This is a genomic window from Methylomonas sp. HW2-6, from assembly GCF_052474525.1.
Genome location: NZ_CP184124.1, coordinates 287,842 through 345,512 on the forward strand (window position 1 = coordinate 287,842; position 57,671 = coordinate 345,512).

Here is a 57,671-nt window from a genome sequence, read left to right on the forward strand (position 1 = left end):
CGATGGCACCCAGAGTTTCCGGCTCGTCGCATTCGCCGTCGCCGAGGAAGGCCCAAACTTTGCGGCCCTCGGTATTGGCCATGCCGCGGTCCTGCATATAGCGCATGAAACGGGCTTGGTAAATCGCCATGATCGGCCCCAAGCCCATCGATACGGTCGGGAATTGCCAGAAATCCGGCATCAACCACGGATGCGGGTAAGACGACAAACCGTTACCACCGACTTCCTGACGGAAATTATCCATTTGTTCTTCGCTCAAACGACCGAGTAAGAAGGCCTGAGCATAGGTTCCGGGAGCCGAGTGGCCTTGCGAGAAAATCAAATCGCCGCCGTGTTTGTCGGATGCGGCATTCCAGAAATGGTTTTGACCTACATCGTACAAAGTGATTGCCGACGCGAAACTGGCGATATGACCACCGACATTGGTATGCTTGTTTGCCCGCAACACCATCATCATCGCATTCCAACGAACGTATGACCGGATGGTCCGTTCGATATCGGTATTACCCGGGAATTTGGGCTGCTTATCGACCGGAATCGAATTGATGTAGGGCGTGTTGGCGGAGAAAGGGATGTCCAGACCGGCTTGTCTGGCGGTGCTGAGCAGGGTTTCGATCAGGTAACTGGCGCGTTCGCTGCCTTCCTTTTCGATCACCGCTTGCAGGGCTTCCATCCATTCTTGAGTCTCTGCGGGATCAATATCGTATTTGGCGGCAATGTCGGTATTGTTGGTCATTACGGAACCTAGGAAACATGGAAATAGCCGGAAAAGGATACCCGAAAAGGCCGGTGTCAGCATGTTTTTTTGGCAGCTTATCCGCCGACGCGGCCTTATATTCGGTGACTTGCGCCGGTTTCGGCTTTGTTGGCAACGAGGCCGAAACGGAGTCGGTAGCATCTTGAGCGCCGCCGTACTGTTCACCAGCCCAAAAGTACAAGTGGCTTTGCAGTACGACATCGCTTAGAATTTGCGTTAGTTCTAAATTTTACAAGGAGAATCCGATGCGTAGCCGAGTTTTACTCACTTTAGCCGCACTGTTTCTGACCGCGACCAGCGCGCAAGCAAATACGGTTACATTTACTTCGCAAACGTTTCAGCAAACCGCCGACGGACAAAGCTTCGAATTTATAATCGATAACGCCCCACTCGCAGCGTTGACCGAGGGCTCGCTTTGGATTCACGCCCGCGGCGACTACAGCGAGAACTCCGATCTGGAAAACATCGCGTTCAGCATTGACGGCGTCGCGTTTCCGGATAATGCGTCCCCTTATTTCGGCGGCATCGTCTCCAATTCGCACCACCAAGACGTCGTCGAATGGAGCCAAGAATTTGTACTGGATGGCGCCGATCTGGTGAACTGGACCAGCGACAACAAAATTGTCATTTGGTTGAATTTATCGAGCGACGTTGAATTTAACTTGCATGCTGGCGGCTTCACTGCCCAGTTTCCGCCGTTCGTCGAAGCAAGGCTGACCTATAACACGCCAGCCGTACCTCTGCCGGCCGCCGCTTGGCTGTTTGCCGGCGGCTTGTTGGGCGTATTCGGTACCGGCAAATATCGTAAATCCAGCTGACTTAGCTAACCACCCCACATAAAAAAACCGGCTTAAGCCGGTTTTTTTATGTGGGGTGGTTAGCCAGATTAATGAACGTGGCTATCGGCGTGTTGTAGCTCGGGCAACGTCGTCGTAATACCCGTCGCGAGTAGTGTACCGGCATTTACGCTGAAGCTGCCGCTAACACTATCCCCATCACCATCTGTGGCAGTGAAACCGAAATTCAATTGCAGCGTTTGCGAACTTGCCGCCTGATATTTCAACCCACCCAGTTCAAACTTGCCCGCAGTGATATCGATCTTCAGGGTATCGAAACCACCATTGACGTTAATGGCTGGGGTAAAGCCGCCGGAAGGCATTGTCACATTATTCCGGCTGCCAACGACGGCTCCGTCTTTGTAAGCAGTCCAACTAAACCGATCCGGACCGGCGAGATCGGCATTGATGTCATTCATTTGCACTGCATTGACCACCCCACCGAACTTAAAGGTCAAGGTTTCACCACGATCCAAAGCGTTGTCGTTGACGCCGATATGATTGGCAGGACTCAACACCAGGTTGCTCCCCTGCACTACTAGCGAGCTTCCGAAGGCGATCTGCGACGCGGAAACGCTCGTGGCGTTCTCAAAAGTCAGTGTTGTCGGCGTTGGAGCCGGTATATCCAATACATCGTACAGAACCAACTTGTAAGCCCCGTCAACTGACCCGGGCTCCGTAGGCTCAAGAGAAAACACAGCACGATCGATTGACTTTTGATCAAGATAATTGGCCTCGGTGGTAAGACCACCTTTATCAACAAAAGCGTAAATCTCCTGCAAATTATCGCCGTTGCTATCGAAAACCAAATAAGAAATACTGTCTCCGCGCGAGGTTAATGCACCGTTGTTATTCACTAAAGTTACGCCGCCGGAAGCTCCGAAACCGTCGAATCCCAAATCATAATCAATCAAGCCGGACAAGACTTGGTCGGGCTGAGCAACATTCTGTACCTGGCCATTGCTGTTGGCTACCCTTGGCCCGTCGTCGTAAACATCAACCCGGAAAACGGCATTCGCGACTTCCCCGTTCGTTCCGGTCAATACCGCGGAAATATCGTATTGGATTGGCGCCGAAGCGGCGTCTGCCGCCCCGGGATGGGACAATGCGCCCTTCAACGCAAACTCGTAGCTACCGTCGGCATTCACCGTGATCCGATAAGTACTGGCATCCAACGTTTTGCTGGCAGCGTCCCAGGTTGCTCCCGTCGCCGCCAAAGTTACCGAAACAGGGGGCTGACCGTCGATCAACAAAGATCCGGAGCCGGTCGGCTCGACTAATACAGCGCCACCTGTTTGATCCAAATTGCCGTTAGTCTCGTCGACTACCGCGTTAGTCGCCACCACGGTTGGAATATAGTCGACGGTGACGGTGGCCGGGTTCGAGACCAGGCCCAGGTTGTCGGCCACGGTGTAGCTGATCGGGGTCGGGTCGCCGGTGAAGCCGGCGGCCGGGGTAAAGGTGATGGCGCCGGTCGCCGGGTTAACCGTCCAGGTGCCTTGGCCCGCTACGACCAGCGGTTGGCCGGGGCCGCCGCTGCCGACGATCGTCACGCTGGCGGGGTTCAGGCTGCCGTCCGGGTCGTTGTCGTTGCCCAGCACGTCGAGCGTGACCGGGGTGCCGGCGGCGATGCCGCTGGCGCTGTCATTCGCGGCCACCGGCGGCCGGTTGTAGTCGACCGTCACCGTGGCCGGGTTCGAGACCAGGCCCAGGTTGTCGGCCACGGTGTAGCTGATCGGGGTCGGGTCGCCGGTGAAGCCGACGTCCGGGGTAAAGGTGATGGCGCCGGTCGCCGGGTTAACCGTCCAGGTGCCTTGGCCCGCTACGACCAGCGGTTGGCCGGGGCCGCCGCTGCCGACGATCGTCACGCTGGCGGGGTTCAGGCTGCCGTCCGGGTCGTTGTCGTTGCCCAGCACGTCGAGCGTGACCGGGGTGCCGGCGGCGATGCCGCTGGCGCTGTCATTCGCGGCCACCGGCGGCCGGTTGTAGTCGACCGTCACCGTGGCCGGGTTCGAGACCAGGCCCAGGTTGTCGGCCACGGTGTAGCTGATCGGGGTCGGGTCGCCGGTGAAGCCGACGTCCGGGGTAAAGGTGATGGCGCCGGTCGCCGGGTTAACCGTCCAGGTGCCTTGGCCCGCTACGACCAGCGGTTGGCCGGGGCCGCCGCTGCCGACGATCGTCACGCTGGCGGGGTTCAGGCTGCCGTCCGGGTCGTTGTCGTTGCCCAGCACGTCGAGCGTGACCGGGGTGCCGGCGGCGATGCCGCTGGCGCTGTCATTCGCGGCCACCGGCGGCCGGTTGTAGTCGACCGTCACCGTGGCCGGGTTCGAGACCAGGCCCAGGTTGTCGGCCACGGTGTAGCTGATCGGGGTCGGGTCGCCGGTGAAGCCGACGTCCGGGGTAAAGGTGATGGCGCCGGTCGCCGGATTGACGCTCCAGGTGCCTTGGCCCGCTACGACCAGCGGTTGGCCGGGGCCGCCGCTGCCGACGATCGTTACACTGGCCGGGTTTAACGTGCCGTCCGGGTCGTTGTCGTTGCCCAGCACGTCGAGCGTGACCGGGGTGCCGGCGGCGATGCCGCTGGCGCTGTCATTCGCGGCCACCGGCGGCCGGTTGTAGTCGACCGTCACCGTGGCCGGGTTCGAGACCAGGCCCAGGTTGTCGGCTACGGTGTAGCTGATCGGGGTCGGGTCGCCGGTGAAGCCGGCGTCCGGGGTAAAGGTGATGGCACCGGTCGCCGGGTTGACCGTCCAGGTGCCTTGGCCCGCTACGACCAGCGGTTGGCCGGGGCCGCCGCTGCCGACGATCGTCACGCTGGCGGGGTTCAGGCTGCCGTCCGGGTCGTTGTCGTTGCCCAGCACGTCGAGCGTGACCGGGGTGCCGGCGGCGATGCCGCTGGCGCTGTCATTCGCGGCCACCGGCGGCCGGTTGTAGTCGACCGTCACCGTGGCCGGGTTCGAGACCAGGCCCAGGTTGTCGGCCACGGTGTAGCTGATCGGGGTCGGGTCGCCGGTGAAGCCGACGTCCGGGGTAAAGGTGATGGCGCCGGTCGCCGGGTTAACCGTCCAGGTGCCTTGGCCCGCTACGACCAGCGGTTGGCCGGGGCCGCCGCTGCCGACGATCGTCACGCTGGCGGGGTTCAGGCTGCCGTCCGGGTCGTTGTCGTTGCCCAGCACGTCGAGCGTGACCGGGGTGCCGGCGGCGATGCCGCTGGCGCTGTCATTCGCGGCCACCGGCGGCCGGTTGTAGTCGACCGTCACCGTGGCCGGGTTCGAGACCAGGCCCAGGTTGTCGGCCACGGTGTAGCTGATCGGGGTCGGGTCGCCGGTGAAGCCGACGTCCGGGGTAAAGGTGATGGCGCCGGTCGCCGGGTTAACCGTCCAGGTGCCTTGGCCCGCTACGACCAGCGGTTGGCCGGGGCCGCCGCTGCCGACGATCGTCACGCTGGCGGGGTTCAGGCTGCCGTCCGGGTCGTTGTCGTTGCCCAGCACGTCGAGCGTGACCGGGGTGCCGGCGGCGATGCCGCTGGCGCTGTCATTCGCGGCCACCGGCGGCCGGTTGTAGTCGACCGTCACCGTGGCCGGGTTCGAGACCAGGCCCAGGTTGTCGGCCACGGTGTAGCTGATCGGGGTCGGGTCGCCGGTGAAGCCGACGTCCGGGGTAAAGGTGATGGCGCCGGTCGCCGGATTGACGCTCCAGGTGCCTTGGCCCGCTACGACCAGCGGTTGGCCGGGGCCGCCGCTGCCGACGATCGTTACACTGGCCGGGTTTAACGTGCCGTCCGGGTCGTTGTCGTTGCCCAGCACGTCGAGCGTGACCGGGGTGCCGGCGGCGATGCCGCTGGCGCTGTCATTCGCGGCCACCGGCGGCCGGTTGTAGTCGACCGTCACCGTGGCCGGGTTCGAGACCAGGCCCAGGTTGTCGGCTACGGTGTAGCTGATCGGGGTCGGGTCGCCGGTGAAGCCGGCGTCCGGGGTAAAGGTGATGGCACCGGTCGCCGGGTTGACCGTCCAGGTGCCTTGGCCCGCTACGACCAGCGGTTGGCCGGGGCCGCCGCTGCCGACGATCGTCACGCTGGCGGGGTTCAGGCTGCCGTCCGGGTCGTTGTCGTTGCCCAGCACGTCGAGCGTGACCGGGGTGCCGGCGGCGATGCCGCTGGCGCTGTCATTCGCGGCCACCGGCGGCCGGTTGTAGTCGACCGTCACCGTGGCCGGGTTCGAGACCAGGCCCAGGTTGTCGGCCACGGTGTAGCTGATCGGGGTCGGGTCGCCGGTGAAGCCGACGTCCGGGGTAAAGGTGATGGCGCCGGTCGCCGGGTTAACCGTCCAGGTGCCTTGGCCCGCTACGACCAGCGGTTGGCCGGGGCCGCCGCTGCCGACGATCGTCACGCTGGCGGGGTTCAGGCTGCCGTCCGGGTCGTTGTCGTTGCCCAGCACGTCGAGCGTGACCGGGGTGCCGGCAGGAATGCCGCTGACGCTGTCGTTAGCCGCGACCGGCGGCAGATTTCCGCCGGTAATCTGCTCCCCCGGCAATGTGCCAGGGTTTAGTAACAGCACTTCCGGGACGATATTGTTGAATGCCACACTTGGGCCGGTGGTATCGAAACCGTTGGTCACCGGCGCCACCGGATTCAGATAGTCGACGCTGACCGGCACATGGCCTTCGTTACCGGCAACGCCGCCTGCGGCGCCGGCAGCCGGGGCTCCTGCCGCAGTCGGATCGGCTATTTGGGTCGGATCGGCGCCCGCTAGCAAGGCTGCTTGAATATCTTCAACCGAGGGACCGGCCGGCGGCGGATTCTGCGCAACCACCGCCTCCTCCCGCTCTTGCTCCTGCAACACCGCGCCGAGTTGCATCCGGTCATTACCCCCCATATCCACGGTGGAGCCATCGGCCAGCTGAATCACGATGGCACTGCCGGCAGCGGTGGCAAGTATGTCGGTATCGAACACCTTGTCGCCGGCTTGCAATACACGGGTAGTGCCGTCGGCCGCCGTGGCGCTGACCGATCCGCTCACTAGTTTTACAATGCCGAGTTCTTGAGCCATGCTCTGCTCCGAGTTAGTTCAGCCAAAAAGTGTAATAGTAGGCCAGCCGGGCAACTCAGTACAGTAGCAGGGCGAAAAAATCGCCCATTCCACTGTCAAGAGCTGCAAGACAGCATTGAACAGCCCGCCCGTTGCTTCGCCCAATCCGGCCGTTTTTCGGCGAATCGCTCGCGGCCCGGCTGTTCGGCATAGGGGTTTCGCAAAACCTCTAACAATTCACCGACCAAATCGAAATCTCCCTGCTCCGCCTGGTCTATCGCCAGCTGTGCCAGATAATTCCTCAACACGTATTTCGGATTTACCGCATTCATCCGCGCCCGCCGGACATCGCGATCGCTACCATCCTGCCGGCTACGTTCGCAGTATCGCTGGAACCACGCCACCGCCCGATTGCGCTGCTCTTCTGCGATGGCAGCATAGCTGTTGTTTTCCAACATCGTTAGAAAACCGGCAACCGCCACGGCCGGGTCGCACGGATCGAGCTCTGCCAATTGCCGATAAAACAGGGTCATATCAACTTCGGCGGCTTGTAGCAGTTGTAACAAATCGCTAACCAGTTCCTGGTCATTGTCCGTATCGAAACGGCTCAAGCCCAATTTGGCGGCCATCGTGGCGCGCCATTCCGCTTCGAAGGTTTCGCTAAACGTCAACAACGCCTGCTCCAGCGCTTCCGCACGCATCACTAACGGATAAATCGCGTTTGCCAGTTGCACCAGATTCCAGTAGGCAATCTTCGGCTGATTGCCGAAACGGTAGCGCCTCCCTTGGGCGTCGGTGGTATTCGGGGTCCAATCCGGATCATAGTTTTCCAACCAGCCGTAAGGACCGTAGTCGATGGTCAAACCCAGAATGGACATGTTGTCGGTGTTCATCACGCCGTGCACGAAACCGACCCGCTGCCAATGCACCACCATTTCGGCGGTGAGCCGGCAGACTTCCTCGAACCAACGCAGATACACCTTAGGACTCGGCTCACCCAATTCCGGAAAGTCGCTGCGGATCGTGTAGTCGGCCAATTTCTTCAACGACTCCAAATCGTCGCGGGCGGTAAAAATCTGGAAATTGCCGAAGCGGGTAAAAGACGGCGCCACCCGACACACCACGGCACCCGGCTCCAATTGCGGATTGCCGTCATAGAACATGTCGCGCACCACGTTCTCGCCGGTCAGAACCACACTCAACGCACGAGTGGTCGGCACGCCCAAATGGTGCATTGCCTCGCTGCACAGAAACTCGCGAACAGAGGAACGCAACACGGCCAAACCGTCGGCGCTGCGCGAATACGGCGTCCGGCCGGCCCCTTTCAATTGCAGGGTTCGGCGGCGTCCGTCGGGACAGACGGCTTCGCCGAGATTGATCGCCCGGCCGTCGCCGAGCTGGCCGGCCCAATGGCCGAATTGGTGGCCGCCGTAACACATCGCGAAAGGCTGCATTCCGGCCGCCAGGCGGTTGCCGGCAAACACTTGACAGAAGTCTTCGGACAGGCAATCCTGGTCCGAAAGACCCAATTCGGCCGCCACTTCAGCCGAATAAGCCACCAGGCGCGGGCTTTTCACCGGCGTCGGCTGCACCAATGAATAGCAGGCGCCGTAAACCTGGCGGCGAAAATTATCGGTTTCGGTGTCGCCCGGCAGTTCGCGGACGAAACGGTTATCGAATCTGAGGCAATCGAGAGAGTAACTATCGGCGTGGGTGAGCATCTGGGCATCCGGGTTTTGGCTAAAAAGTTTACGGGTGGTAACCGGAAACAGCTAAGATAAACCGTTAAACGCTAGTTTAAGACCATCAATTTTCCTGAAGGCAATGCTTATGAAAAACCATTTCATCAAACTCAATCCGCGCACTTTAACGTTAACGTCGCTATTGCTGGTTAGCGCCTTATCGACAACGCAATTGACCGGTTGTTTCACGGTCGGCCAGGAGTTTGCAGCAAATCACGTGCCGGAAATCAAAATCGGCCAAACCCGCAAGCAGGACATTACCGAAATGTTCGGTACGCCATGGCGCACCGGCATGGAAGACGGTAAACCGACCTGGACCTACGGCATTTACAAGTACGCTTTGTTCGGCGGCACCGACTCACAAGACTTGCTGATCCGTTTCGACCCGCAAGGCATAGTCCGTTCCTACACCTTCAGCACCACCCGCAAATAGACGCCACCTGCATAGGTCTCATCGTGCCTTGCTTCGCCGGTCTTGACGGCCGGCGAGCTCGAACTGCCGCAGCCGGTTAACAGCCCTAGCGGTCGGCAATCCGCCGCATAAACAACATCGCCAGAGACAACAGGCTAAAGCCAGCCCCCGCATAAAATGTCGTCGCCGCACCCAGCCGATCCCACAATAAACCGGCCAGCACGCTAGCCAGCAACATCGCCACTCCGCTGACCAAATTGAAGAATCCGAACCCGGTCCCGCGCAAATCCTCGGGCGCGGTGTCGGCGACCATTTTCGCCAACAAGCCCTGAGTCATCCCCATGTGCAGCCCCCACAAGCCCACCCCGGCCAAGGTCACCTCCCATCGGGCGCTGAATGCCAAGGTCAAATCGGCGCCGATCAGTACGAGCAAGCCCCAGGCCAATAAGGTTCGGTGCGACATCCGGTCCGACAATCGCCCGAACGGATATGCGGTCGCCGAATAGACCAGGTTCATGGCCACCATGACCAAGGGTACCAGCGCGATCGCCATGCCGCCCTGTTGCGCACGCAAAACCAAAAACGCTTCGCTGAATCTGGCCAGCGTAAACACCGCGCCAATTGCCACGACCCACCAATATTCTGACCCCAAACGCTTTAGGTTGCTGCGATGAATCGGATTGCCGCGCTTGGCGCGCTTCACATTGGCCGGCTCTTTGACGCCGAACGACAGCATAGCTACCGACAGCCCGGCGGGCACTACCGCCACCCAAAACACCGCGCGAAAATCGTCGGCCCATGCCAACATTAAACCGACCGCCAGCAGCGGCCCCAGGAAAGAGCCGACCGTATCCAGCGACTGCCTGAGCCCGAACGCCGCACCGCGAATCTCGATCGGCGTCACGTCGGCCACCAGCGCATCCCGCGGTGCGCCGCGTATCCCCTTACCGACCCGGTCCAACAAACGCGCGCTCAACACCATGTCGGCACTGGCGGCCAGCGCAAACAACGGCTTAGTCAGAGCACCGAGGCCGTAACCCAGCAAAGCCAAGCTCTTGCGCTTGCCCAGGTAGTCGCTGAGCGTGCCGGAAAACACCTTAACGATCAGCGCAGTCGCCTCGGCCGCGCCTTCGATCAAGCCGATACTGAGGCTGCTGGCGTGCAATACCGAAACCATGAACAGCGGCAACAGACTATGGATCATCTCCGACGAGATATCCATCAGCAGGCTGACGCAGCCCAAGGCCCAAACGCTGGCCGGAATTTGCCGCCACACCGGGCGGGAACCGCTTTGTTTCATACGCTCGCCATATAAGGTTTTTACAGGCCGAAGGCAGCAACGCCATTCCCCAGCCGATTGACAATATCCGTTAGCGGTGTAACCGTAAGCCTTTTTACGCTAACAGGAGAGCTACATGATATCCCGCTTATTGTTTTTGACATTATTCTTCAGTTCCGGGTTACAGGCGGCATTGCACGAACAGAGCGTCAGCTATCAGGCCGGCGGCACCACGTTCAAAGCTTATTTGGCGTGGGACGACGCCAAGGGCGAGAAGCAACCTGGGGTAATGGTCGTACACGAGTGGTGGGGCTTGAACGATTACGCCAAGCAGCGGGCGAAAATGTTGGCGGAACTGGGCTATACCGCGCTGGCGGTGGATATGTACGGCGACGGCAAATTCAGCGAACATGCGGCAGAGGCATCGGCATTCATGGCCAGCGTGGTCGAGCGGGCCGGCGTCTCCGAACAACGTTTTGCCGCCGCCGAGGCGTTTCTGAAACAACAGCCTAGCGTCGATCCGGGCAAAATTGCCGCGATAGGTTACTGCTTCGGTGGCGCTACGGTATTGAACATGGCCAGACAGGGCGGCGACTTGGCCGCCGTGGTCAGTTTCCACGGCAATCTGGCGACCAAAACCCCGGCCCAGCCCGGCAAAGTCAAAGCCAAAATCCTGGTGCTGAACGGCGCCGCCGACGAGTTCGTTACTGCAGACAGCATTAGCGCGTTCCAGGCGGAAATGACTGGAGCCGGTGCCGATTACCGCTTCGTCAACTATCCCGGTGTCCGTCACGGTTTCAGCAATCCGGACGCCGACCGGCTGGGCAAGGCCAATAACCTGCCGATCGCTTACGACGCCGATGCCGACCGGCAATCCTGGGCGGCGATGCAGGAACTATTTCGAACGGTTTTCGGGAAATAAGAAACGGCGAACCGCTGGCACGGCCCGTCTCGCCGTCAACGTGCAGTTGGCGGCGCCAGGATACGAAAGCCCGCATCCCATGCGGGGCGCAAACGCCCCGCCCACCCATCGTGTCCTAGCGGGTACCGAACACGACGATGGTTTTACCGTGAGCGGTAATCAAACCTTTGTCCTCCAGCTCCTTCAACACCCGTCCGGCCATTTCCCGCGAGCAACCGACGATGCGGCCGATTTCCTGGCGGGTGATATGCAATTGCATACCGTCGGGATGGGTGATCGCATCCGGCTCCTTGCACAGATCCAACAACGTCCGGGCAATGCGGCCTTCAACGTCCATAAACGCCAAATCGCGGTATTTACGACTGGTGATCAATAAGCGAGTGGAAAGCTGCTCGCCCAATACCGTCAAAATTTCCACGGCATGATCGCGCAAATCGGTGTTGAGCAGAAGTTTGAAGCGCTCGTAACCGATCTCAGCCATCTGGCATTTGGTCCTAGTCTTAACCGACACGCTGCGGGTTTCGGCGTTTTTGAACACGCCGATCTCGCCGACGAAATCGTGCTTATTCAAATAGGCCAGAATCAGTTCGCGGCCTTCTTCATCTTCGACACTTACGCTCACCGAACCGTCGACAACGAACAACAACTTATCGCCGACGTCACCCGGACGAACGATGGTTATTTTGGCCGGATAACTTCTAACGTGACAGAAACGTAGAAAGGCATCCAGGGCGGCTGGAGATATTTTGTTTTGTTTAACAAAGCTCATAAGTTGTAATAATTTTGTGAACTAGTTTGTGTACTCTACCAAGGTGCAGTAGTTTTAGAAAAAAATCAAGACATTTGACAGGTTCGTTGTAAAATCCGCGCCAATTTTCGTTTTTGGTTGGGATTATTTATGCAGGCAACGATTAAATGGGTCGACGGCCGGCTGTTTGTCGGAGAATCCGGCAGCGGTCACACCGTCGTGATGGACGGACCGCCGGACCACGGCGGCCGCAATCTCGGCGTGCGGCCGATGGAAATGTTGTTGCTGGGCGTGGGCGGCTGCTCCTCGTTCGATGTGATCGATATTCTGCAAAAAGGCCGGCACGACATTGTCGATTGTACGGCAGAACTGACCGCGGAACGGGCCGACAGCGTACCCGCGGTCTTCACCAAAATCCATCTGCATTTTAAAGTGACCGGCAGAAACCTGCCCGCTGCTGCAGTGGAACGGGCGGTGAAATTGTCGGCCGAGAAATACTGTTCCGCGTCGATCATGCTAGGCAAAGCGGGCGTGGAAATGAGTCATGATTTTGAAGTTATAGAGGGCTGACCGGTTGAGCAAGTTACAATTACACGGGTTTAACAACCTGACCAAATCGCTGAGTTTCAATATCTACGATGTGTGCTATGCACCCAAAGAGCAGGAAAAAGCCTACATCGAGTACATCGACGAAGCCTACAACGCCAAGCGTCTGACCCAGATTTTGAAGGACGTCGCCAACATCATCGGCGCCCAGATTCTGAACATCGCCCACCAGGATTACGATCCGCAGGGCGCCAGCGTGACGATGCTGATTTCGGAAGGCGCGGTGATTCCGGCCGGCATGAACTCGGAATCGCCCGGCCCGCTACCCGACACCATTTTGGCCCATCTGGACAAAAGCCACATCACCGTGCATACCTATCCGGAAAGCCATCCGGACACCGACATCTGCACCTTCCGTGCCGACATCGACGTCTCGACCTGCGGTCAGATTTCGCCGTTGAAAGCCCTGAATTACCTGATCCACAGTTTCGAGTCCGACATCGTGATCATGGACTACCGGGTGCGCGGCTTTACTCGCGATATTTCCGGCCAAAAGCATTACATCGACCACAAGATCAACTCGATTCAGAACTACATCGCCGAGAGCACCAAAGAGCTGTATCAAATGATCGACGTCAACGTCTATCAGGAGAACATCTTCCACACCAAGATGATGTTGAAGGAAACCGAGCTGGAAAATTACCTGTTCGAAAAGGAAAGCAACTTCAGCGAAGACGAAAAGCAGGAAATCCAGGAAATGTTGCAGGACGAGATGGCCGAAATCTTCTACGGCCGCAATTTCTCCTAATCTGGCTTGCACTAAAAACGGCCGCTACGGTCTCCACCGTCGCGGCCGTTTCTATTTAACGGGTCGACTTTTGGGCGTCTTCCTGCATCCGTTCTTTGTGTTGCTGACGCAATTCGTCCATTTTCCGCATCTGCTCCGGGTTTAATACCTCTTTGATCCGGCTGTGCGATTCTTCATGGATGGCCCGGAATTTCTCGTGCTGTTCCTTGAAAATCGCTTCCAATTTGGTTTTTTGTTCCGGGGTCAATTGCAGTAATTGCGTCAAACTTTCCAGTTTGTGGTCGACCGGTTGGCCGTAATCGTGTTCGCCGGTGTAAGAGAACACCGTCAGCGGCATGGCCAAAAATATTGGGTACAGCCATTTTGTTTGCATTGGGTTATTTCCTGTAAGTTGGATTGAAAGGACGGGGACGGTCAAAGAAAACCGCGGCAGCTGGGACGACGCTCAGTCCGCCAGCGGGTCCTGCGCCGGGCAACAGTCGATGCTGAAACGTTGCGGCGCTTCGCCCAATTGCAACGCCGTCAATTGGCCGCCCCACAGGCAACCGGTATCGATCGAATAACAGTTGTGGCCTTCGTAATAGCCCAAGGTCGACCAATGGCCGAAAATGATCCGCATGTCCCGACTTTTCCGACCCGGCACCTGGAACCACGGCAGCAAATGTGCGGGCTGTGTACCCGGCGCGCCCTTCTGGCCGAAATCCAACTCGCCGGCGAGCGTGCAATAACGCAAGCGGGTAAAACAGTTAACCGCAAAACGCAGTTTTTCGATCTTGGGCAAATCTTCCCGCCACAGCGCAGGCTTGTTGCCGTACATCGAGCGGAAAAACCGTTCGTAATCGGCGCCCTGCATGGCTTGCTCGGTTTCGCGCGCCATCTGCTCGGTCGTGGCCAAATCCCATTGCGGCGGCAGGCCGGCGTGCAGCATGCAGAAATCGCCGTCGCGGTAAAACAAACGCTGGTGGCGCAGCCAGTGAATCAGCTCGTCGCAATCCTCGGCCCGCAAAATAGCGCCCAAGGTATCTTTTTTGCCGGCCTTGCTCAGCGACACCACGGTCGCAATCAAATGCAGATCGTGGTTGCCCAGCACAGTGATCGCCGCATCGCCGAGGCCTTTAACGAAACGCAGCGTCTCCAGCGACTTGGGCCCGCGGTTGACCAGATCGCCGGCCAGCCATAGCCGGTCCTGAGCTGGATCAAACCCTATCTGGTCCAGTAGCCGGCGGAATTCGTCGTAGCAGCCCTGAATATCACCAATCGCATAATCTGCCATCAGTGCAGGGTTCTGGGAATCGACAAGGTAAATTTAGGAATGGCTGCGTTGAAATTTTCGCCGGTATCGGCCTGCATCTGGTATTTGCCCTGCATCACGCCGACCGGCGTTTCGATCATCGCCGCACTGGTATAACGGAACGAATCGCCCGGATTCAGATGCGGATGCTCGCCAACCACGCCTTCACCGTTGACTTCCTGGACCTTGCCGTTGGCATCGGTGATCAGCCAGTGCCGGGTCAGCAATTTGGCCGGCGTGGAACCGACGTTGGTAATCGTGACGGTGTAAGCGAACACGTAACGGTTCTGTTCCGGCGAGGATTGCGCCTCGACGTAGTAAGGTTGCGCTTCAACTAAAACTTTGTTTTTTTCGCTCATTGATGGATCATGTAAAACGGACTTTCGGTTATTTCAACCCAACTGGTAACCAAACGCAAGCAATCCCATGAACATCCGCAGATTTTGGGGCGCGGCCCTGCTGGCCCTGCCCTTGGCGGCGTTTGCCGAAGACGTCAAAGACCTGTTCGCCGCCGCGGCCGCCGGCAAAATCGAACGGGTCGAATCATTGCTGGCACAAGGTCTGGATGCCAACGGCAAGATCGACCAAGACCGTACCGCATTGATGGCAGCCAGCTTCAACGGCAACATCAGAATCGTCAAAACCTTGCTGGCTTACGGCGCCGATGTCAATCTGGCCGATAAACTCGGCGCCACGGCGCTAACGGATGCGGTAATGTTCGGCAACCCGGATCTGGTCGGCGTGTTGATCGCCGCCGGCGCCAACGTCAACGCCACCGACGCCCAAGGCGTGAAAGTCCTCGACAAAGCCAAAAAGCTCGGCCGCGACAACATCGTCAAATTATTGGAAGCAGCCGGCGCCAAAGCCCAAGAGGCGAAAGCCGAGGAAGTCACACCGTCCGAACCTCAAGCCGAAGCCAACTCCGAAGCAAAACCCGAAGAACCGAAAAAATGACTCCACCCAAACCTGTGCATATCCATATCCTCGGCATTTGCGGCACCTTCATGGGCGGCCTGGCCCTGATCGCCCGCGAACTCGGCTACACCGTCAGCGGCTCCGACCAGAACGTCTACCCGCCGATGAGCACTCAGCTCGAACAGCAAGGCATCAAGTTGATGAACGGCTACAAGGCCGAGAATCTGGACGTCAAACCCGACTTGGTCGTGATCGGCAACGCCATGTCGCGCGGCAATCCGGAAGTCGAAGCGGTATTGAATCTGGGCCTGCCCTATATCTCCGGTCCGCGATGGCTGGCCGAACATGTGCTGCAACACAAATGGGTGTTGGCGGTCGCCGGTACCCACGGCAAAACCACCACCACCAGCATGCTGAGCTGGATTCTGGAATACAACGGTTTCAAACCCGGCTTTCTGATTGGCGGCATACCTTTGAACTTCGGCATTTCCGCCCGGCTGGGGGAATCGGATTTCTTCGTCATCGAGGCCGACGAATACGACTGCGCCTTTTTCGACAAGCGCTCGAAATTCGTGCATTACCGGCCGCGCACTGCGATTTTGAACAACCTGGAATACGACCACGCCGACATCTTCGAAAACCTGGATGCCATCAAAAAGCAGTTCCACCATTTGGTCAGAACCGTCCCCGGCCAGGGTTTGATCATCGCCCCGGACTGCGAAAAACACGTCGCCGAAGTATTGGCGATGGGCAGCTGGACCCCGGTGCAACTGACCGCGATCGATGCCCCGGCGCCGTGGCAAGCGCAATTGCTGGCCGCCGACGGCAGCCGTTTTGCGATCCATTTCGAAGGCCAAAACCAGGGCACCGTGGCATGGGCACTGACCGGCCGGCACAACGTCTACAACGCCTTATCCGCCATCGCCGCCGCCCGCCATGTCGGCGTGGCCCCGGCCGACGCCATCGCCGCGTTGGCGCAATTCCAGAACGTCAAGCGGCGAATGGAAGTCATCGTCAAGAAAGCCGGCGTCACCGTTTACGACGACTTCGCCCACCACCCGACCGCGATCCAAACCACGCTGGACGGTTTGCGCAAACAAGTCGGTAACGAAAAAATCCTGGCTATCGTCGAACCCCGCTCGAATACGATGCGCCTGGGTGTGCATACCCAATCCCTGGCCGAATCGTTGAGCCAGGCCGACCGCGCCATCATCTACCAGCCCGACAATCTGGGCTGGGATTTGAGCCAATTGCTGAAATACGCCAATAACATCGAGATTTGCAACAGCCTGGATTCGATCGTGAACGCGATCCAAGCCGAGGCCGGCGGCGTCTGTCACGTCCTATTGATGAGCAACGGCAGCTTCGGCGGCATCTACCAACGCCTGCGCGACAGCCTATGAGCCACCGCGTCGAAATCCGTTACTGCACCCAATGCCGCTGGCTGCTGCGCGCGGCCTGGATGGCGCAAGAGCTGTTGACGACCTTCGATAGCGAATTGAGCGAACTGGCGCTGCAACCGGGCACCGGCGGCATTTTCGAAGTGTCCGCCGACAGCGTGTTGGTCTGGTCGCGCAAGGCTGAAGGTCGCTTCCCCGAAATTACCGAATTGAAACAGTTGGTCAGAGACGTGATCGCGCCGGAGCGGGATTTGGGCCATATCGACCGCAAGCCCGCGCCGCAGTCTTGAGAGGGCTCGGCTATCTTGTTGATCGGCACAAAATCGCTGGGACAAATTCCTAATCCGCGCAGATACCGACAGAGCCAACGTCCGTCAATACCAAACCTTAAACATTAGAGTTTTACAGCCAACGAGCGAAGGCGCTCGGAATTGGCAAAAGCTCTACCACCCACCCAACGCAAAAATTTCTCAGTTCCGCAGTGAAAATCTTCTGACTCCAAAAATACCGAGTAGCCCGGTCGCCATCAGCGGCAATGCGGGCGGTACGGGAACCGGCCGAATGTTTAAAGAGACCGTATAACCGCGTTGAATAAAACTATCGTTTTCCAATGCGAGGTAAGCTTCCCATAAAAGAGGATCGTTGCCGATTTCATCTGTAAGCTCGGGCAAGATACAGGCGGAGCAAGCCCCTCCGATGGCCATTGAATAAACGCCTTTCGGAAGGAAAATATTATCAAGTGAGACTGTCCTGCTGCCGCTGTCCACCTCGCCTGCGTGCATCAAGTATTTAACGGTACCGATATCACCATCATCGTTGGCCATGGTGACGTCTCCCAATGCATTCCAACGCCCTTCTTTGCCTTCAGGCGGCGGCAGGACTTCCGATGAGTCATGTGCTAATTCGGGTAGCAAGCCGCTGTAAAGGGTGAAGGCAGGCGTTAAATCCAATTTGCCGTCTTGAATTTTCGGCCTTACATCTTGGACCGCCTCATCCCATTCCAAAACATAGCCGGATATTCCTCCCGAGATACTGATGCTGACATATGCTCCTCCGGCACTATCGACTTCGAATTTTTCCCATGGCAAAACACTGTGGCTGTCCCCCCAATTTTCGTCAGCCGCATCCGCCCAAGCAGCGTTTCCAGCAACGGAGCCGCGAAAATTATAAGTAATTGAGCCGTCAGTTTCGGTAACCGCATTACCAAATGCGTTGTGCACAGGATCCGTCACCATTAAATTCGTGTAGCTAATATGGGCAAATGTTCGCGGTGCGAAACAAGACAATATCAGTGGGAATAACAGCACTTTAAATCGAAAAGTCATGTGAATATCCATAGCATTGTGGCTGGGTAATTGAGGGAAAGAGACGAGAAATGATCAACTATCTCAAAAAATCGATGCAGCACGGAGTATGCCAAACCGCCAACTTTATTCCGAATAATCATTTCAAACTATAACCCCCGCATGTCAAACCGGGCTTTGGCGGCAGGTTTTACTAAAAACAACCAATAACACCAGACGCTTAACTAAGCACAGGCGACATCAATAACCCCGCCGGCTCCTAGCTTAACTTCCGATCTGGGGATACTCTGACAGCCGCATTAGCAGATCAATTTTTGCGCATATCATTTAAACTGTGTTATTTAATACTGTTTAAGTGATATACCACAGAACCATGAAAAAAATTCTTGACAGGAGTTATTAGAAAATATCGCCCACCTGTTTCAAAATAACGCTGACTTTATAGAAGAGTCGTTTTGCTGAAGACATATCTTTTACCGAATTATTTTCAAATTTCGGACACCATGCCGCATCGACGCTCATTCACCTCATTTTTAAGCGTATTGATAGCGCCTCATCTGCGGCAATTGCTTGTCGTCCAAATCAAAAAGATAATCTGCCGTGCCGCTCCGATCGCGCCAAGCAAGGTCGGCCAGAAATTCGATCAGTAAACCGGGTTCTCAGAGCGAATGATGAGTCAGGCACTTCTTAAACGCAGCCTACCGGAGCCTCGATCGATAGCGCCTGGTGCCACACACCGATGCTTGGCACAGCAACAGGAAGCAACGGGTCGAATAAATTAAACAAGTGAAGGGCCGTCTTCCGCCCGGCACAATCAATCAAGGGGGTAATCATGAATTTTCAAGATCAAGGCCATCCGTTAAGCGGCGAGGGTATCGAACAAGTGTGCAACACTTTGGGCGTTACCCAGCCCGAGGTGTGGGCGGTGCTCAGCGTGGAAACGCGCGGCTTCGGTTTTTTGAAAGACCGGCGGCCGCAGATTCTGTTTGAACGGCATATTTTTCATAATCAAACCGATGGCCGGTTCGACAGCAGCGCCCCTGACATCAGCGACAGCAAAGCCGGCGGCTACATTGGCGGTGCGGCGGAATACGACCGCCTGGACAAAGCGCTCGGCCTGGACCAGGCGGCAGCGCTGAAAAGCGCCTCCTGGGGCATTGGCCAGGTGATGGGTTTTAACTTTGCAGACGCAGGGTTTACCACCGTGGACGCCATGGTGGCCGCATTGGTTGCAGACGAGAACGCCCAGTTGCTGGCGATGGCCAATTTCATCAAAGCCAATGGCTTGGCCGGTGCGATGCAAAAGGGCAAATGGGATGCGTTTGCCCGCGGCTACAACGGTCCGAGCTTCGAAAAAAACCGGTACGACACCCGGCTGGCCGCAGCCCACGCCCAATACAAGGTGATGCTGCCGGATTTGGGATTGCGCACGGCGCAAGCAGCACTGCTGTATCTCGGCTTCGACCCCGGCACAATCGACGGCGTCACCGGCAAACGCACCCGCTCGGCAATCAGCGCATATCAAGAAAAAGCCGGCCTGCCGAAAACCGGCGAACTGGACATCACAACGGAAAGCACGCTGCTGAGCCAGGCGTTTCCATCGGCGTAGGCCCGGCCGCACATGACGCACGGAAGCCTCTATAAATTCTCGGCTTGTACTGAGTCAGGCAAAGCGTTAGCGGGTAATACCTTGATTGATAGAGGGCTTCCGTCCGCACCGAACTTATCGGAGTGCAATTTTTAGCGGCTCCCTTATCCATTCAAACCTGCCAAATCGCGCTGAAGATGAATACGCCCCAGCCGAACCGATACCGCATTTTATGGCGGCTTTTTCTGCTAGCAACGGTACTGCCGAACCTATTGGAAATGCTGCTGATTTTCGGCGCGCCGCTACCATTCGGTTTTGTCGTTCTAGTGATGCTGTCGTTTTACTACTTGCCTATTGCGGCGATTTTCGGCGACACCCTGTTTTTGACCGAAACGGTAGTGGCTCCACACGGTATACCGGGCCTGTTAGCATCTTTTGCGGTGTACTCGGCTCCGTTTTTGGTTTGGCTGCTATTACAGTCGCGGAAACGCTAACCCGGACCGTAGGGCGTTTTCGCGATAGCAAAACGCCGGGTGGTTTCGAAGTTTTGGCGGATTGTCGCTACCGCTCCGAATCCGCCTTACGAACACGCACCTTGCAATTCATCCGCCTTACGGCCATCAGGATGCTCTAAACCTGACCCTGTTCTGCTTCTGTTCTACTCCATCACCTAGCGACTTCGTGCCAATACCAACAGTTGCAGGATTAACTGATACCCGCTTAGCAATCGATACGCTTTAACCAGGAAAAAACCGGTATTTCGACACCGCTCACCTGTCATTCGGCACCTGCCGCAGACATATACCGGATTTTGTTCAATGATTAACCCGACGTGATTTATTAGCGATCAATCCAAACACCTTGATAGTGGATGATTAGTGTATTTGAAGCGTAACAATGGAGGAAGAATGGTGAATTTTTGGGGTTATCAAGTTGAGGGCAGATTACTGTTTTGGACGTTACTCGGTTTGACTGTTGCTATTATCATTAAAATCAGTCTAAAAAAATCAAGACAATTGAAATATATCAAAAATTACGAGTTTAATCCGCACATTAAGAACCGGCTAAGTAAAAAATATCCAGACCTTACTGATAACCAGATAAATCAGGTTTTACAAGAATTGCAAAACTATTTCTCAATCTATCATAAAACCGGACGCAAAATTGTAGCAATACCTTCTCTGATTGCAGATGATGCTTGGTGCGAGTTTACCTTGCTCACTCGCTCTTACTGGCAATTTTGCCGAAATGCATTCGGCCGTTTTTTGCACCATACGCCTATCAAAATCATGATCGCGACCAATCATGCGAATATTGGAATAAAAGATGCCTGGCGATTGGCTTGCATACAAGAACAAATCAATCCCCAAAATCCGGTTGCATTGCCATCGTTGTTTCAGCTCGACGTACAACTCGGCATTCAGGACGGCTTTGTCTATCGCCTCAGTAGCCCCTTGGACAAGAAGGCTCGCTGCAATTGTGAGAACAGCTTTATCTACAACTTGTATTGCGAATATACAGACAAACAATACTGCATTGAAGATATAGGGCGTGCATGTAAAGGCGAATGCATTGGCTGTTAAGCTAAAGCTGGGCCAGACAGGGTGCAGTCAGCGAGACGGCTTAATTAAATTGCCAGAAATGATTCCGGGCTTAAAAAATTCAATTCAAGATTGTGACCATGTCTCGAATAAATCGTAGATATTTGATTTTGCCATGCATAGTGTTTCTACCCGCTTGCACCATCAAAGGTTATCGCGGCCCGGAGTTAACCGATAATCAAGTGGCTACTATCGCACTTAAAGCACCTGCTATCTCTCGAGTGCCATTGTTTTGGATATTTCCGTTGAATATGTTGACTTGGTTTTCCGAAGATTGGTTTGCTACCTCATGGGGTCCAAATATTTCTGTTGAAAATATTAGTAGGGATAATTCGTGGTGGAAGCCAACAACTGCATTATTGGATCGCTTTACAAGTATTAAGTTATTGCCTGGAGAGCAGAGTCTAAAAACCACGCAGTCCGCTATTCTTCATAAAGAACAAAACGGCAACACCAGCTATTCATATGGTTACTGCTCCTGTACAGAGAAAGAGGTAGATAAAAAGAAAAAGACTGTCTGTGAACAAACGAATACAAGCACGACACCGTATCGAGTGACGGCGCAAGACCGTGTATGCTGGCTGAGCTTCACCGCTTCGGCCGGTCGACAATATGAAGCTTATATTAGAGATAACCTTATAATGCTGCAAAACTCCGTAGACCAGCACATCGATAAATCGGACTGCTATTGGGGTACGCCCTATACCTACGAAACCACCGAAAGCATTAGTAGTACTAGCAGTTGTTCCAAATAAAAAAATATTCCATTTATGAAGCCAAACATCAAAGCTACATTTTCAATTGATAAGGATTTGGAGGCGACTGTCGGTAGTAAATATCTCTCCGGCAAAGCCGGGGGCTTTATGAAGTGATCCCCACGAAAAGGTGTCAGGTCTGGAAATATAGCAAAACCTTTCAAGTACGCTTAATTTCTAGACCTGAGCCCGCCCTGTTGTACGCCGTAGGTCGTAAGTCAAGTAAATAACTCAATTTACTCGCGATTTAAACTAATACCGTCAAACCGAAAACCGGATTGAAAACCATTATTCAGATTGCCTAACCATCGACTTGGACGAAGCCGCATTACAACCATCATCACCGCACCACCATTGATCACCGCAACCGCTAACTAAAAATGCAACTAACACCAATAAAATAGTTTTGCTTGATTTCATGACAACACTCCGCTGCTTCAAATTATGATTTTGGTTTACAAACGAAATAGTAAGTTTCCATGCTAAACGTCAAAGTCAAGCATTCAAACAGTGATAACAAATACATCAGCCATAGTACGGATACTCGTGACTGAAAAATCCGGTCGGTAAAACATCAAACACGTTTGATGAACTCATCGCGGTTGGCCGGAAGGCAATAGCTACTGCTTCGATCAATAGACATACAAGTTTTAAACTAAAAAGATCGACAGCAGGAGAGCGAAATCAGCCACAACTTTGATTGTAAAAAGGGGGGGCATAAAAAGGGAGTCAGATCTAGAAATACTAGACCTTGTAATGGTCAACAAAAACCGGACACCTGTTTAGGCAGCGTTTTTCGAAAAGTCCCGCTCGAATTCGATCGGGGATTGATAGCCCAATGTTGAGTGCGATCGACGACCGTTGTAAAAAGCCAAATAGTCGATCACGCTCAGTTTCGCCGCTTCCTGGGTTTTGAATTTTTCGTAGTTGAGCTGTTCATGTTTCAAGCTACGGAAAAAGCGTTCTGTCGGCGAATTATCCCAGCAATTGCCTTTTCGGCTCATGCTCTGTTCCATCTTCATCACTGCTAAATGCTGGCGATATTCCCGACTGGCATACTGGCTGCCGCGATCCGAATGATGCAGCAGACCCGGCGGCGGTTTGCGGCGCCAGGAGGCCATTTGTAATGCGTTGACACAGAGCGAGGTCCGCACTTGTGCCCTGTGGGTATGTGGTCGTCAATCGCCCAGCCCACCACTTGCCGGGAGAACAGATCGATAACGACCGCGACATAAAGCCAGCCCTGTAACGTCCAGACATAGGTAATATCCGTGGTCCACACTTGATTTGGCTGAGCGACCTTGAATTGCCGATCCAGCCGATTCGGGGATATGGCCTCATTGTGTTTACTGTCCGTGGTCACTTTAAATCGTTTGGGATAGCGGACCTGTAATTTTAAATCGCGCATGATCCGCCCCGTTTTGAAGCGGCCGACGGCAAAACCTTGTTTCTGCAATCGATCCGCTACACGACGCGAACCAAAGCACTGCTTGTTGTCGGTAAAAAGCTGCCGCACGCTATCGGCAAGCTGTTGATCTTGATGTTTTTTGTCTTCGTCTGTCGGACTGTTACACCAAGCATAATAAGCACTGGTGCTCACCTGCATCACTCGACACAGCACGGTCACGGGATACGTCTTCTGTTGCGCCTGAATAAATCCGTACTTTATTCGGTTTCTTTCGCAAAGAAGACGGCGGCCTTTTTAAGATTTCGCGCTCCATCCTCAGTTGTTCGTTTTCCTTTCGTAACCGGACCAATTCGTCATGATCCGCCAGATTCAGGCAAGACTTTTTGGTTGCCGATTCGTTGGCCGAAGGCTTGCGTTCCGCTCGTACCCAGCGTCCTAGGGCGCTTTGCGATATGCCCAGATGATCGGCCGCTTGCTGCTGACTGTAGCCTTTTTCCAAAACCAGCTTCGTAGCATCTTGCTTGAACTCAAGGCTATATTTGGGTCGATTGTGTTTTTTGTCGTTACTCATGGTCACCTCTGCTAGCAGTATAAATTCTGCCTTTAGAAGTGTCCGGGGTTATTAGACCATTTCACCTGACCCCATTCTGTTTTGAGGCTGGTCATGCCGGCGTTTTCGGCCAGTAGCTGGCTGCCGGCGTAGGCGAAGGTTTGCAACGGTTTGCCCGGCCGGGTTTTGCCGACCCGGCGGCCGAAGGCGTCGTAGGCGTAGCCGGCCAGCGTGCTGCTGCCGCTGTTGATCTGCACCAGGCGTTGGTCCGCGGCGTACAGGTAATCGACCGGCGTGCTGAGCACATTCCAGAACGACGATTTCAGTTCGGTTTGCGAGCGGTCGATTGCGCCGCGGGCGTCGCTCCGGAAGTGGTTGAGTTGTTGGCCCGTCGCAGGGCTACCCATCACCGTCCCCAACAATTGCTGGCTGTCCGGATCGTACCGGTAATCCGCCGTGCCGCCGCCAGGGTTGGATTGCTGGGTACGGTTACCCACCGCATCGTATTGGTAGTTCTGGTTTTGCAGCGGATTGGCGTGGCTCAGAGCGGTTAGTGCTTTTTATCGACACCCCTAGACAATCGCGATCTAAACCAGTCCGCCGGTAAAGCCAAATCCGCCGCATAAGCCAGCAAAAATCCGCATTTTGCCGACCATTACGAAACGCCGCCAATCCGGCCGCCTATACTTGGCAAGTCTAAATTTTGCGAAGCGCAACCATGGCTCCGGAAGACGATATTACCCGTATGCTGCCGCTGGACGACGTCACTATCATCAAGTCGCGTCCGCAGCGCCGGACCTCGGACGACGTTCCGGAGGCTGAAGATCATTACGGCGGCGATTATGCGTTGCGCGGCGCGGTCGGTGCCGGCGGCGTCGGCCGGGTGTTGCTGGGCTTCGATCAGCGCATCGGCCGGGAAGTGGCGATCAAGGAAATGCTGGACCAGGCCGCCAACGAAGACATGGCCTTGAATGCGCGCTTTCTGCGCGAAGCCCGTATTACCGGCCGGCTGGAGCATCCGAGCATCGTCCCGGTCTACGACCTGGGCGTCAAACAAAGCGGCGCGCCGTATTACGTGATGCGGCTGGTGCGCGGCGATACGCTGGCCAAGGCCCTGAAAGAATGCAACAACGAGCCGTTGGCCGAACACGCCTTATCCAAACGCCTGGCCCTGCTCGACCGGGTGATCGACGTCTGCGAGGCCCTGGCCTACGCCCATTCCAAAGGCGTCGTGCACCGCGACCTAAAACCCGGCAATATCGTGTTGGGGCCGTTCGGCGAGACCATCGTGCTGGACTGGGGCCTGGCCAAAGTGGAAAACGAAGCGGAAACGCCGCTGCCGGCGTCGCACCCGCAACACTACGACGCCGATCTGACCCAATTCGGCGACATTCTCGGCACGCCGGCCTATATGGCGCCGGAGCAGGCCGATCCGGAATTTGGCGAGATCGATGCCCGCTCCGACGTGTTCGCCCTCGGCTGCATCCTTTACCACCTGCTGAACGGCCGGCCGCCACTGCAAGGCAATGCCGACCAGATCATGTCGCAATTGGTCTCGGCGGCGTCGATGCCGGACGCCCGCAATCCCAAACTGGCCGCTCCGGCAGAATTGATCGCGATTTGCAACAAGGCGCTGTCCAAACGCCAAAGCCTGCGCTTTAAAGACGCCGGCGCGCTGGCCGAAGAGTTGCGAGCCTTCCGCGACGGCCGCCTGGTCAATACCTATGCCTATACCCGCGGCGAATTGCTGCGTCGCTTCATCGCCCGCAACAAACTCGCGCTGTCGGCCAGCGCCGCGGTGTTGGTTTCGATCCTGGCCGGCGCCGGATTGGCTTTTAAATTCGGGCTCGAAGCGCATCAAGCCCGGCAAGTAGCTGAAGCCGAGGGCGAGCTTGCCAAACAACAGCAGCAACGCGCCGAGCAAGCGCTGGCCGACGTGACCCGAATCTCGAACGCCAACCTGAGCAGCGCCGACACGATTGCCGCCAAAATCGGCGCCGAATTGGAAAACACTCAGGCCGGCTTGGTGCAAACCGCCGCACAGTTCAAATCCGCCGCCGAACTGGCCGGCGCAGGGCCGTTACTCGAAAGCTTGTTGGCGCAATTGCCGCGCCTGACCAGCGTAGCCGCAACCCGCGCGCCGGGTACCATCGTCGCGGTAGCGCCGGCCAAATATCGGCAAGCGATCGGCAGCGATACTTCGCAATTGGAGCACAACCGGCAGGTATTGCAAACCGGCGAACCGGCCCTCAGTCGAGTCTATCCGGCACCGGAAGGCTATCAGGCCATCACCTTGGTGGCCCCTGTCAGAATCGGCAACACGCTAGCCGGCTTCGTTTCCGGACGCTTTAAAGCCGCCGAGTTATTGGGTGAGTTATTGGCGCCGGAACTGCAACTGCCGGGCCGAACCATCTGGGTGATACAGGACGACGGCTTGATTTTGTTCGATACCGACCGCGACGAAATCGGCCTGAATCTGTTCCGCGAGGAACGCTACGCCGCGTTGCCGGAATTGCGCGAACTGGCCGAACATATCGCCGCCCAGGATGCCGGCGTCGGTTATTACCAGAATCCGGCCGCATACAGCGGCCGCCGTATTGGCTCATGGGTCAGCCTGAGACCGGTTGCCAACCGGGAATGGAAAGTCGTGGTGTTGGAAGCGTGGTAAACCAGACCAGAAACCGCGAGCGCACCGCGTCCGGACCCACTATACTAAGCGCGATTCGCCTACGTTGTTGATACTGCCGATGTTCAAATCTTGTTCGGATTTTCGGATTTGCCGTTCCGCCGGCCCTTGGCTGCTGGCGCTAGCGCTTGGTCAATTGGCCGGTTGCGCCAGCACCGAAAAGGCGCCGCCGCCGATTACCCTGCCGCAAACCGAAGGCGGCAACCGGATGGCCGTGGCCGAAGCGCTGCAATTGCAGGGCGCGCCCTATGTTTACGGCGGCGAATCGCCCAGCGAAGGTTTCGATTGCAGCGGCCTGGTGTATTACGTGTACTACCGCCAAGGCTTGCGCCTGCCGCGCGACACCCAATCGTTGGCGCGGCAACTGCCGGCCGTGGCGCCGGAGCAGCGCCTGCCCGGCGACCTGTTGTTTTTCAATACCGAACGGCCCTACTCCCACGTCGGCATTTATATCGGCGGCGAACAATTCGTCCATGCGCCGAGCGCCCGCAGCGGCCGGGTCATGGTCTCCGACCTGCGCCAGCCCTATTGGCGCGAGCGCTTCATCGGCGTACGCCGACCGCTCAACCGCCAAGCCTTGTCTTTCAACGACCTTGGCGCCGGCTGCGGCTTCAATTAAATTTGGCGTTTACCGCCAATCAACGCTGAAAACTCGTCCGCCGGCATTGGTTTACCAAACAAATAGCCTTGCGCCTGCTTGCAATGGTTTTGCCGCAAATACTTTGCCTGTTCGGCAGTTTCCACACCCTCGGCAATAACCTCGAATTTTAAAATCCCGGCGATCGAAATGATCACTCGCACGATCGCCGCGGCATCGTCGTCGTGCATGATGTTGGCGACAAAGGATTTGTCGATCTTCAATTTGTCGAATACGAACTGTTTCAGTTGGTTCAAACTGGAGTACCCGGTACCAAAATCGTCGATCGATATCTGCATCCCGGCGTTTTTTAAACGCGCCAGAATTTCACGCTTTTGTTCCGGATGGCGGATGAACAGGCTTTCGGTCAATTCCAATTCCAGATACTCGGCCGCCAGCCCGGATTCGCGCAAAATCGCGATCACTTGTTCGGCAAAGTCGGCTCGGTCCAACTGCTTGGCCGAGACGTTGACCGCGACCACGAACGGCGGATGGCCGCTTTGTTGCCACTGCCGGTTCTGCCGGCAAGCCTCGCGCAGCACCCAGGCGCCGATCTCTTCGATCAAGCCAATCTCCTCCGCCACCGGGATAAACTGGTCGGGGGATATCATACCCAGCTCCGGATGCCGCCAACGAATCAAGGCCTCGGCGCCGATCACGCGGCCGGAATCCAAATCGATCTGCGGCTGGTAATGCAGAAAGAATTCGCGGCGCTGCAAGGCCCGGCGTAAATCGCTTTCCAGGCGCAATTTGCTGGAAACCGCAAACTCCATGCTCTGTTCGTAGAAGCAAAAGGTATTGCCCTGCTCCTTGGCCCGGTACATCGCGGTGTCGGCGTGCTTAACCAGCAGGCCGCTGTCCTTGCCGTCGTAAGGGGACAAGGAAATGCCGATACTGGAGCTGATATAAAACTCCTGCCCCATCAACGCGAAGGGCTTGGCGATGGCATTACAGATTTTTTGCGCCACCGCCGCGGCATCCTGCGGATTGCCGATATGCTCCAGCAACAGAATGAATTCGTCGCCGCCGAAGCGCGACACCATGTCTTCGCGGCGGACGCAAGCCTGTATCCGCTCGGCGGCGGCCTTCAGCATCAAGTCGCCGACATCGTGACCCATGGTGTCGTTGGTCAGTTTGAAGCGGTCCAGATCCAGAAACAGCACCGCATGCTGGGCCGGCACCGCCGCAGGTTTGGCCAGCACCCGGTTCAAGCGCTCCATAAACTGCACCCGGTTGGGCAGATTGGTCAACGGATCGTGGTAGGCCAGCCGATTCAGGCTGCGCTGGCTTTGGCTGGCTTTCAGCAAATGGGCGATGCGCTTGCGCAACACCGTGAAATGAATCGGCTTCGGAATGAAATCGTTAGCGCCGGTGGAGAAGGCCAGTTCGACCGAATGTTCGTTCTCCAGCGCAGTGATCATCAGAATCGGCACCTCCGCGCCGTGCGGTAATGCGCGGATGGCTTTGCAAGCAGCGAATCCGTCCATTTCCGGCATCATCGCGTCCATCAAAATCAAATCGGCCATTTGCCGCGCGCACAAAGCCACGGCCTGCCGGCCGGTGACGGCCACATCGACGGTATAGCCGTCCTGTTGCAAGATGTCCTGCAAAGCCACGCGCAAAACCCGGTCGTCGTCGGCCACCAGCACCCGCGGCCCGATCTGCGCCAACGCTTGCTCGCCGGTCGGCTCGGCGTCGATTTCCGCCAGCAGCAGCCGTTCCAGCGTGCGGAACTCGGTCAGCAAGCTCTCGGCCATGCGCTCGGCGCCCGCGGCCAAGGCACCGTTTTCGGCCGCCAATTCCAATTGGCGGGCCGTTGCCGCCAGTCTTTCCCCGCCCAAACTGCCGGCAGCGCCTTTCAAGGCGTGCGCCAGTTCCCGCAACCGGCCCAAGTCCGCGTCCCGCACAGCCTGACCGATTTGCGCAATCTGCGGCGGCGCATCCTCCACAAAAAAGCGGATCATTTTGGGGTATGCGCCGCCGACTTCCTCGCGCAGTTGCAACAAGGTTTCGCGGTCCAGGGTCGCCGGTTCGGCTCCGGCAGACGCTGCCGCGGCATCGCTTGCCTCGGCCAGCGGCAGCCGCCGATTTTCGCTGTGGTTAAGCAATTTTTGCCGCAAGGCCTTCAGCTTGATCGGCTTAGCCAGGAAATCGTCCATGCCGACGGAACGGCACTGCTCTTCGTCGCCGCGCAGGGCGTTGGCTGTCATCGCGATGATCGGCACCCGACTCGGCGCCCCCGGTAACGCCCGGATACGGCGCGTGGCTTCGAAGCCATCGATGCCGGGCATGTGGCAGTCCATCAGTACCACGTCGAACGCTGCGGATTCCACCCTCTCCAAGGCTTCCGCCCCGGAGGCGGCGATTTGGTAACGGCAACCCAAGCGTTCCAGCATGCCGGCCGCCACCATTTGCCCGGCCCGGTTGTCCTCCACCACTAAGACGTTCAAGGCCAATGCCGATCTGTCGAAGGCTGCTTGCGCTTCTTCACCGCAGGTTAGGACCTGCGAACAATCGGCAGTCAATAAATCATATAGATCGGCCGCCGTTACCTCCCCAGGAAAACAGGCCGCTAAATACGGTAAATCGGGCAGCCCTTCTACGGAGGCGGCATGATTCAACACGATGAACCTGGTCTCCTCCCAGCCGCCGCCAATCCGCTCCAGCCATTGGTGTGCCGAAGCGCTTGCCATATCGACCACTGCAAAACGGTAGGCTTGACCCTGGTCGCGGCCGACCTGCAATAGTTCGGCCGCATGACTATCGAAACCGCTAAGGTGGTAACGAACCTGCCATTCTGCGAGATTGCCCGTCAGGAAACGGCCGGTTTGCTCGTTATCGGTCACTACCAGAATGTTCAGGTGAGCAAAACAATCCCGTCGCGCATTGGACAAGATTACGCTACCGCCCGGAGCCCGGAACGGTAAACTAAACCAAAACCGACTCCCAAGGCCCAGCCGGCTGTCGACCCCGATGTTCCCGCCCATCAGCTGTACCAGCTGTCGGCAAATTGCCAGTCCTAGGCCCGCACCTTCGTAGTGGCGGGTAGTGGAGCCGTCAGCTTGCACGAAAGCGTCGAAAATCCGGTCTTGCGCCTCCGCCGGAATCCCCATGCCGGTATCGGTAACGCTAAAGGTCAGCAACAATTGGCCGTCGCCGGCCGACGACGACGCCACGCCGATTTCGATCTCGCCTTGATCGGTGAATTTCAGTGCATTACCGACCAAATTGAGCAAAACTTGGCGGACTCGGCTCGCTTCGCCGGTTAGCTGTTCCGGCACACCGTCGGCAATTTCATAGCGCAGCTGCAGGTTCTTGCGTCTGGCCTGGGCCGCCATCAGTTCGACCACATCCTGCACGATTTCCTGCAACACGAAATCGCTGGACTGGGACTTCAACATGCCGGACTCGATTCGCGAAAAATCCAGAATGTCCTCGATCAATTTCAGCAGCGCCTCGCCGGCGTTACGAGCGACTGTCGAGTATTCCAGTTGTTTGGGCGTCAGTCCCATGTCTTGCAACAACTCCAGCATGCCCAACACCGCATTCAACGGCGTCCGCAACTCGTGGCTGACATTGGCCGCGAATTCGCCTTTCAAGCGGGCCGATTCCAAAGCTTTGTCGCGTGCGCGCTCCAATAACTCCTCGCGGGTCTCCAAGACCTGCATCATGGCATTGAACGCCGCCCCCATGTCGGTAATATCGCGCGGCCCGGACAATTTTGCTCTGACATGCTTCTCGCCGGCAGATGCCTTGCCCATCCGCTTCGCCAATTGCTGGATCGGCAAGGTCAGGCGGCGGGCCATGGTCAGCAAAAACACGAAAGACACCAGGGCGGCGGCGGCGGAAACCGCCAGGGTGACGAATTGAATCTGCCGTTTCATTGCCAGCAAGGAGCGTTTGCCGACCGCCAACCGCACATAGCCGATCAGTTCCTGCGCCGGGCTCTGCGCCTCGAACGGCGACGCCGTTTCCCCGCCGCGTCTGGCGAAAACCGGCGCAGCAAAATACCAAGCGCGTTCTGTTTCCGCCACCAATTGCAAGGTTTCGGGCCAAACTGAACCGTTGTCTTCCGCCGGCAACGCCGACTCGCCCATCTCCAGCAAAGCCTGACGATCCGTGTTGTAAATCGCCACCCCCCTGACATCCGGCGAAGACAGAAACCGTTTGGCCGGTTCTTCGGCATTTTCGCGGCTGGCATAGAGCAGAGCCACGGTGCTTTGGGCGGCGAAGGCTTCCGTCGACTGCCGGCCTTGCGCCAACCATTTGTCGCGGACCACGCCGTACGACAGCTCGGAGATACCGAACGAGGACAACAACGAAACCACTAAAAGGCCGCAAGTAAAGGCTACTGCCAGTTGCTGCAGAAAACTCGACCGGCGAAAACTGAACCCCAATCTTGGCGGCATCGGACTTAAGGCGTCGGAAAAACCATCGCGAACTCGCGCCGCGTCTGATTGGAAAACTGTAAACCCAGGTGCTCGGCCGTGCGTAAGTTGACGGCCACCAGCAAATCCTGCAGCAACTTGACCGGCTCGAGTCTGCCGCCCGGTTGGGTTTGTTGGATCGCCATACTAGCCAGACTGCGACCCATGCCGAAATTGTCCGGATATAAGGAGAACAGTGCGCCTTTACGGACGTGGTCCAGATTGCTGGAAAACACCACGAAATTCTTTTCCCAGGCCTCGCGCAGCACTTCCGGAAACAGCGACTGCTCGTCCAATACCGCATTTTCCCGCGGCAACCACAAAGCAATCGAATTATCCTTGACGTCTACCAGTATCTGGCGGAAAGAGTCGGATGCATCGCGCACACTGGCAGTCGGCTGGGCCTGCAACACCAGCCCGCGTTCCTGGGCGGCTTTTTCGGCGTGCCGAATCTCCCAGGCGGTTTGGCGAGGATCGTAAATCACCGTTATTTTCTTCACATTCGGCACCAGTTTTTTCAACTGGTCGAACATCGCTTCCGGTGCCGGTGTCAGGCTAATACCGGTCAATCCCTGCGGTGCTTCTTCCGGCCGGACAACGGTGGCACCAATCACCACCGGCAACACCCCGACCAGGCCCTTGGCCATGGCCAAGCCGGCCCGGCCCAGTGTAACCACCACGTCGATGCGATCGTTCTTCAAGTCGGCGATCAGCCGTTCGGGCGAGGTATCGCGCTCGCTCAGCAAATAATGGGCAACCGGCCGGCCCAGTTCCTGCTCCATGCCGCGAGCGATTTCCAAAAACACCGAACGGTAGGGTTCGCGCACGTCCGGGTAGACGATCGCCACCGCGGGCGCTTGCGCCAACGCATTCGCACAGCTGCACGCCAAAACCAGGGTCAGCCAAATCGGTAACATTATTCGGTCGAACAAATTCGCTCCTGGGTTATGCTTTCGCTGGGAAGGCGGGGCAGTGGCCGCCGCCTCAAAATTTCACGCTGATTTCGCCGTAGAAACTGCGCGGCGCCAACGGCAGGTCGTTGGGAATACCGGGCTGCGGACTGCCGGCCAAACTCGGTTCGCGGGCGCTGACGTCGAATAAATTGCGCACCGAGAAGGCCAGTTCCATATGCTTGGCCAGATTTTGCCGGCGCAGGGTCAAATCGACCCAGGTGTAGTCGGCCACCGGCTCACGGCTGTCGCCGAAACTGCGGCTGCGGCCGACGATCCATTTGGCCTGCGGGCTGAAGCTCCAGTCGGGTAAAAACTGCCAGTTCATCCGCAGATAAAGCTGATGCTGCGGCCCGTAGCCGGCATCGTGGTGCAAGGTTTCGTCGCGGCTGCGCTGGTAGGCGTAGTTGCCGACCAATTTCAGGGTATCGGCCGCCTGCCATTCCGCTTCGAATTCGCCGCCGTAACCCTGTTGCGCCCCCCGGTTCTGGGCCGTGGCGGTGGTGGCATTGCTATCCGGCACGAAGCGGATGATGTCTTTCCACCAGTAGCCGAAAAAATTCAGGCCCAGACGCAAACCGTCGGCCGGGCGGTAATCGAAGCCCAATTCCAGATTCTCCATGGTCTCCGGCTTGAGCTGCGGATTGCCGATCTGGGCCGGATTGTTCAGGATGTACATTTCCTGAAAAGACGGCGCTCGAAAGGCTGAACCGTACATCAATTTTGCGGTCAGGTCGTAATCGGCCTCCCAGATCAAGGCCGCCCTGGGGTTGAAGGTATTGCCGAAATCGGAATAGCGGTCGTAGCGGGCGCCGGCGGTCAAAGTCCAGTCGTTGGCGAAATTCCACTGGTCCTGAAAAAACAGGTAGGCAATTTTACGGTCCACTTCCGGAATGAAGGTCGACGCAGTCCCGGACACGTCGATTAGCGGAATGCCCGGCAACGACGGTATCGGCAGCCCCGAACCCGGATCGATGCCGAAATTCTGACTGACGCGGGCCTGGAACAGGCTGTCGTAATTGAAGCCGATCCCGCTACGGATCTGGTGCCGGCGAAAACCGCTGTAGGCCAGCATCTGGCTGATTCGGACGTGGCGCTCCCACACTTCCGGATTGCCGATATAGCCGTTCGGAAACGTCACCGGGGCGCCGGCGCCGATTTGGCCGTTGGCGCCGATCGGCAACCGGGTACCGGGCGGAAACAAGGTCAGATTGCGTTCTATTTCCTGGCTGGTTTCGAAATAGCTGGCCTGGCTGGTCCATTCCCAATTTTCGATATCGGTATTTTGGTAGGTGATATCGGCGTTCCAGCGGTCGCTGCCGTAGCGGGCCGTCGAATCCAGCGCCTGGGCCACGCCGGAACCGACCCCGAAATTGCCGCGGTGTTGCAGGCCGCCGCGAAATCGCCAATGGCCGCGCGCCAAATCGATACGGGCGTCCAGGTTCTCGCGCGACAGGCTCAGCGGCCCCGGCGCCAGAGAGGCGCTAGTACCGAACAGCCGGTCGAACTGGGTTTGCAAATCGGCATCGACCACCGCATTTTGTCCGGCGGTATTATGGTATTCCACCGCCAAAGCCACGTCGAAGCCGGCCCACTCGGCGCCGTGCAAGGCCCAACTGTCGTAACTATCGAAACTGCCGACGCGGCCGCCGATTTCGCTACCGTCGATGTCCTGGCGGGTTTTGGTGATGACGTTGATTACCCCGGCGAAGGCGTCGGCGCCGTACACTGCGGAGCCCGGCCCACGCACCACTTCGATCCGGGCGATATCGCGGATCGGCATGCCGCCCCAAACTTCGCTACGGCTGCCGGTGTAGGAATTGGTGATCGGGATGCCGTTGACCATCATCAGCACCTGTTGATTGAACTGCGAGAAAATCCCGCGGAAGGTGTAGATCGGGTTGTAACCGATGGTATTGCGCTGCACATGCAAACCGGGCACGGTTTCCAGGACTTCGTCGATATCGGTGGCGCCGATGGCTTTGATATCGTTAGCGGTAATCACCGTGGCGATCGACGGCGCCTGCGAAATCGGCTGTTTGTAGCCGGAGGCGATACTGACCATTTCCTCGCCGCCGTAGATCTGCGACAACGCCCGCTCCTCCTCTTCGGTCGACACCGGTTGCGCCGTAGCGGCCGTGCCAAAGCATGCGGCGCAGACGGCGAGAAACAGAAAGCGGGGCATGGTTAACTCCTGGGTGAAATCTTTTTTGGATTAATTGTTATCGATCACCACAGCCAGCGAGCATACAACAAAGATCCCGCCGAGTGTCACTAGGGGCAATTTTAGACTAAATCGACCGAGCCCGATGCCAACGGCATCGCTGGCCGGATACCGGCCGGCCGCTACTCGAGAACCGGCGGATTTGCCGGGTGCGCCGCCATCGGCGGCGCTGGAGGGGAGTTAAACGCCCGGCGCGGATAGCCGCCGGGCGGGAAAGCAAGGCGTTCGGCTAGCTTAAACTACGCCAGCCATTCGACCACTTGCTCCAGGCTTTGCCGGGCTTTCGGCCGCGGCGGCGGATTTTTCCGGTAACCGAAAGCCACCATATACGCCGCCGCCCACTGCGCGAGATCGACACCGGCCTGTTCGGCCAGAATACGCTCGACTTCGGCACGCTCGAAGCCTTCGATCGGACAGGAGTCGATACCGATTAGCGCCGCCGCCGTCATCATGTTAGCCAACGGCAGATAGGTTTGGCGGGTGGCCCAATCGGTCAGCGTGCGCTCCGATCCCAGCAGATCGAAATCGCTGCGCTGGAATTTTTCGATCAGGCCGCTGCGCAACTGAATAATGTCTTCCGGATAGTGCTGGACTTCGCGCATCATGTACTGCAGATAGGCGCTGTCGTAACGCATGAAGTGGCTCTTGCGCACTAGGGTCAGCACTACGTGGCTGGCGGTCGGCAATTGCTTTTGCCCGCCCCAGGTAAATTCGCGCAGCGTTTCGCGCAATTGCGGATTTTGCACCACCAGAAACCGCCACGGCTCCAGCCCGAACGAACTCGGCGACAGCCGGGCCGTTTCCAGGATAAAGTCGAAGTCGGCGCCGGGGATTTTGCGTTCGGCGTCGAACTCCTTGCAGGCGTGACGGAATTGAAAGGCGTCGAGAATGTCCTGTTTGCTGATCGCCATGAGTTACAAGCTATCGCCCACTTCGCGTTGATAAAACGGCCATTTGGTGACATGCAAATGTTTACGGATCGGCGTCTTGATTACCGACACGCACAACGCAATCGAAAACAGGCACCAGACCGCGCAGTACTCGTTGGGATCGTCGGTGGTAATGTCGGAAATCCACGGCCCTATCAAATAATGGAACGCCACAAAGCGCCAGGAACCGTAAATGATCGGCAAATAAAACGCCGCCAGGATATAGGCAAAGGCATGCAAGCCCCAGTTGAAGCCGAGCAACCATTCCACCGGCTGCGACATCAACCCGTTCAGCGGCATTTGCCAGGCGATGTGCCAGGCGCCGGATACGGAGCAGGTCTGGGTGCCGCAGAAGCCTTCGGTGCCCGGTACGCAATCGCCGGCCCAGGCGAACGGGTACATTTTGATCAGCATCGCCAGCGAGCTGATCGCACACAGCGTGTAGACCGTGGTTTTGATCTTCAACTTGACGCTTTCCGGCACGAAGTACATCGCCACCATATTCACGAAGAACGGCTGAAACGCGATATGCAGATAGCCGAGCAGGGTCAACACCTGGTTGTTCGGGTTATCGCATAAATCGATATAAACGTATGTCGCCGCCTGCAACAGCTCCATCAACGCAAAATAAGTCAACGGAATCCACAGCTCCTTGGATTCGCCCTTGTACGCCACGTAAACGGCGGTTGCCAAACCCGCGGCAGCCAAAACGCCTGACGCCTCTCCACTCCAGCACATCGGAAAATACCCCTTTGTTATATTTTTAGTTATTAGGTATGGATACCTTTTCCGACTCGACGCCGGAACGGCAAAGATAACCATGGTTCTTATTGTGAACCAGTCACAAAGGGGCGAAATTATTACATAAAACCGTAGCCGCTAAGCCGGATTTTGCGGTCGGCTCAGTACAAATCCAACGGGTCGACATCCAGAGACCAACGGACTTTTTTTGCCTCCGGGAGTTGGTGGATTCTGGGGACCAGTGCATCCAACAAGCGGTGCAAATCTTTGCGCTGCGCACTTTGCAACAACAATTGGTAACGGTAGGCGCCGGCGCGCCTTGCCATCGGTGCCGCAACCGGCCCCAAGACTTGGGTACTGCCGGCACCCAGCTCGGCGATTGCGCTGCAGACGGCCTGCAGAAACCGGCGCGGCGCATCGCTGCCGCCCGCTTGCGCCCGCAACAGGGCCTGGTGGCTGAACGGCGGCAAGCCGGCTTGGCGCCGCTCCTGCAATTCACCCTCGGCAAAGGCTCGATAGCCTTGTTTCAACAATGTATTCAGCAGCGGATGTTGTGGCTGGCGGGTCTGCAAAATCACCCGGCCCGGCCGTTCGGCTCGCCCGGCCCGGCCGGCCACCTGCACGATCAACTGCGCCAGGCGCTCCGCACCGTGAAAGTCGATGCTGAACAGGCCGCTATCGATGTCCAGAATCGCCACCAGCGTCACGCCCGGAAAATGGTGGCCCTTGGCCAACATCTGGGTACCGAGGATGATTTCGGCCCGGCCGGCGTGGATTTGCTCCAGATAGCCCTCCAGTGCGCCTTTGCGTTGCGTCGTGTCCTTGTCCAGCCGCACCAGGTGTCGTTCCGGGAACAATTCGGCCAGAGTCTGCTCGATACGTTCGGTGCCGAGCCCCAGCGCCTGCAATTCGCCGGTGTTGCAGGCCGGGCAGAGTTTTATCAGCGGATGCTCGGCACCGCAATGGTGACAGCGCAACAATCGCTCGGCGGAGTGGATCACCAGATTGGCGTCGCAGCGACGGCAGCGCGATACCCAGCCGCAACCGTGGCAGATTTGTACCGGGGCGAAACCGCGCCGATTCAGAAACAGCAATACCTGCTGCCCGTCGTCCAATGCCGTACGCATTTCCGCCAACAGAGGTTCGGACAGGCCGGATTGCAACCGCTTGTTGCGGATATCCAGTAACTGAAAGCTGGGCGCCACCGCCGCGCCGGCCCGGTTCGGCAAATGCAGCAAGCGGTAGCGGCCGTCGGCAACATTGGCCAGACTTTCCAGGGACGGCGTGGCCGAACCCAGCAATACCGGAATATCCAGCATCTTGGCGCGGGCCACGGCCACGTCGCGCGCCGAAAAGCGGAAGCCCTCCTGCTGTTTGAACGAGCTGTCGTGTTCTTCGTCGAGAATGATCAGGCCCGGCCGCTGCATAGGAGTGAACAACGCGGAACGGGTACCGAGCATGATCGCCGCCCGCCCCTGCTGCATACTCAACCAGGCCTGCAAGCGCTGACTGTCGGTGAGTTTGGAGTGGGTCGCCACCATAGCCACGGCGAAGCGGCGACGAAAGCGCTGTTCGAGTTGCGGCGTCAGGCTGATTTCCGGCAACAGCACCAAGACCTGCTTGCCCTGCGCCAATACGCTGGCAATGATCTGCATATAGACTTCGGTCTTGCCGCTGCCGGTGACGCCCTCCAGTACTGCAACCGAAAACCGCCCCAATCCACCAACCACATTGTCTATCGCCGCTTGTTGCTCGGGATTGGCAAGCAACGGCGACTCGGCGACCGGATCTGCCGCGGCCGGCGTCAAATCCAGGCGCTCGACCAAGCCTTTATCCAGCAAAGCCTTCAATGCCGCCCGCGCGTCGGTAAGCGCGGCATCCGGCAACGGCCCGGTCTGCAAGCGTTGCAACAGGGCCAGTTGCTTCGGCGCTCGGCGCAGTTGCTGCAAATCGGTTTGCCTACCCAAACGGCTGAGGCCGTATCCGTATGGTAATTCCAACACGGCCGGCCGCCCCTGGCGCAGTGCGACCGGGAACGCGGCGGCCATTACTTCGCCGAGCGGGTGATGGTAATAGCGGGCGGCCCAGTGCAGCAGTTTCATATCGGCCTCGGACAACAGCGGCACCGGGTCTAAAACCGCGATTGCCGGCTTCAGACGCTCGACGGCTACGGCCGACTCGGTCGCCACGGCCAGCAAAACTCCAACTTGCGAACGCCTGCCGAACGGCACCAGAACTCTGCTGCCCGGACGCAACTCGGCCCCGTCATATCCTGCCGGCGGCAAGTAATCGAAGATGCGATCTAATGGTACGGGCGCCGCAACTTTCAAAATTAGTTTGTTGGAGGCGTCACAGTTGGACATATTTGATGAGGCGTTTTTGATATAGCGCCGCTAAGTGTTTAACGGCATTGAAAAAACTCGAGTTACCCACAAAATCTGTGGATAACTCTGTGGATTAGCTTTAAGCCCTGCCGCTTAGTGTCGGTTTTTATTACAATTTTTTTAAATTGGGCAAATTTCAGCCAGACAACTAACCCAATTAAAATCAATAAGTTACCAGAAAAACCAATCTGTGTTATTTGTCGACAGGCACCGAAATAGGCCGACAGCGGGCGCGCCCTGTTTTTGTGCATAACCTGTTGAGCGACTGTGTCGATACGACGCAATCGCGCAGGGCTTGCCACCCGGCAACGGCTTCATTCGCTGACCGGGCGATCGCCGCCGTTAACGAATTGAAAGCCGCCCCAGGCCGCCAGCAACAGAAACGCCAACAAGGTCCAGGCCGGAATACTGAAACCCAACAGAGTCCAATCCACTTTCGCGCATTCGCCGGTACCGCTCAGCATCAATTTGACGGTATCGGCCAGCGGAAAATGCTGAAACATGTATTCCAGACCCGGACTGCATTCCGGCACCTCTTCCGGCGGCAAATGCTGCAGCCAAACGTGGCGAGCCGAAACACTGGCGCCGCTCAAGGCAGTAACGGCGCTCACTACCGCATAAACCTTACGGCCGCGATTATGCAGGCCAGCCAGCAAGAACACGACGCCGGTCGCCAAGATTGCCAAACGCTGGGATATGCATAGCGGGCAAGGCTCCAGCTCTTCGACGAATTGCAAATACGCGCCGACGCCCAACAGCGCGGCGCAAGCCGCAAAACCCAGTAAGAAAGCAATGCGGGGGCTCAGTTTTATAAAATTCATACGCAAAAATTAGCCAAGTAAAGTGAACGAATCGGTTAAGGTACGGCCTGCCGGACTGGCACCCTGAGGCCCAATGCCGTTTGGTTGCGCCGCTCGCGCCGCCCGGATGGGTGCGCAGTTTGAGGTAAGCGGGCGGTTTAAGCGTTCGCTGCCGGACCAGGCTGAAGACGAACCGTTGAGCCTTAGCTTACTAAACCATCTCCGCCCGAGCCGGGAAATCCCCCCCGCAGCGGAATTGCGGATAACATTACCACCTTTAACCCCCGGTTTAATTGCCGCATTTTTCCTGCGTCGCAGCCGAAATACAGGATACCACCGATGCCGTCAGTTGAATTAGCCAGCCTGATTGGAGCCAGCCTGCTGTTGATCAGCGTTTTTTCCAGTAAGTTGGCGGCCAAGGTCGGCATTCCGTCCTTGCTGTTCTTTCTGTTGACCGGCTGGCTGATCGGCGAATTCGGCGGTCCGGAATTGCGCAGCCCGGAAATTGCCAAGTTTATCGGCGATTTCGCGCTGATATTCATTCTATTCACCGGCGGCCTGGATTCGCATTGGCCCAACATCCGGCCGGTGTTGTGGCAGGGACTGTGTCTGTCGACGTTCGGCGTCTTGATCACGATGCTGTTGCTGGGCAGTTTCGCCTGGTTTATTTTGGGCTCGTTCAGCACCTTTTCGCTGGGCGTGCACGGCATCAGCCTGCAACAGGGCTTGTTACTGGCGGCGATCGTCTCGTCCACCGACGCGGCGGCGGTGTTTTCGGTGCTGCGCTCCAGCCACATTGCCTTGAAAGGCAAATTGCAACCGCTGCTGGAACTGGAATCCAGCAGCAACGACCCGATGGCGGTATTGCTGACGGCCAGCCTGCTGAATTACTCGGCCGGCGGCGAGGCTGCGTTTCTGCAGGGTGGCAGCTTTCTGGCGATCCAATTGACGATAGGCGTCGGCATCGGCTACGCCGCCGGCCGCTTCATGGTCTGGCTGCTCAATCGCCTGGGTCTGAGTTCGGCCGGCCTGTATGCCATCGCCTCGATTGCGTTGGTGTTGTTGACTTACGCAGTCGCCACCTTCACGCACGGCAACGGCTTTTTGGCGGTTTACGTGGCCGGCATCGTCGCCGGTAACCGCAAGGTGATTCACCAGCAGTACATCAACGCCTTTCACGACAGCTTCGCCTGGCTGATGCAAATCATCATGTTTTTGACGCTGGGCATGCTGTCGGTGCCTTACGGCGCCGAGCTGCCGGCCCTGGCCAGCGTCGCCGTGGCCATCAGCTTGTTCCTGATGTTCGTGGCGCGCCCGGTCAGCGTCTTCGTCAGCCTGTGCTGGGCCGACATCGGCTTCAAGGAAAAACTGCTGGTGTCCTGGGTCGGCCTGCGCGGCTCGGTGCCGATCGTGCTCGCGACATTTCCGTTGGCGGCCGGTGTGAATGAAGCGGGCGAAATTTTCGTGCTGGTCAGCTTTATCGTGGTGATGTCGGTGTTGCTCCAGGGCTTTTCACTGGCCGTATTTGCGCGCTGGCTGGGCTTGGCCGAGAAACGCTAGCCGGCGGCGCGTCGCCTATTTGGGACCAACATGGCAATACTCGTTTTCGACGTCTTGTTTGAACGCCCTGATTTCCCGAGACGGGCCCAAAATGACCAAAATATCGCCGACGTTGAGCCGACGGTCGATTTCCTCGCCGACGAAGTGCAAGCGGTCGCTGACCTTTTTATTGACGATGCCGATCAGCAGTAAGTTGTATTGCGACCTCAGTTCCAGTTGACTGGCATGCATGTTTTCCAGAAAGCTGTGCTCCGGAATTGCCACTTCGGCCAGATGCAAATCGTGACGGCCGAACACGGTGTGGTCGAAAATTTCGGTGATGTCCGGCCTTTTCAACATGTCGTGAATCTTGCGGCCGCAGATTTCATAAGGGTCGATAATTTTATTGGCGCCGGCCGCAATCAGCTTCTCGGCCGATTCCGGGCTATCGACGATGGCGACGATGTTCAGATTCGGATCCAACGCCCGCGCCGACAAGGTCAAAAACACGTTTTCCGAATCGGTATCGAAAAAACAGAACAATGTATCGATGTGGCCGCCGACGCCGGCCAGCCGCAAATCGTCGTCGCTACGGAAATCGATATTGGCGGTCTCGAAGCCGTTTTCCCGCGCCAAGGCGGCTTTGACCGGGTCGTGGTCGATCACCACGATCCGATAAAATTCCTTGTCCAAGCGGCTGATGGCCTCGAACGACAGCCGGTTATAGCCGAACACGGCGATCTGTTTCATATCGACTTCCTGGCAAACAGCCGGCGCTGCTCGACCTGATCGCGAAAGTGGTCGATGCCGTACTTACGCCCCAGCAGCACCAGGATGTCGCCGCGACGCAAAATAAACTGGCGGGCCGGATTGAAATAAAAATGCTGCTGGTTCACCGGGTACTTGTTCTTGTGTTTCAAATGAATCGGGTTGGCGCTGATCACGCCGAGCAAAGTTAATTTACGTTGCTCCAGATCGAGCTGGCCGATATTTTGGTCCTCCAACGGCGATTTCTCGCTAACCAACACCGACTCCATCACAATGTCGCTCTGGCTTTGCAGAATGCCGGAAATCGCTTCGAAGGCCACAGGCTGGCCGACGAACTCCGCAGCCAGCATCCCGGCGATTTCGAACGGCCGGATCACCTGGTTGGCGCCGGCCTGATACAACTTGTTAACGTTGTCGTGGCGGTTGGCGCGGGAAATGATGCGTAATTCCTTATTCAAATGCCGGCTGGTCAGCGTGATGTAGACGTTGACCACATCGTCGCCGGTAATGCACAAAATCGCCGTCGCCCCGCGGCAAATGCCGGCATTCAACAAGACGGCGTTGTTGCTGGCGTCGTTTGCTATGGCCAGATAACCGCAGGATTTCGCCAACGCCACCTTCTCCGGCGACTTGTCGATGACCACGAACCGGTTTTGCTCTTCGTGCAAATGACGGGCAATTTCCTGGCCCACCCGGCCGAAACCGCAAATAATGATGAAGTTGTCAAACCGCTCCAATGCGGCATAGGTGCGGCTTTCCCGGACCGACAGCATTTTTTCGCTGAAGGCGGCAATCAGAATCGAGGTGAAGAACGACAACACGCCCAGACTGGCCAGAATCAGAAAAATCGTCACCCACCGCCCGCCGGTAGTCTGCGGGGTAATATCGCCGAAACCGACGGTCGCCAGCGTGACGACGGTCCAATAAAACGCATCGAATAAGGTGTTGACGCCAGGGTTATTCTGGTGTTCGAACATGTAAATCGACACGCTGGCGATGAAGACCAGAAAGCAGGTAAAGATCAACAGTGTGGTCAGTTCGAAACGCTTGCTGGCCAGCGCGTCGGCAAACAACTTGGCGCTATCCGAGTATCGGAACAGCTTGAATAAGCGGAAAATAATGAAAATCCGCAAAATGTCCAGCGGCCGGTAACTGGGTAGAATTGCCAGTACGTCGATCACGGCAAACACCGAGGTAACGTATTCCAGATCCTTGGCGACCAGTTTTTTGTAGATCCCTGACAGCTTGAACGGCAGATTCAGGTACAGGGCTTTTTCGTATTCTTCGATCACGATTTTGTAGGTGTCGGAATAAATCCAGCCCCTGAGCAGATATTCGACGATGAACACCATCAGAATCGCCAGCTCGAAATAACCGCCCATCTTGCTGTCGGTGTGCTCGATGTCGTAGATCAAAAAGATCACGCTCGACACCAGCAACAAGATCATCGTCGCATCGAAATACTTTTTGCGCCGGCTTTGCCGATTTTCCAGCAAATCGAAAAAGAACGCCTTGCTGCACTTGTACCAGTGCGCCGCTTTCAGGTAGTACGCGCAATAAACGACGAGTTTGGCGAACATGCTTATTTCTTGAATTCGATGACTTTACTGGCAGGATTAAGATTGATTTCGTCGATCACGCAGTGCGGTCCTGCTTGCAAAATATACATTACCGCATCGACCACGTCGTCGGTATGCAACGCTTGGCCGGCCTGCTTGCCGGGCATAAATCCCAACGACTCGAAAAATTCGGTATCGACCATGCCGGGGTTGACCAGCGAGACCCGCACCGGACTCTTGCCGCATTCGTCGCGCAAAGCCTGGCTGAAACCGCGTACGGCGAATTTGCTCGCGCAATAAATGCTGCCGTTACGACTGCCTTTCAACGCGGCTTCTGAACCAATGTAAACCAAATTGGCGAAGGGACGCTGCTTCAGCTTGGGTAACAACAAACGGGTCAGACAGGCTTGGGCGGTAAAGTTGACCGTCATCAGCCGTTCGATCTGCGCCGCGGAAAACTGCTCCAAGCCGCCGAACTGGCCGTAGCCGGCGGCAAACACCGCCGTATCCAGTTCCGGCGCCAGTTGCTGTATTTGTCTGGCGGCGGCCGGTAAGCGTTCCAGTTCGGCCAAATCCATCTCCACCGCGGCAAAACCGGGATGCTCGGTCTGGAATCGCCGGCCATCGCGCGACACGCCGACCACGCGATGGCCCTGGGCCAACAAACGCCGGGCTATCGCCCGACCGATACCGGAGCTGGCGCCGGTGACCAGCACGTTGCGTTTTACAGCGTGCATGGAAAAAACGCATCTTGCGGGATGTATTCCAGCAGCATCCGGCTGCAGTCCGCCATCATGGTCTGCTCCAGCTCGGCCCGGTAGCTCACCATGCCGGCCGCGGTTTGAAACGGGCTGGCAAACAATTTTTCGTCAGGGTACAGCTTGTGGATTTTCTTGAAATATTGCTCCGGCAAGCGAAACACCCCGAGACTGGCCGAATGCAGTTTGAACGGATCGATCTTAGCGAACACCTGCTCGAATAGCTGGCGGTAAATCTGCCGGTAGTCGTGCTGGTAGATCACCGGATCGAAACGTAACCCAATCGGCCAGCCCTGCCGCTGCAGTTTGGCCGCCGCTTCGATGCGCTTGGCGACCGGAGGCGCCTTGGCTTCGACTTTGCCGGCCACGGCGTCAGGCGCCAGACTGAATGCCACCACGCAGCGCGCCACCGGCTGCCGGTTCAGCAAGGTTCTGATCTGGGTACTCTTGGTGCGCAGTTCCAACCAGGCGTTCGGCAAATCGGCGAATAGCGGCAAGAACTGTTCAGCAAAACCGGTGACCGGTTCGAAGGCCAGGCTGTCGCAATCGTAGCCGGAGAAAAAATACACGTCGTCTGCCGGCGTTTCGGCGCAAATCTCGCGAATCCGGGCCTGAAAATCCTCGTAATTGACAAACAAAACGTAATTGGCCGACTGGTACATGCCTTGCAGGAAGCAATAGCGGCAGTCGTACAGGCAGTTCAGCATGTGGGAGAAGTAGTAATTGCGCTGACCGCCGATGCCGTAGCCGGCAGGCGCCGGTAATACGAATTTCTGGAATTTCTCGGCCAAAATCAGTGCCGGGCGTTGCTTTTGCAGGCGAAAATTCTGCGCCTTGGGATTGAACACTTCGCCGAAGCGCTCGCAAAACACGGTCCGCGCCTTCGGAAAACGCTCCCGAATCGCCTGAGCACGCGGGTGAGATTCGACAGCGGATTCGATGTACAAGGTATCTATCATCGGCAGCGGCACGGAGGCGGAATTGGCCCGGCATTATAAAGGATGGCGGGCCTTACGGAGCGGAACATGCCGTCTGCCCCCAAGGGCGGGAGACTGTCGACCGCTTAGGTGTCGTCTTTCGCCGGCACGGCCGACAAATCGGTTGTAGCCGACTTGGCAGCCGCTTGCTTGCGGAACCGGCGTTTTTGCCATTGCGCGAGGAAGTAGGCGCTGCCCGACAGCGTACCGGCGGCAGTCGCCAACCAACCGAAGATCGGCGCCAGCGTGACGATCAACGGCTCGTCCACCAAACCCAGCCAAACTCCGAATGCGCTCAGTCCGGTTGGTTGCACCGCCGCGGCGGCAGCGGCGGACAAGCCGGCAACAATGCCGGTGGCCATAGAGAGATGTTCAATGCGGGCGGCGATTCGTTCGTGATCCATGAGCGACAAACCAATAACTAACAACGGACTGCTTGCATTTCAGTGCGGATTGAAATTGGCCCGCATCCAAATGCCGATTACAAATTATTCAATCTTACTCCAAAACGGCCAATCCGCAATCCCAGAATTATTTACTTAAAAGAAATAATAAATGAATTTATGGCGCCATTGTAAACCCGAAAAACAAAGCATAAAGTTAACCCAACGCCGCCACTCGCCGATCCCCGATCGAAGGAGCAAAAAAATGAACACCCCGACTTTTTACCGCGACATCACCACCGGCCTGTTTTTCGTTGCCGGCATTCTGAGTTTCGTATCCGGACAATTCATTCTATCCACCATGCTGTTCGGTACCGCGTCTCTAACGGCCAATTTGCAAACAGCCAAACCGGTGCGCGTCTGATTTTGTTGTGCCTCCTCGTTGTGAAGAAGTAACCTCGACGGCCCCCACTTTTGCTCAAGGTGGGGGCTCTTTTTGTCGCCCCCCAACCTTGCCGAAACGGCCTCGCATTGCACCGCGTCACGGCTTCTGCCGATACAACAGCCGATTGAAATGATCGGCGTCCAGCGGCGGACTGAATAAATAGCCTTGTACTTCGTCGCAGGCCAAATCCTTTAGAAACGCCAATTGCTCGTCGGTTTCCACGCCTTCCGCCAACACCGTAAGCCTCAGACTATGGCCCAAAGCCAATATGGAACGGGTAATCGCGCTGTCGTTGGCGTCCTGGGGGATATCCATCACGAAGGAGCGATCGATCTTCAATTTGTCTACCGGCAAACGCTTCAAATAACTCAGCGAAGACTGGCCGGTACCGAAATCGTCGATCGCCAATGCCACGCCCAGGCCGCGCAACGCCTCCATGACCCGGATGTTGCGCTGCGCCTGACGCATGATGTAAGTCTCGGTAATCTCCAGCTCCAGATAGTGGGGCGATAAGCCGGTTTCCGCCAACACCCGGCCCACCATTTCCAACACGTCGCTGCGTTCGATTTGCGCACCCGACAAATTGACCGCCATCCGCTTGAAGCTAGTGCCGCCCTCGATCCAGGTCCGGGCTTGGCGGCAGGCTGTGCGCAACACAAACTCCCCGATCGGGACGATTAAATCGGAATCTTCCGCAATGACGATAAACTTGTCCGGCGGGATCATGCCCCGCTCCCGATGCCGCCAGCGCACTAAGGCTTCCGCCCCGATCAGCGCGCCGTCCGCCAGCGCATACTGCGGCTGGTAGTGCACCTCCAGTTCGCCGCGCTCCAAGGCATCGCGCAATTCGCCCTCCAGAAACAAGCGCTCTTTGGCCCGCTCCGTCAAATGCGATTCGAAAAACTGAAAATTGCCGCGCCCGCGTTCTTTCGCTTGATACATGGCCAGATCGGCATGCTTGACCAAGGTGGTGTAGTCATCGCCGTGGCCCGGAAACAGGCTGATGCCGATCGAGGTGCCGATTTCCAACTTATGGCCTTGTACCAAAAACGGTTGCGCCAGCGCCTGCAACACCTTGCCGGCGACAATTTCGGTATCGCCCAAGCTGGGATTGTTATCCAACAGGATGATGAATTCGTCGCCGCCCAAACGCGCCACGGTGTCGCCTTGACGCAAACTGTCTTTCAAACGCTGGCCGGCCATCCGCAGCACCTCGTCGCCGACCGGATGCCCCAGGCTGTCGTTGACGTGTTTGAATCGGTCCAAATCCAGGAACAACAATGCCAGGGATTGTTTGCTGCGGCGGGCGACCGCCAAACCATGTTCGCAACGCTCGCGAAAAAACTGGCGGTTGGGCAAATCGGTCAACGCGTCGTAATAGGCCAGATAATGGATGTGTTCCGCGTTCTGCTTTTGTTCGCTGAGATCGTAAAACACACTGATGTAACGAATCACCCGGCCGTCGCTATCGCGTACCGAAGAAATGTTCTGCCACAACGGGATCAACGCGCCGTCCTTGCGCCTGTCCCAAATCTCGCCTTGCCATTTCCCTTCCCGCCGCAACGAAGTCCATAGATTTTGGTAAAACTGCTTGGTATGGCGGCCGGACTTCAGCACATTCAGCTTGCGACCGATCACTTCCTCCGGCGCATAACCCATAACGCTACTAAAGACTTGGTTGATCTTCAGAATCTGGGCCTTGGCATCGGTAATCAGAATTGCATTCAGACTGTTATCGAACACGCTGGCCGCCAGGCGCAATTGCTCGTCGACCAATTGTTGATCGGTAATGTCCTGCACGGTACCGACCGAACGCAGCGGCCGGCCCTCGGCGGAATAATAATTCTGGGCGCGAACGTGCACCCATTTGACGCGGCCGTCGGCAAACCGTAAGCGGTACTCGATATCGTAGGGCACCAGGTTGTCGACGGATGCTTTAAAAACCCGGTCGACTTGCTCGCGGTCGTCCGGATGCACCAAGGCCAAAAACGCCTCATAACTCGGCGGAGGCTCCGCCGGTTCCACTTCGAAAATCGGAAAAACCTCGTCCGACCATGCTAAGCGGCCACTGACCAAATCGAGTTCCCAATGGCCCAACTGCGCAATGTGCTGAGCTTCTTTCAACAAGCTCTCGCTGCGGCGCAGACGCTCTTCCTGTTGCTTCAATTCGGTAACGTCGGTGGCACAAATCACCGCCCCCTCTTCCTTGCCTTGCGGGTTGTGTAGCAAAACCCCTTTCAGCCAGTAGTGGCGAAAACTTCCGTCGCCGCTACGCAAGCGGTGTTCCGCGGCATAAACGCCGCGGCTGCGCACCATCTCGTACAACGGCGAGTAAATCGGCCAGGGCACCTGCCCAAGCTCGGTCTGCAGACGTTGCACCTCGGCCGGATGCAGCCAACCATCGGCCGCGCCTTGATGCAAAACCTGTTCCGACTCCGCCAATTCCTGGGCGCAGAGCTGGTTGATCTGACGCACCTTTCCCTCCGGGCCGAGAACGATCATCAGCGCTCCGGTACTATCCATTACCCGCTCGATAAAATCGCTTTGGTGGCGGTATAGCCGATTGGCTTCGCGCAAGGCATTACTTTGCGACTCCAAGGCCTTTAACATCGCGTCGGTATGCTCGGCATCCTGGCTCATCTGCTGCTCCAACGCCGCATTGGCCAACCTTAAAGCAGTTACTTCGGTCCGTAACCGTTCCAATTCCTGCTTCAGCTCCGCCTCGGTCATGTCGACTCGATCTCGAAATACCCGCGCAGCAAGTCCACCGTCCGCTCGACCGCCAGGGCGACCGGCGCCGACAAACCAGGCCGGAACGAGACCACGCTGGCGGCTTCGGCAGTAACGACGCGTAACGCGGGAGGCGCCTCGGGCAATGCTGCGAGAGCTCGCAACAGAAAGCCGACACCGTGGCCGTGGCCGACCGCTGTCGGTTCCGTAGCGATTGCTGACGCCGGCAATTCACGCAGCTTGCCGGGTTGGCCGGCCGGAGCCGAAGCGTCGACAATCACCGCTTCGCAGCAATCCTGAAACAGGACCAGCGCGGAAAGGCCCGGCGTACCGGCATCGAACAAGCGCAGATCGCCGGGCTGCGGTAACTCGGCCAAGCGGCGATAGACGGCCGGCCCGAAGCCGTCGTCGCCATGGAGGGGATTTCCGAAACACAGAATATGCCGCACGCCGCCGGAGCCCCGCTTGATCAAGGCGCAAAATGGCGCTTTTTGCCGGTATCCAGCATATGCACGGTACAGACCAGGCAGGGATCGTGAGAACGAATGATGTGGCCGATTTCTATCGGGTCCTCCGGATCCTGTACTGCGACGCCGACCAAACTTTGCTCCCAATGGCCCGGCAGGCCATTACTGTCGCGCGGCGACGCGTTCCACGCGGTGGGCGTGACGATTTGATAGCGGGCAATCGCACCGTCCTTGATCTTTACCCAGTGCCCCAAGGCACCACGCGCGGCCATGATCAGGCCAAAACCCTCGCCGTCGACCTCGGCCGACTTGCCCGGGTTGAAGATATGCGGTTGGGAAAAATCGACGCTCAATTCGTCCAGCATCCGCCGAGCGCAAACCAGTTCGTAGGCGATGCGCCGGACCCTGGCGAATTGCCGGAGCCAGGCATTGCCGCCTTCCAACGCGTGCAAGGACTCGATCAAGGCATCGCCCCCAATCAATAATTCGGCCAACGGTCCGGTCTGAACCGCCCTATCGCCGTAACGCGGTGCCTTCGCCCAGGTATAGCGGTCGCTATTGGGTTGGAAATCGGGAATGGTTTCGCCGTTTGACGGATGCAATCCGCCTGGGTAAGGCTTGAACCAGGAGTGTCGCACATGTTCGTTAATCATCAGCTGATCCAACGGCGCAATCTGGCCGCTATCGCCGTCGAAAAACCCTCCCGGCACCAGCCGGTCCTGCGGCTGCTCCGGATCGCACCAGGCGCCGTAACTCAGCATATGCGGCGTGCCGGCCGCCATGCGTTGCAAGCCGAGCCCACGCGCACTGCGGCTCAGCAAGCCGAGGGCGCTGGCGGCATGGACCGGGGTTTCCAGCCAGCTGAAATAGGCATCTGCACTGTCCAGCGCCAACCAATCGTCGAGCCCAGCGCCGATAACGGTCTGCTCGTACCAACGCTGAATCTCATCCAATACCGCCCGGCAGGCAATAATTCGGCGCAGGTCTGGCGGAGTGGTGACGCCGCCCGGCAACATGTAAGAAGAATGCGGCCATTGCCCGCCGAATTGGGCGACGATCTCGACCGCCTTGCGGCTCAGCGCCAGCGTCTGCCGGTAAACCGAGCCGCGAAACGGCTCGAAGGCATCCATCAGCTCGGCAAACCAAGGCCGGTCGCTATAGCGGGGGTTGCAGAAGTCCGGGGTAAAGAATAGAAAGGTCTGACGCAGATCGTTCTGTATGCCTTCCGCGATCAGGCATAGATTGCGGATGCGTACCGCGTTGGCCGGCACCGGCAACTGCCAGGCCTGTTCCAGCGCCAAAACCGCCGAATACAGATGCGCCGTGCCGCAAATACCGCAGACGCGGGGAGTGATGACCAAACCGTCGCGCGGCGCCCGACCCAACATGATCTGCTCGAAGCCGCGGTAAAGAGTGCCAACCGTGCGCGCCTGGCTGACGACGCCATCCTCCAACTCGACAGCGATTTCCAGATCGCCCTCGACTCGATTCAAACTCAGGTTCAGTTCAATCTTCGCCATCAGACATCCATTTCTTTGTTGCGCACCCGCGCCGGTGCCGCGGCTCGGGCCAGATTCTTATAGGCCATATAACGGGAGCGCTCGACCCCCAACGGCAATTGGACCGGGATCTCGCCGACTTTCGGCGTGGCGAACAGATCGGCGTCGCGCGGAAAATTCGGTGAGGTACAGCCGAAACAAGGCACACCGGCCCGCGTTTTACTGCTCACGCCATTCCACAGATCGCTATTGCATACCGCCTGCGTCATCGGCCCCTGGCAACCCAGATTGAAAAACAGACAGGCGCGACCGCCCGGCTCCAGTTCTTCAATGTCGTATTCGTGGTATTCGTTACGGGTACAGCCCTGATGCACCACGGTATTGAAGAAGGCCTGCGGCCGATTCAACTCGTCCAACGGTAACGACCAGCCGGCCGCCAAGCCGGCCAGGGTCTGCGTCATCGTGTGCGGATGCGCCGGACATCCGGCGACATTGACGACCGGCAGGCCGCGTCGCGACCGCCATTCCCGCGGCAGCAAACCGCCCGGCCGGTCGCGGTCGAATTGCAAGCCGACGCAGTCGCCGGGATTGGGCGCGGCGGCATGGACGCCGCCAAACGCGGCGCAGGTTCCCATCGCCACCACAACCCCGGCCCGCTGCGCCAACTCGCGCACCATGTCCATTTTCGCCGTGCCGCGGTAACTGTCGTACAAGCCGGTGCCGCGCGGGGCTGTGACGATACTGCCTTCCACACATAAAATATCCAGCGCTTGCTCGTCGGCGACGATGCTCCGATAGAGCTCGTCGTGATGGCGCATCGGTTGATGGGACAGCGACGGATGCCAAAGCATGTCGATGCCGCAGTCTGACAGCAAGTGCTCCAAACTTGGCGCCTCTGCCGACAGAATAGTTAAAGATTCACCGCCGCAGGCGCCGGTTTGTAGCCAGAATAAGGTAGCCATAGGTTTTCCTCGAGCCCGGGTTTCAAGACTTAATCTTAATCAAACAATAATTTAAGCGCCAATCGAAACACAAAACCGGCCGTCAAAACTTGGCGATGCGGCAAACGGGTTTGGGCTTAAGCCTTTTGCGCCGGGACTAACCTTTCAACACCTAGGGAAAATACGTCAGCACCAATTCGGCGATGGTTTTGTTCAACTCGGCATTCTGGGCGTTGACGTATTCCACTTTCTCGTAGAGTTTCAACGAATCGCCAACCGCCGGCATGCTGAATTCGCACATAGTAAACAGCGAATAACACCAGGCGTAAATCACCGGGATATTGGACTTCAGGTGTTTTTGGGTTTCTTGTTGCAACCATTTAATCTGGTCGGTTTTGCTTTGCTGGGTATCGATGATTTCGATGGTAATGTCGGGGAACTCTTTCAGGGCTCTGGCCTTGATGGCTTTGTCTTCTGCAATGTGCTTGTTGTCGAACACATTCAGCGTCATACCCTTTCTATCGACGATATTCGGGATGTCGCCGTGGCGTCCGGAACACACCTTGAAATTCTTGTGGCCTTGGGACCGCAACAACGCGACCAGCGGCAACCAGGAGTTTTCGCCGGTTATCGTCACCGACAGGTAAAGCTGGCCGACCTGGACCCAGGGACAATCTTCGTCTTTGACCTCGCCCGATAACAGATTCTTACTGACCACGCTCGGCTTTGCGGTCGAGTTGTGGTTGTACAAGGTATTGGTCGGTTTAGTCGCCATCCGGAAGTCCGTAGCAAGATCGATTTGGATTTTTCAAGTGTAGTCGGACAAATCCGAAAATCTATCCGCGACCGAGTCCAGACAGGGTGGACCAGGGCCTTGCAGCGGGGATACCGAGAGTAGCCAAATAGATAAAACCAAGCCACCTTTGAAGCGCTCCATAGCTTGAACGTCCGTTATTTGACCGCGCGCACCCAATATGGGCTCAGGCTGCCTATACTGGGTGCAGTTTCCGCAGCCTCGTATTGTCAGACCGGCGATGCCGCGCGCTCCGGAACCGGTGCCTGTAGGCCTGTGTCTGCGCATACTGGTAGAATTGGCGTTTTTAACTCGTTTGCGATCATGCGTCTAATCCGAGGCCTAAATCATCTGGAGCCGTTACGCAACGGCTGCGTATTGACGATCGGCAACTTCGACGGCCTGCATCTGGGCCACCAACTGGTCATCACCAAACTGGCCGAACACGGCCGCCGGCTGAATTTGCCGACCGTGGCGATGGTATTCGAACCGCAACCGCTGGAATATTTTTTGGCCGATCACGCGCCGTCGCGTCTGACTCGCTTGCGCGAAAAAGCCATTCAATTCGCCAAGTTGCCGATCGACGAATTGCTGGTGATGCCGTTCAACCGCAGTCTGGCCGATTACGACGCCGAGCAATTCATCGCCGACATCCTGGTACGGCGGCTGAACGTCAAACACTTGGTGATCGGCGACGATTTTCATTTCGGCAAGGCCCGGCGCGGCAACTTCGCGCTATTACAGCACCGCGGCGAAACTTACGGATTCAGCGTGGAGGATAGCCACTCCTTCGAATTGGCTGGGTCACGGGTCAGCAGTACCTTGATCCGCGACGCGTTGGGGGAAGGCGATCTGGCTCAGGCCAAATCGATGCTGGGCCGCGATTACTCGGTCTGCGGCCGGGTCGCTCACGGCGACAAACGCGGCCGCGAGCTGGGGTTCCCGACCGCCAATGTGCGGATGCAACGCAAGAACACGCCGATTGTCGGCGTCTACGCGGTGACGATGACCGGGCTCGACAGCGCCGAATATCGGGGAGTCGCTAACGTCGGCTCGCGGCCGACCGTCGATGGCGGCTCCAAAGTGGTACTGGAGACACATTTATTCGATTTCAACCAGGATATTTACGGCCAATACGTCGAAGTGCATTTCAAGCACAAACTGCGCGACGAAACCCGCTTTGCTTCGCTCGATCAACTAAAGCAGCAGATCGGTCTCGATGTGACGGCAGCCAAACAGTTTTTCGAAAACACCGATAATAGATGACCGACGATTCGTTTGTCCGCTCGCCCTGTATCCGCAATTGTTGCCTGGACGACAACGATATTTGCCTGGGCTGCTTTCGCTCGCTGGATGAAATCCGTTCGTGGAGCAGTTCCGACAACCCTACCCGCGAACAAATTTTGCGCCGCGCCGAACAGCGGCGCCAATCGTATCCGCAAGCATCTTTTTTTCGGCCTAAGGACCGGTAACCATGACAAATACTACCGAAGACGAATTGGTCCGTAAGGCCTTAAAAAACATCAAAATCCCTCCGGCCCCGCACGTGCTGGACAAACTGCATAAAGAACTGCAGAAAGACGATCCGGAACTGGACGCCATCGCCGAGATTCTGGCTCAGGATGTCGGTTTGTCGGCGCTGGTACTGCGTAGTGTGAATTCGCCGTATTTCGGTTTGCGCACCAAAGCAGTATCGATTCAGCATGCTACCTCGTTGCTCGGCCTGCGCAATATCGTCAATATCGTCGCCGGTCTGGCTTTGCGACGAGTGTTCGAAGAAAACGAAGGCGCCAATCCGCCGAATTTTTGGGATTCGCCGCTAAACGTGGCAATGGCTGCGACCGCCATCGCCCGCGCCGTGTTTTATCCGCGCCCGGACGAAGCCTATATGCTGGGCTTATTCCACAACGCCGGCCACCCGCTGTTGACCCAGCATTTCGCCGGGTATGCCGAGTTCATGTCGCAGCATATCAATACGCCGGAACAGTCGATTTGCACTGCGGAAGACCGCCAATACCAGGTTGAACATGCCGTGCTGGGCTATTTTCTGGCGCGTGCCTGGGGCTTGGAGAAGCGCATCGCCAATGTGATTCGCGACCACCACCAAGTTAAGTCGCGCTTCGCGGCGCGCGATCGCGGCGACGCCAGCGAGCTCAGTTTGTTGGCCATCCTGAAAATGGCCGAACATATCGATAAATTGTTTTGGGGCTATCAACCGGATTACGAATGGCTGGAAATCCAAGACTTGGTGTTGAATTTTGTCGGCTTAAGCGAGCAAGACTTCGCCGATCTGCACCAGGACATTGCCGACAACGTGCTGGGCGGCTTCACCCGTTAATCCGACGCTTGCCCAGTACTGGCCGCAGGTCCAGCGAGTACGCCAGCGCCAGATAAATCAGCATACCCAAACTGCCGCAAAGCCAAACATCCCATTGGTATTGCGCCACCGCGTAACGGTCGGCGCCATATAGGCCCAGCCCCAACGCAAAGTAAAACCCGATCTTGAGCAACGGGTAATCGACCGGATAGTAAATCCGGCCCAAGCCCCAGGACAACGACACCATAAATCCATAACAAACCAGCGTGGCCCAGGCGGCACCAACGTAGCCGTACTCCGGAATCAGCAGGATATTCAACGCCACGGTGACGCCGGCACCGGCCAGCGCCACCCAGGCGCCGAGGCCGGTGCGGTCGCTCAGTTTGTACCAGACCGACAAGTTGACGTAGATGCCGAGCAACAAATTCGCGATCAACAAGATCGGCACCACGGCCAGCCCCTGGCGAAATTCGGCGCCGATGAAATATTGGAACAGGTCGATGAACAAGGCCACCAGCAAAAAGATCGACACGCCGGCAATCACGAAATACTTCATCACCAAGGCATAGGTGCGTTTAGCGTCGTCCCGGCCGGCATAAGAAAAGAAAAACGGCTCGCCGGCATAACGAAAGGCCTGCACGAACAAGGTCATCAGAATCGACAATTTGTAACAGGCGCCGTAAATGCCCAACTGTTGCAGATTGGTTTGCAGATCGTAGGGCAACAGCAGCTTCAAAATCGCCCGGTCCAGCATTTCGTTGACCATACCGGCCAGGCCGATCACAATCATCGGCAGCGAGTAGCGCAGCACCGGCGCCAATACCGCCCGCTCCAAAACAAACGGCACGGCTCTGAACTGCGGCAGCAGCAGCAGCAACTTAGAGGCGCTGGCCGCCAGATTGGCGATAAAGATGTAACCGACGCCGACTTGCGGGTCGTAGTAACGGCCGATCGCGCTATCCGGCCAAATTGCCGCCAGTTTGGGCCAGAGCAGTAACAGCAATAAATTCAAACCGATGGCGATCAGAATCTCGGCCATTTTGATGCCGGCAAAGCGCCAGGCCCGATTCTCGGCCCGCAGTTTGGCGAACGGCAAAGCCGACAAGGCGTCCAGCGCCAGTATCCAGGCGAACCAGAGCGGATATTCCGGATGCTGCGGGTATTGCAACCAGGCCGCCAAATCCTCCTGCCATAACCAGACGCCGCCGGCAAAAGCCAAATTGGCGAGCAGCAACAGGCTCAGCGCGTTGCGGTAAACCCGTTCGCCGGCGAATTCCGGCCGCTGCCGAAAGCGGAAATAGCCGGTTTCCAGGCCCAATACCAGCAACACGGCGACAAAGCCGGCATAGGCGTAGAACTCCGAGACGACGCCGTATTCGCCGGTGCTGAAGGTGTAGGTATAAAGCGGCACCAGCAGGTAATTCAGGAAGCGGCCGAGGATACTGCTCAGGCCGTAGACGGCGGTTTGGGATACGAGTTGGCGTAATGACATGGATCGATAGTGTCGACGAAAGCCGCGGTGCGGCCGGTGGAGCTATTGTATGCGGTTAAGCCGGTGCGGCGGGTCCGGACTGCGCGCAGGCATGTTCGATCAAGATCTCGGCGGCTTCGCGAGCGGCGCGCATCGGCGCCGAACCGCGCTGCATCTGTTCCCGCACCAGTGCACCGGCAATCAGCATCGATAAATGTTTGGACAAATTATCCGGATCGCGAGCGCCGGCCTCGGCGGCCAGCGTCGCCAGCAAGCGGCGAAAACCTTCGGAGAACTCGGCAGCCGCCAGTTGCACCGGGCTGCCGGCCTCGGCGAATTCGGCCGAGGCATTGATGAACGGGCAGCCGCGAAAGGCCGGGCTGGCTTGCAGCCGTTCGAACACGTCGAATACGGCCAGCAGCTTTCGCTGCGGATCGTCGCCGGCTTGGGCCAGTTCCGCTTCGATAACCTCCTGTAAATTGGCCCGGCTTTTACTCAAATGCGCGACCACCAAGTCGTCCTTGGACGGAAAATATTTATACAGGCTCATCTTGGTGGTGCCTGCGGCCTTGACGATGGCATCGACGCCAGTGGTTTTTATCCCTTGGCTGTAAAACAGTTCCGAAGCGACGTCGAGGATATGTTGCTGAAGATTACGGGCCATACGCAGATATTTGCAAAAACGGAGTTGCAACTATACCGACCGGTCTGTATTATTGCAACAGACTGACCGGTCTGTTCTGAAAACACTTTTACTTGATGGAGATCATTCGATGATTACTTTATACGGCATAGCAATCAGCAACTATTACAACAAAGTTAAACTGGCGTTGATGGAAAAGGAAATCGCCTTCGTCGAGGAAGCCTTACGCCCGAGCCAAACCGAAGCGGTGTTGAAACGCTCGCCGCTGGGCAAGGTTCCGTTCATCAAAACCGCAGAGGGCTATTTGTCGGAATCGCAGGCGATTTTGGAATACCTGGAAGACGCGTTTCCGCAACATCCGCTGTATCCGGCAAACGGATTCGAACGCGCTAAATGCCGGGAGTTTATCCAGCACATCGAGCTAAACGTGGAACTGATTGCCCGCCGTCTGTATGCGGAAGCGCTATTCGGCGGCAGCGTGTCGCAGGAGACCAAGGATGAAGTCCGGCAGAAACTCGACACGGGTCTGGCCGGCTTGGCCAAAATGTTGAAACTGGCGCCTTACGCGCTGGGCGACTCGTTCACCGCCGCCGACGTCGTCGCCTGGCCGCATTTGCAATTGGTCGGCTTCGCCACCCAAAAGATTTATGGCGAAAACCTGGTCAACAGCCACATTCCGGGCATCGAGAGCTATATGCAACTGATCGAAAGCCG

The 57,671-nt window shown here is 57.3% G+C and carries 52 protein-coding genes and 2 pseudogenes (2 of these 54 only partly in view); 20 read left to right on the plus strand and 34 right to left on the minus strand.

Features of this window, described 5'->3' with window-relative positions; genetic code table 11:
- Positions 1–736, minus strand: partial view of a pyruvate dehydrogenase (acetyl-transferring), homodimeric type gene (gene aceE / locus ACH518_RS02345; protein WP_140911480.1) — the 5' end (the start) only. Its footprint begins 1,937 nt before the window's first position; 736 of the gene's 2,673 nt are visible here — the first part of the coding sequence; it begins with the start codon at positions 734–736; its stop codon lies beyond the left edge, outside the window.
- Between the two features lie 266 nt (positions 737–1,002).
- Here aceE and ACH518_RS02350 point away from each other — a divergent pair, with 266 nt between their 5' ends.
- A complete protein-coding gene (locus ACH518_RS02350; protein WP_445371724.1) occupies positions 1,003–1,575 on the plus strand; it encodes a VPLPA-CTERM sorting domain-containing protein in 573 nt (190 codons plus the stop codon).
- A gap of 68 nt (positions 1,576–1,643) precedes the next feature.
- Here the strand turns inward: ACH518_RS02350 and ACH518_RS02355 are convergent, their stop codons facing one another.
- Together ACH518_RS02355 and ACH518_RS02360 are read right to left on the minus strand one after the other, a co-directional pair.
- A complete protein-coding gene (locus ACH518_RS02355) occupies positions 1,644–6,641 on the minus strand; it encodes a beta strand repeat-containing protein (RefSeq protein ID WP_445371725.1) in 4,998 nt (1,665 codons plus the stop codon).
- Between the two features lie 95 nt (positions 6,642–6,736).
- Positions 6,737–8,341: a protein adenylyltransferase SelO gene (locus tag ACH518_RS02360; protein ID WP_445371726.1), complete on the minus strand. Its 1,605-nt coding sequence runs from the start codon at positions 8,339–8,341 to the stop codon at positions 6,737–6,739.
- A 109-nt stretch (positions 8,342–8,450) separates the two neighbouring features.
- Between ACH518_RS02360 and ACH518_RS02365 the strand changes: the two genes are divergently transcribed.
- Positions 8,451–8,795: an outer membrane protein assembly factor BamE gene (locus tag ACH518_RS02365; RefSeq protein ID WP_140914363.1), complete on the plus strand. Its 345-nt coding sequence runs from the start codon at positions 8,451–8,453 to the stop codon at positions 8,793–8,795.
- A gap of 85 nt (positions 8,796–8,880) precedes the next feature.
- Here the strand turns inward: ACH518_RS02365 and ACH518_RS02370 are convergent, their stop codons facing one another.
- Positions 8,881–10,074, minus strand: coding sequence for an MFS transporter (locus ACH518_RS02370; protein WP_445371727.1), 1,194 nt, complete (start codon positions 10,072–10,074; stop codon positions 8,881–8,883).
- Between the two features lie 115 nt (positions 10,075–10,189).
- Between ACH518_RS02370 and ACH518_RS02375 the strand changes: the two genes are divergently transcribed.
- Positions 10,190–10,975: a dienelactone hydrolase family protein gene (locus ACH518_RS02375; protein ID WP_445371728.1), complete on the plus strand. Its 786-nt coding sequence runs from the start codon at positions 10,190–10,192 to the stop codon at positions 10,973–10,975.
- A 115-nt stretch (positions 10,976–11,090) separates the two neighbouring features.
- Here the strand turns inward: ACH518_RS02375 and crp are convergent, their stop codons facing one another.
- A complete protein-coding gene (gene crp / locus ACH518_RS02380) occupies positions 11,091–11,744 on the minus strand; it encodes a cAMP-activated global transcriptional regulator CRP (RefSeq protein WP_140914360.1) in 654 nt (217 codons plus the stop codon).
- A 129-nt stretch (positions 11,745–11,873) separates the two neighbouring features.
- Here crp and ACH518_RS02385 point away from each other — a divergent pair, with 129 nt between their 5' ends.
- Both ACH518_RS02385 and speD read left to right on the plus strand, forming a co-directional pair.
- The gene (locus tag ACH518_RS02385; protein ID WP_140914359.1) at positions 11,874–12,293 is read left to right on the plus strand and encodes an OsmC family protein; all 420 of its coding nucleotides are present in this window, start codon (positions 11,874–11,876) and stop codon (positions 12,291–12,293) included.
- A 4-nt stretch (positions 12,294–12,297) separates the two neighbouring features.
- Positions 12,298–13,077: an adenosylmethionine decarboxylase gene (gene speD, locus ACH518_RS02390; protein ID WP_140914358.1), complete on the plus strand. Its 780-nt coding sequence runs from the start codon at positions 12,298–12,300 to the stop codon at positions 13,075–13,077.
- A gap of 55 nt (positions 13,078–13,132) precedes the next feature.
- Here speD and ACH518_RS02395 read toward each other — a convergent pair whose 3' ends face one another.
- The 3 genes from ACH518_RS02395 to apaG form a co-directional block, all read right to left on the minus strand.
- Positions 13,133–13,450: a hypothetical protein gene (locus ACH518_RS02395; RefSeq protein WP_445371729.1), complete on the minus strand. Its 318-nt coding sequence runs from the start codon at positions 13,448–13,450 to the stop codon at positions 13,133–13,135.
- Between the two features lie 72 nt (positions 13,451–13,522).
- Positions 13,523–14,350: a symmetrical bis(5'-nucleosyl)-tetraphosphatase gene (locus tag ACH518_RS02400; RefSeq protein ID WP_445371730.1), complete on the minus strand. Its 828-nt coding sequence runs from the start codon at positions 14,348–14,350 to the stop codon at positions 13,523–13,525.
- Entirely contained in the window at positions 14,350–14,727 is a 378-nt protein-coding gene (gene apaG / locus ACH518_RS02405; protein ID WP_140914355.1) for a Co2+/Mg2+ efflux protein ApaG, read from the minus strand. The genes ACH518_RS02400 and apaG overlap by 1 nt, the downstream gene beginning before the upstream one ends.
- A gap of 67 nt (positions 14,728–14,794) precedes the next feature.
- On the opposite strand from apaG, the gene ACH518_RS02410 reads away from it, so the two are divergent.
- The 3 genes from ACH518_RS02410 to ACH518_RS02420 are packed head-to-tail and all read left to right on the plus strand — an operon-like array spanning position 14,795 to position 16,973.
- Complete coding sequence (locus ACH518_RS02410) at positions 14,795–15,322, plus strand: ankyrin repeat domain-containing protein (protein ID WP_445371731.1); 528 nt, start codon at positions 14,795–14,797, stop codon at positions 15,320–15,322.
- 14 nt (positions 15,323–15,336) lie between these two features.
- Complete coding sequence (gene mpl, locus ACH518_RS02415) at positions 15,337–16,686, plus strand: UDP-N-acetylmuramate:L-alanyl-gamma-D-glutamyl-meso-diaminopimelate ligase (protein WP_445372958.1); 1,350 nt, start codon at positions 15,337–15,339, stop codon at positions 16,684–16,686.
- Positions 16,683–16,973, plus strand: a complete 291-nt coding sequence (locus tag ACH518_RS02420) for a SelT/SelW/SelH family protein (RefSeq protein ID WP_445371732.1) — start codon at positions 16,683–16,685, stop codon at positions 16,971–16,973. The genes mpl and ACH518_RS02420 overlap by 4 nt, the downstream gene beginning before the upstream one ends.
- Positions 16,974–17,153: 180 nt before the next feature.
- Here the strand turns inward: ACH518_RS02420 and ACH518_RS02425 are convergent, their stop codons facing one another.
- Entirely contained in the window at positions 17,154–18,008 is an 855-nt protein-coding gene (locus ACH518_RS02425; RefSeq protein ID WP_278210428.1) for a hypothetical protein, read from the minus strand.
- A gap of 811 nt (positions 18,009–18,819) precedes the next feature.
- Here ACH518_RS02425 and ACH518_RS02430 point away from each other — a divergent pair.
- The 4 genes from ACH518_RS02430 (at position 18,820) to ACH518_RS02445 (ending at position 21,931) form a co-directional block, all read left to right on the plus strand.
- On the plus strand, positions 18,820–19,596 hold the full coding sequence (locus tag ACH518_RS02430; RefSeq protein WP_445371733.1) for an N-acetylmuramidase domain-containing protein: 777 nt from the start codon (positions 18,820–18,822) through the stop codon (positions 19,594–19,596).
- Positions 19,597–19,772: 176 nt separating this feature from the next.
- Positions 19,773–20,069, plus strand: a complete 297-nt coding sequence (locus ACH518_RS02435) for a hypothetical protein (protein ID WP_445371734.1) — start codon at positions 19,773–19,775, stop codon at positions 20,067–20,069.
- 414 nt (positions 20,070–20,483) lie between these two features.
- On the plus strand, positions 20,484–21,158 hold the full coding sequence (locus ACH518_RS02440) for a glycine-rich domain-containing protein (protein WP_445371735.1): 675 nt from the start codon (positions 20,484–20,486) through the stop codon (positions 21,156–21,158).
- A gap of 263 nt (positions 21,159–21,421) precedes the next feature.
- The gene (locus ACH518_RS02445) at positions 21,422–21,931 is read left to right on the plus strand and encodes a hypothetical protein (protein ID WP_445371736.1); all 510 of its coding nucleotides are present in this window, start codon (positions 21,422–21,424) and stop codon (positions 21,929–21,931) included.
- Positions 21,932–22,219: 288 nt separating this feature from the next.
- On the opposite strand, the gene ACH518_RS02450 is transcribed toward ACH518_RS02445, so the two are convergent.
- The 6 genes and pseudogenes from ACH518_RS02450 to ACH518_RS02475 all read right to left on the minus strand — a co-directional run bounded on the left by ACH518_RS02450 (position 22,220) and on the right by ACH518_RS02475 (position 24,386).
- Positions 22,220–22,351 (minus strand): hypothetical protein, encoded by a 132-nt coding sequence (locus tag ACH518_RS02450; protein WP_278210423.1) that lies wholly within the window; start codon positions 22,349–22,351, stop codon positions 22,220–22,222.
- Between the two features lie 362 nt (positions 22,352–22,713).
- Positions 22,714–22,953 carry an integrase core domain-containing protein gene (locus tag ACH518_RS02455; protein ID WP_445372959.1) on the minus strand — a complete coding sequence of 80 codons (240 nt, stop codon included), beginning with the start codon at positions 22,951–22,953 and terminating at the stop codon, positions 22,714–22,716.
- 21 nt (positions 22,954–22,974) lie between these two features.
- Positions 22,975–23,052: pseudogene (locus tag ACH518_RS02460) on the minus strand (hypothetical protein); the annotation flags it as partial.
- A 56-nt stretch (positions 23,053–23,108) separates the two neighbouring features.
- A pseudogene (locus ACH518_RS02465) lies at positions 23,109–23,600 on the minus strand (IS3 family transposase); the annotation flags it as partial.
- Positions 23,500–23,910, minus strand: coding sequence for a transposase (locus tag ACH518_RS02470; protein WP_445371737.1), 411 nt, complete (start codon positions 23,908–23,910; stop codon positions 23,500–23,502). The gene ACH518_RS02470 and the pseudogene ACH518_RS02465, both read right to left, overlap by 101 nt.
- Positions 23,911–23,942: 32 nt before the next feature.
- Entirely contained in the window at positions 23,943–24,386 is a 444-nt protein-coding gene (locus ACH518_RS02475; protein ID WP_445371738.1) for a hypothetical protein, read from the minus strand.
- A 221-nt stretch (positions 24,387–24,607) separates the two neighbouring features.
- Between ACH518_RS02475 and ACH518_RS02480 the strand changes: the two genes are divergently transcribed.
- Positions 24,608–26,557 carry a serine/threonine protein kinase gene (locus ACH518_RS02480; RefSeq protein WP_445371739.1) on the plus strand — a complete coding sequence of 650 codons (1,950 nt, stop codon included), beginning with the start codon at positions 24,608–24,610 and terminating at the stop codon, positions 26,555–26,557.
- 79 nt (positions 26,558–26,636) lie between these two features.
- Complete coding sequence (locus tag ACH518_RS02485; RefSeq protein WP_140912715.1) at positions 26,637–27,194, plus strand: C40 family peptidase; 558 nt, start codon at positions 26,637–26,639, stop codon at positions 27,192–27,194.
- Here ACH518_RS02485 and ACH518_RS02490 read toward each other — a convergent pair.
- The 7 genes from ACH518_RS02490 to ACH518_RS02520 form a co-directional block, all read right to left on the minus strand.
- Positions 27,191–31,621: an EAL domain-containing protein gene (locus tag ACH518_RS02490; RefSeq protein ID WP_445371740.1), complete on the minus strand. Its 4,431-nt coding sequence runs from the start codon at positions 31,619–31,621 to the stop codon at positions 27,191–27,193. The two genes, ACH518_RS02485 and ACH518_RS02490, sit on opposite strands and share 4 nt — an antisense overlap.
- 5 nt (positions 31,622–31,626) lie before the next feature.
- Positions 31,627–32,556: an ABC transporter substrate binding protein gene (locus tag ACH518_RS02495; RefSeq protein WP_445371741.1), complete on the minus strand. Its 930-nt coding sequence runs from the start codon at positions 32,554–32,556 to the stop codon at positions 31,627–31,629.
- A 67-nt stretch (positions 32,557–32,623) separates the two neighbouring features.
- Positions 32,624–34,774: a TonB-dependent receptor plug domain-containing protein gene (locus ACH518_RS02500; protein WP_445371742.1), complete on the minus strand. Its 2,151-nt coding sequence runs from the start codon at positions 34,772–34,774 to the stop codon at positions 32,624–32,626.
- A 278-nt stretch (positions 34,775–35,052) separates the two neighbouring features.
- Positions 35,053–35,724: an NAD(P)H-dependent oxidoreductase gene (locus tag ACH518_RS02505; RefSeq protein ID WP_445371743.1), complete on the minus strand. Its 672-nt coding sequence runs from the start codon at positions 35,722–35,724 to the stop codon at positions 35,053–35,055.
- Between the two features lie 3 nt (positions 35,725–35,727).
- Positions 35,728–36,480, minus strand: coding sequence for a DUF5765 domain-containing protein (locus ACH518_RS02510; RefSeq protein ID WP_054763480.1), 753 nt, complete (start codon positions 36,478–36,480; stop codon positions 35,728–35,730).
- A gap of 164 nt (positions 36,481–36,644) precedes the next feature.
- Positions 36,645–38,846 (minus strand): primosomal protein N', encoded by a 2,202-nt coding sequence (locus ACH518_RS02515; protein ID WP_445371744.1) that lies wholly within the window; start codon positions 38,844–38,846, stop codon positions 36,645–36,647.
- Between the two features lie 335 nt (positions 38,847–39,181).
- Positions 39,182–39,688 (minus strand): disulfide bond formation protein B, encoded by a 507-nt coding sequence (locus ACH518_RS02520; protein WP_445371745.1) that lies wholly within the window; start codon positions 39,686–39,688, stop codon positions 39,182–39,184.
- Positions 39,689–40,006: 318 nt separating this feature from the next.
- Between ACH518_RS02520 and ACH518_RS02525 the strand changes: the two genes are divergently transcribed.
- Complete coding sequence (locus tag ACH518_RS02525; RefSeq protein WP_445371746.1) at positions 40,007–41,227, plus strand: potassium/proton antiporter; 1,221 nt, start codon at positions 40,007–40,009, stop codon at positions 41,225–41,227.
- A gap of 15 nt (positions 41,228–41,242) precedes the next feature.
- Here ACH518_RS02525 and ACH518_RS02530 read toward each other — a convergent pair whose 3' ends face one another.
- From ACH518_RS02530 to ACH518_RS02550, 5 genes are all read right to left on the minus strand, one after another.
- Complete coding sequence (locus tag ACH518_RS02530; RefSeq protein ID WP_445371747.1) at positions 41,243–41,956, minus strand: potassium channel family protein; 714 nt, start codon at positions 41,954–41,956, stop codon at positions 41,243–41,245.
- Positions 41,953–43,554, minus strand: coding sequence for an NAD-binding protein (locus ACH518_RS02535; RefSeq protein WP_445371748.1), 1,602 nt, complete (start codon positions 43,552–43,554; stop codon positions 41,953–41,955). Before ACH518_RS02535 ends, ACH518_RS02530 begins: the two co-directional genes overlap by 4 nt.
- 2 nt (positions 43,555–43,556) lie before the next feature.
- The gene (locus tag ACH518_RS02540) at positions 43,557–44,270 is read right to left on the minus strand and encodes an SDR family oxidoreductase (protein WP_445371749.1); all 714 of its coding nucleotides are present in this window, start codon (positions 44,268–44,270) and stop codon (positions 43,557–43,559) included.
- On the minus strand, positions 44,258–45,250 hold the full coding sequence (locus tag ACH518_RS02545) for an SPL family radical SAM protein (RefSeq protein WP_445371750.1): 993 nt from the start codon (positions 45,248–45,250) through the stop codon (positions 44,258–44,260). Before ACH518_RS02545 ends, ACH518_RS02540 begins: the two co-directional genes overlap by 13 nt.
- Before the next feature lie 104 nt (positions 45,251–45,354).
- Complete coding sequence (locus ACH518_RS02550; protein WP_445371751.1) at positions 45,355–45,672, minus strand: hypothetical protein; 318 nt, start codon at positions 45,670–45,672, stop codon at positions 45,355–45,357.
- A gap of 244 nt (positions 45,673–45,916) precedes the next feature.
- Between ACH518_RS02550 and ACH518_RS02555 the strand changes: the two genes are divergently transcribed.
- Positions 45,917–46,075, plus strand: coding sequence for a hypothetical protein (locus tag ACH518_RS02555; RefSeq protein ID WP_186289590.1), 159 nt, complete (start codon positions 45,917–45,919; stop codon positions 46,073–46,075).
- Between the two features lie 117 nt (positions 46,076–46,192).
- Here ACH518_RS02555 and ACH518_RS02560 read toward each other — a convergent pair whose 3' ends face one another.
- The 5 genes from ACH518_RS02560 to ACH518_RS02580 all read right to left on the minus strand — a co-directional run bounded on the left by ACH518_RS02560 (position 46,193) and on the right by ACH518_RS02580 (position 52,508).
- Complete coding sequence (locus tag ACH518_RS02560) at positions 46,193–48,826, minus strand: sensor domain-containing protein (RefSeq protein ID WP_445371752.1); 2,634 nt, start codon at positions 48,824–48,826, stop codon at positions 46,193–46,195.
- Positions 48,823–49,299 carry a hydrogenase maturation protease gene (locus ACH518_RS02565; protein WP_278210394.1) on the minus strand — a complete coding sequence of 159 codons (477 nt, stop codon included), beginning with the start codon at positions 49,297–49,299 and terminating at the stop codon, positions 48,823–48,825. Before ACH518_RS02565 ends, ACH518_RS02560 begins: the two co-directional genes overlap by 4 nt.
- On the minus strand, positions 49,296–50,813 hold the full coding sequence (locus ACH518_RS02570) for a nickel-dependent hydrogenase large subunit (RefSeq protein WP_445371753.1): 1,518 nt from the start codon (positions 50,811–50,813) through the stop codon (positions 49,296–49,298). The genes ACH518_RS02565 and ACH518_RS02570 overlap by 4 nt, the downstream gene beginning before the upstream one ends.
- On the minus strand, positions 50,813–51,754 hold the full coding sequence (locus ACH518_RS02575; RefSeq protein WP_445371754.1) for an NADH:ubiquinone oxidoreductase: 942 nt from the start codon (positions 51,752–51,754) through the stop codon (positions 50,813–50,815). The genes ACH518_RS02570 and ACH518_RS02575 overlap by 1 nt, the downstream gene beginning before the upstream one ends.
- A gap of 151 nt (positions 51,755–51,905) precedes the next feature.
- Positions 51,906–52,508: a hypothetical protein gene (locus ACH518_RS02580; protein WP_445371755.1), complete on the minus strand. Its 603-nt coding sequence runs from the start codon at positions 52,506–52,508 to the stop codon at positions 51,906–51,908.
- A 342-nt stretch (positions 52,509–52,850) separates the two neighbouring features.
- Here ACH518_RS02580 and ribF point away from each other — a divergent pair, with 342 nt between their 5' ends.
- Genes ribF through ACH518_RS02595 form a run of 3 tightly spaced genes read left to right on the plus strand, consistent with a single transcriptional unit; the run spans position 52,851 to position 54,864 of the window.
- Entirely contained in the window at positions 52,851–53,792 is a 942-nt protein-coding gene (gene ribF, locus ACH518_RS02585; protein ID WP_445371756.1) for a bifunctional riboflavin kinase/FAD synthetase, read from the plus strand.
- Positions 53,789–53,998: a DUF1289 domain-containing protein gene (locus tag ACH518_RS02590; protein ID WP_445371757.1), complete on the plus strand. Its 210-nt coding sequence runs from the start codon at positions 53,789–53,791 to the stop codon at positions 53,996–53,998. The genes ribF and ACH518_RS02590 overlap by 4 nt, the downstream gene beginning before the upstream one ends.
- Before the next feature lie 2 nt (positions 53,999–54,000).
- The gene (locus tag ACH518_RS02595; RefSeq protein WP_445371758.1) at positions 54,001–54,864 is read left to right on the plus strand and encodes an HDOD domain-containing protein; all 864 of its coding nucleotides are present in this window, start codon (positions 54,001–54,003) and stop codon (positions 54,862–54,864) included.
- On the opposite strand, the gene ACH518_RS02600 is transcribed toward ACH518_RS02595, so the two are convergent.
- Both ACH518_RS02600 and ACH518_RS02605 read right to left on the minus strand, forming a co-directional pair.
- The gene (locus tag ACH518_RS02600; RefSeq protein ID WP_445371759.1) at positions 54,854–56,335 is read right to left on the minus strand and encodes a polysaccharide biosynthesis protein; all 1,482 of its coding nucleotides are present in this window, start codon (positions 56,333–56,335) and stop codon (positions 54,854–54,856) included. The genes ACH518_RS02595 and ACH518_RS02600 overlap by 11 nt on opposite strands.
- Positions 56,336–56,390: 55 nt before the next feature.
- Positions 56,391–56,978 carry a TetR/AcrR family transcriptional regulator gene (locus ACH518_RS02605; RefSeq protein WP_445371760.1) on the minus strand — a complete coding sequence of 196 codons (588 nt, stop codon included), beginning with the start codon at positions 56,976–56,978 and terminating at the stop codon, positions 56,391–56,393.
- A 109-nt stretch (positions 56,979–57,087) separates the two neighbouring features.
- On the opposite strand from ACH518_RS02605, the gene ACH518_RS02610 reads away from it, so the two are divergent.
- A protein-coding gene (locus ACH518_RS02610) for a glutathione S-transferase family protein (RefSeq protein ID WP_140912737.1) crosses the window boundary here: on the plus strand, positions 57,088–57,671 show its 5' portion. It continues 67 nt past the right edge of the window; the window shows 584 of its 651 coding nt (coding positions 1–584); it begins with the start codon at positions 57,088–57,090; the stop codon falls past the right edge of the window.

Coding starts and splice junctions, on each gene's coding strand:
- ACH518_RS02350 (WP_445371724.1), top strand. CDS start 1,003: ATGCGTAGCCGAGTTTTACTCACTTTAGCCGCACTGTTTCTGACCGCG.
- ACH518_RS02355 (WP_445371725.1), bottom strand. CDS start 6,641: ATGGCTCAAGAACTCGGCATTGTAAAACTAGTGAGCGGATCGGTCAGC.
- ACH518_RS02360 (WP_445371726.1), bottom strand. CDS start 8,341: ATGCTCACCCACGCCGATAGTTACTCTCTCGATTGCCTCAGATTCGAT.
- ACH518_RS02365 (WP_140914363.1), top strand. CDS start 8,451: ATGAAAAACCATTTCATCAAACTCAATCCGCGCACTTTAACGTTAACG.
- ACH518_RS02370 (WP_445371727.1), bottom strand. CDS start 10,074: ATGAAACAAAGCGGTTCCCGCCCGGTGTGGCGGCAAATTCCGGCCAGC.
- ACH518_RS02375 (WP_445371728.1), top strand. CDS start 10,190: ATGATATCCCGCTTATTGTTTTTGACATTATTCTTCAGTTCCGGGTTA.
- crp (WP_140914360.1), bottom strand. CDS start 11,744: ATGAGCTTTGTTAAACAAAACAAAATATCTCCAGCCGCCCTGGATGCC.
- ACH518_RS02385 (WP_140914359.1), top strand. CDS start 11,874: ATGCAGGCAACGATTAAATGGGTCGACGGCCGGCTGTTTGTCGGAGAA.
- ACH518_RS02395 (WP_445371729.1), bottom strand. CDS start 13,450: ATGCAAACAAAATGGCTGTACCCAATATTTTTGGCCATGCCGCTGACG.
- ACH518_RS02400 (WP_445371730.1), bottom strand. CDS start 14,350: ATGGCAGATTATGCGATTGGTGATATTCAGGGCTGCTACGACGAATTC.
- apaG (WP_140914355.1), bottom strand. CDS start 14,727: ATGAGCGAAAAAAACAAAGTTTTAGTTGAAGCGCAACCTTACTACGTC.
- ACH518_RS02410 (WP_445371731.1), top strand. CDS start 14,795: ATGAACATCCGCAGATTTTGGGGCGCGGCCCTGCTGGCCCTGCCCTTG.
- ACH518_RS02420 (WP_445371732.1), top strand. CDS start 16,683: ATGAGCCACCGCGTCGAAATCCGTTACTGCACCCAATGCCGCTGGCTG.
- ACH518_RS02425 (WP_278210428.1), bottom strand. CDS start 18,008: ATGACTTTTCGATTTAAAGTGCTGTTATTCCCACTGATATTGTCTTGT.
- ACH518_RS02430 (WP_445371733.1), top strand. CDS start 18,820: ATGAATTTTCAAGATCAAGGCCATCCGTTAAGCGGCGAGGGTATCGAA.
- ACH518_RS02435 (WP_445371734.1), top strand. CDS start 19,773: ATGAATACGCCCCAGCCGAACCGATACCGCATTTTATGGCGGCTTTTT.
- ACH518_RS02440 (WP_445371735.1), top strand. CDS start 20,484: ATGGTGAATTTTTGGGGTTATCAAGTTGAGGGCAGATTACTGTTTTGG.
- ACH518_RS02450 (WP_278210423.1), bottom strand. CDS start 22,351: ATGAAATCAAGCAAAACTATTTTATTGGTGTTAGTTGCATTTTTAGTT.
- ACH518_RS02455 (WP_445372959.1), bottom strand. CDS start 22,953: ATGAAGATGGAACAGAGCATGAGCCGAAAAGGCAATTGCTGGGATAAT.
- ACH518_RS02470 (WP_445371737.1), bottom strand. CDS start 23,910: ATGAGTAACGACAAAAAACACAATCGACCCAAATATAGCCTTGAGTTC.
- ACH518_RS02480 (WP_445371739.1), top strand. CDS start 24,608: ATGGCTCCGGAAGACGATATTACCCGTATGCTGCCGCTGGACGACGTC.
- ACH518_RS02485 (WP_140912715.1), top strand. CDS start 26,637: ATGTTCAAATCTTGTTCGGATTTTCGGATTTGCCGTTCCGCCGGCCCT.
- ACH518_RS02490 (WP_445371740.1), bottom strand. CDS start 31,621: ATGCCGCCAAGATTGGGGTTCAGTTTTCGCCGGTCGAGTTTTCTGCAG.
- ACH518_RS02495 (WP_445371741.1), bottom strand. CDS start 32,556: ATGTTACCGATTTGGCTGACCCTGGTTTTGGCGTGCAGCTGTGCGAAT.
- ACH518_RS02500 (WP_445371742.1), bottom strand. CDS start 34,774: ATGCCCCGCTTTCTGTTTCTCGCCGTCTGCGCCGCATGCTTTGGCACG.
- ACH518_RS02505 (WP_445371743.1), bottom strand. CDS start 35,724: ATGGCGATCAGCAAACAGGACATTCTCGACGCCTTTCAATTCCGTCAC.
- ACH518_RS02510 (WP_054763480.1), bottom strand. CDS start 36,480: ATGTGCTGGAGTGGAGAGGCGTCAGGCGTTTTGGCTGCCGCGGGTTTG.
- ACH518_RS02515 (WP_445371744.1), bottom strand. CDS start 38,846: ATGTCCAACTGTGACGCCTCCAACAAACTAATTTTGAAAGTTGCGGCG.
- ACH518_RS02520 (WP_445371745.1), bottom strand. CDS start 39,688: ATGAATTTTATAAAACTGAGCCCCCGCATTGCTTTCTTACTGGGTTTT.
- ACH518_RS02525 (WP_445371746.1), top strand. CDS start 40,007: ATGCCGTCAGTTGAATTAGCCAGCCTGATTGGAGCCAGCCTGCTGTTG.
- ACH518_RS02530 (WP_445371747.1), bottom strand. CDS start 41,956: ATGAAACAGATCGCCGTGTTCGGCTATAACCGGCTGTCGTTCGAGGCC.
- ACH518_RS02535 (WP_445371748.1), bottom strand. CDS start 43,554: ATGTTCGCCAAACTCGTCGTTTATTGCGCGTACTACCTGAAAGCGGCG.
- ACH518_RS02540 (WP_445371749.1), bottom strand. CDS start 44,270: ATGCACGCTGTAAAACGCAACGTGCTGGTCACCGGCGCCAGCTCCGGT.
- ACH518_RS02545 (WP_445371750.1), bottom strand. CDS start 45,250: ATGATAGATACCTTGTACATCGAATCCGCTGTCGAATCTCACCCGCGT.
- ACH518_RS02550 (WP_445371751.1), bottom strand. CDS start 45,672: ATGGATCACGAACGAATCGCCGCCCGCATTGAACATCTCTCTATGGCC.
- ACH518_RS02555 (WP_186289590.1), top strand. CDS start 45,917: ATGAACACCCCGACTTTTTACCGCGACATCACCACCGGCCTGTTTTTC.
- ACH518_RS02560 (WP_445371752.1), bottom strand. CDS start 48,826: ATGACCGAGGCGGAGCTGAAGCAGGAATTGGAACGGTTACGGACCGAA.
- ACH518_RS02570 (WP_445371753.1), bottom strand. CDS start 50,813: ATGGCGAAGATTGAACTGAACCTGAGTTTGAATCGAGTCGAGGGCGAT.
- ACH518_RS02575 (WP_445371754.1), bottom strand. CDS start 51,754: ATGGCTACCTTATTCTGGCTACAAACCGGCGCCTGCGGCGGTGAATCT.
- ACH518_RS02580 (WP_445371755.1), bottom strand. CDS start 52,508: ATGGCGACTAAACCGACCAATACCTTGTACAACCACAACTCGACCGCA.
- ribF (WP_445371756.1), top strand. CDS start 52,851: ATGCGTCTAATCCGAGGCCTAAATCATCTGGAGCCGTTACGCAACGGC.
- ACH518_RS02590 (WP_445371757.1), top strand. CDS start 53,789: ATGACCGACGATTCGTTTGTCCGCTCGCCCTGTATCCGCAATTGTTGC.
- ACH518_RS02595 (WP_445371758.1), top strand. CDS start 54,001: ATGACAAATACTACCGAAGACGAATTGGTCCGTAAGGCCTTAAAAAAC.
- ACH518_RS02600 (WP_445371759.1), bottom strand. CDS start 56,335: ATGTCATTACGCCAACTCGTATCCCAAACCGCCGTCTACGGCCTGAGC.
- ACH518_RS02605 (WP_445371760.1), bottom strand. CDS start 56,978: ATGGCCCGTAATCTTCAGCAACATATCCTCGACGTCGCTTCGGAACTG.